The following is a 55329-nucleotide window of genomic DNA, read 5'->3' on the forward strand; positions in this document are numbered from 1 at the left end:
GGCCAGGGCGCAGCCCGTCATCAGCCGCCGTCGCTCCAGCCGGGCCACCAGCCGTCCGGCGACCAGCCCGCCGACGAGGCCGCCGCCCAGTCGCAGGACCAGGTACCCGGCCGTGCCGAGGGCGTTGCCGGCGGCCTCGTAGGCGAACAGGCTCAGCGCGACCAGGTCGAGCTGGCTCCCGTACATGTTCAGGGCGTCGCCCGCGGCCAGCCGGTAGAAGACCCGGGGCAGCTTGCTCGTGGTCTGGTGCGTTGCTTCCAATGCGGTGTCCGGCACCGTGGTCCCCCCGGGCACGCCATATATGGCGGTTCAGTGTGACATTGCACCGCAACCTAGAGGGTGAACGGGTGTCAGATCAATGCTTAGATCATTTCCTGTCCAAAAGATCGCGCACTCGGCCGACTTACTGTCATCTTTCGCGCCACCCTGGCCAATTGTTGGCGTACGGACAGGCGGGCGGAGTGATCGACGCGGGGGTCAGCGGCGGCCGAAGAGCCTGCCGAACCAGCCCTTGCCCGCGCCGCCCCGGGCGGCGCAGTCGCAGCGGGCGGACGCGGGCACCCCGGCCAGGACCTGCTCCACGTGCATCCCGCACCCGGCGAAGGTCGGCTTCCCGCAGGTGCGGCAGGCGACTCGTCGGCACATCCCGTTCTCCGTTCTCCGGGCCCCCAGGGGTGGGGCCGCCCTGTCAATATACCCCACCCCGTATTCGTAATGTCGGATTCGTCCGGCCGCCGGGGCCGGAACGGCGGCAGGGCGAGACCGGTGCGCGGAGAACCGGCGTGCAGAGGGCCCGCGTGCGGGAAATCGGCGTGCGGAGAAGGAGTGCGCCGAGAAGGGGCGCCGAGGAGGGAGCTGTCAGGCCGTCCCGGGCCGGGCCTGCGGAATCGCGTACGTCAGCGTGGCGCTGGCCACCAGGACGCCGTCGGCGTCCAGCAGCTCGGCCAGGACCACGCACAGCCGGCGCCCGAACTTGGCCGTCCTGGCGTGCACGCGCAGCGCCCCGGGGCGCGGCCGGTTGAGGAAGCTGATCTGCAGCGAGCTGGTCAGCGCCATCAGGGTGGGCCCGAGCCGGGCGTTGATCAGGAGGAACGCGGCCAGGTCGCACAGCCCGGCCTGCTCCGGGCCCGAGACGGTGCCGCCCGGGCGGGTGCGCAGCCGGTCGCCGTCCACCGCCATGGTCAGGGCGTGGCCGTCCACGTCGGTCACCCGGCAGGCGGCGTAGTCGGGGAACTGGTCGGTGATCAGCTCATTGAGCCGGTCGGGGCCCAGGAGGACGTCGACGGTGGCGACCCCCGTGTTCGAGTCGGTGGTCATGGGGGTCAGCGTAACCGTCGGCCCGGCGGTACGCCCGGCGTGGTCCAGGCCTGCTTCCGGCCAGCTTCGTTTTCCGTGGTCAACCGCCAAGATCCGTTACAGGAACGATAATTGCGCATGTCGCGCCGGTGTCGCGATGGCCGGAACCAGTCCCTCCGGCGCTGTCGGGTGGCCGAATCCGTCCGGCACGATTCGTGAGGGACCTTGTTCGGCCCAAAATGCAGCACCTACGCTCCGAGGAAGTTCAGCGGAGCCGCCACGGGGCTCCGCCGGCCGCTGGGGGGCGGCGTCCTTTTCCTTGTGGTCGTCATCGAGAGCCTCGGTGGAAACCGCCCCGGCCGCTCCCACCCGACCATGTCCTGCTTCGGATTCCTGCTTCAGAGACGGGGTGTTGTGCCATGGGGATTTCCATTCTGGACGACGAGGCGGTGGTGGTCCGCACGCCCGACGAGTTCCTCGCGATGCCGGAGGAGTACCGGGAGATCGCGATCCGCGGCATGGTGGTCAACACCGAGGGCGAGCTCTCCGGCGGCGACGACTACGTGCAGGTCTTCCTGCCGCTGGCCCCCGACGCGGAGGAGCGGCAGGTCTGCGCCGAGCGTGCCGCCGAGGAGTACGACCACTACAAGATCGGCAAGCGGGTCCTCGCCGAGATCGGCGTGGACACCGGCTACATGGAGAAGCAGACCCTGGCCGAGCGGAACCTGTTCCGGGCCCAGGAGTTCCACAACTGCACCACCTGGGCCGAGCGCGGGATCTTCTCCTACATCGGGGAGGAGACGGCCATGGTGATGATCTCCGAGTTCGCGCAGAGCAGCTACCGCCCCTGGGCCGACGCGGTGCGCACCATCATCCTCGACGAGAAGGTGCACATCGCCCACGGCGCCCGGGTGTGCCGCAACCTCGCCGCCACCGACGACGGCCGCGAGCAGCTCCAGCAGGCCCTGGACCGGCTGTGGCCGACCTTCATCCGGATCTTCGGCAGCCCGCGCTCCGAGCGCGCCAGGCTGGCCGTCCGCTTCGGCCTGCGACAGACCACCAACGGCCAGGCCTGCGACCTGTGGCGGGAGAAGGTCACCCCGCGCATCAAGAACCTGGGTCTGCGCCTCCCGGAGTAGCAGTCGCAGCAGCACGCCGATCCCGCGACTCCCGAGGAGCCCACCGCCATGGCAACACCCGTCACCATCGAACAGCGCCCGCTGAGCCGGCGCGAGGCCAAGGCGCGAACCGCCGAACTCCTCGCCGACCGGCCCGACCTGGCCGAACGTCTGCACCGGCTGCGCCGGCTGGGGCGCGAGGTCCGGTCCTGCGAGGTCCACCTCACCAACACCTGCAACATCCGCTGCAAGGGCTGCTGGTACTTCGAGGGCGGCTTCGACACGGCCGTCAAGGAACTCTCCGACCTGGACCGCATCCGGGCCTTCGCCCGCAAGCTGGCCGACGACGGCGTCAACCAGGCCACCCTGATCGGCGGCGAGCCCACCCTCGTCCCGCGCCGGGTCGAGGCCTTCGTCGAACAGCTGCCGTACATCACCATCTCCACCAACGGCCTGCGCCCGATGCCCAAGCAGGGCTTCGAGAAGATCGCCATCGCGGTCAGCATCTTCGGCGGCGGCCCGCTCGACGACGACCTGCGCGCGATCCGGGTCAACGGCTCCAAGTTCACCGGCCTGTTCGACACCGCGCTCAAGCACTACCGCGACGACCAGCGGGCGCTGTTCATCTACGCGCTCTCCGAGGCCGGGGTCGAGCACATCGAGCCCACCGTGCGGAAGATCGCCGAGAACGGCAACATCGTCACCTTCAACTTCTACAGCGAGCACGGCACCGAGACCCCGCTGAAGATCGCCAACGAGCAGCGGGTGCTGGACGAGGCGCAGCGGGTCAAGGACCTCTACCCGCACGCGGTGGTGAGCCACCCGTACTTCATCCGGACCCTGGTGACCGGCCGGACGCACTGGGGCGGCCGCTTCGGCTACGACGTCTGCCCCAGCCTCAGCGTCGACGCCCCCGAGCACGAGGACCGCGTCGCCAACGGCAACCCGGTCATCCCCGGCTTCAACGTCTGGGGCGCCGACTACGAGTCGCTCCAGTTCTGCTGCACCTCCGGCGACTGCGGCGGCTGCCGGGACAGCCAGGCCGTCTACAGCTGGCTGGTGGTCAGCGCCAACCGTTTCCTGGACGACGCGGCCCGGCTGGAGCAGTGGCTGGACATCGCCGAGAGCTACTGGCGCCAGTGGCACTGGGCCCCGTACCACGCGAGCAAGGCCGGCCCCACGGCCTGAGCCCACTGCCCCTGCGCGCCGTCCCCGGCCACCGCCCCCACGGCACCGCCCGTACGTCCCCCGCACCGCCACCGCCGCCCCGCGCGGACGAGGAGAGCCATGCCCGACACACTGGACCGCACCGCCATCGAGAACTTCGTCGTCGACGCCCTGGTCGACCTCGGCGTCGAACGCGAGGGCATCGTCGACGACGCCGCCCTGGACGAGCTGGAGATCGACTCGCTCGACATGGTCGAGCTCAGCCAGTCCATCCGCAAGCAGCTGGGCATCCCGGTGAAGCCCAAGGACTTCGACCAGCTGTACACCGTCGGCGAGGTGCTCGCCCTGTGCCGCCACAAGGCCGGGCTGGAGTGACGCCCCGGGCCGTCGTCACGGGCCTGGGCGCGGTGACCCCGCTGGGCGTGGGCGCCGACGAGCTGCACCGGCGCGCGGTGGCCGGCGAGAGCGGGCTCGCCGACGGGCTCGGGCTGTGCCGGGACTTCCGGCCCGCCGACCACCTGTCGCGCCAGCAGATCCGCCGCACCGACCGCTTCACCCAGCTCGCGCTCGTGGCCGCCGCCGAGGCCCTGGCCCAGGCGGGATGGACGGACGGCCCGCCGCCCTACCCCGCCGAGCGGGTCGCCTGCGTGGTCGGCTGCGCGCTCGGCGGGACGGCGAGCTTCGAGAGCCAGGCCGAGGTGCTCCGGCAGCAGGGCGGGGACTTCGTCTCCCCGCTCATGGTGCCCGCCATGATGGCGAACGCCGGGGCCTCGCAGATCGCCCAGCGGTACGGCTTCCGGGGCGAGGCGCTCTGCCTGGCCTCGGCCTGCAGCAGCGCGACCCAGGCGATCGGCACCGCCCTGCTGCTGCTCGCCGCCGGCGCCGCCGACGCGGTGGTGGTCGGCGGCGCCGAGGCCTCCACCTCCGACCTGGTGCGGGCCGCCTTCCGGACCGCCGGCGCGCTGTCCGAGAGCGGCCGCTCGGTGCCCTTCGACCGCGACCGGGACGGCCTGCTGATCGGCGAGGGCGCCGGAATCCTGGTGCTGGAGACGGCCGGTGGCGCCGCCGCCCGGGGCGCCACCGTGCTCGGCGAGGTGCTCGGCTACGGCGCCACCTGCGACGCCCACCACCTCACCGCCCCGGACCCGACCGGGGAGCCCGCGGCCCGCGCCGTCACCCTGGCGCTCGACGCGGCCGGGGTCACCCCCGGACAGCTCGGCTACCTCAACGCGCACGGCACCGGCACCGTCCTCAACGACCGCTCGGAGTGCGAGGCGCTGCGGCTGGCCCTCGGACCGGCTCTGGAAGGGATTCCGCTGTCCTCCACCAAGTCCTGCACCGGCCACCTCTTCGGCGCGGCCGGCGCGGTCGAGGCCATCGCCACCCTGCAGGCGCTGCGCCACGCCACCGCCCCGCCCACCGTCGGGCTGCGCGAGCCCGACGAGAAGCTCGGCCCGCTGAACCTGATCCACCGCGCCACCGCGCTCGCCGCCCCCGCCCTGCCCGGCGGCCGCCGGGCAGGGCTCTCCACCTCCTTCGGGTTCGGCGGACACAACGCGGCCCTGGTGCTGGCGGCAGCCGACGCGATCGGTACGACGAAAGGCCAGGAGTGATGCTCGGCTTCCACGGACGCCGCTATCTGATCACCGGGGTGCTCAACCAGGACTCCATCGCCTGGCACACCGCCAGGGCGCTCCAGGAGGCGGGCGCGGAGGTCCTGCTCACCGGTTTCGGCCGGGCCCGGCGGATCACCGAGAAGGCGGCGGACGTCCTGCCCCGCCCCACCGAGGTGCTGGAACTGGACGTCACCCGGCCCGAGGACTTCACCCGGCTGGTCAAGGAACTGGAGCAGCGCTGGGGCGGGGTCGACGGCGTGCTGCACGCCGTCGCCGCCGCACAGCAGACGGCGCTGAGCGGCAACTTCCTCACCACCCCGCCCGAGGCCGCCGGACAGGCGCTGCACACCGCCGCCGTCTCCCTGCACTCGCTGGCCACCGCGCTCGCCCCGCTGCTCACCGCCGACGGACGGCGCGGCAGCGTCGTCGGGCTGGACTTCGACGCCAGCGGCGCCTGGGCCGGCTACGACTGGATGGGCGTGAGCAAGGCGGCCCTCGGCGCGGTCTGCCGCTACCTGGCGATGTACCTCGGGCCGTCCGGCATCCGGGTCAACCTGGTGGCGGCCGGCCCGGTGGAGACCGTCGCCGGGCAGGCGATCAGCACCTTCGACCGGATCGCCGACCGCTGGCAGGCCGAGGCCCCGCTCGGCTGGGACCGCAGCGACCCGGCCGTGGTCGTCGGACCGGTGCTGTTCCTGCTCTCCGACCTCGCGGCCACCGTCAGCGGGGAGATCCTGCACGCGGACGGCGGGATGCACGCCGTCCGGATGGGTACCGGCCCGGCCTTCGCGGAAGGGGGCGCGGCATGACGGCGGCCATCGTGGGCGTGGGCGCGGCACTGCCCGAACGCGTCGTCCCCAACGCCTACTTCGAGCGGATCGGCGCCTCCCCGGAGTGGATCGTCAAACGGACCGGCATCGAGGAGCGCCGCTTCCTCGCGCCGGACGGCCGGCTCGCCGACCTCGTGGTGGCCGCCGCCGAGCAGGCGCTGCGCAGCGCCGGGCGCACCGCCGCGAGCATCCGGCACGTCGTGGTCGCCACCATCACCCCCGACCGGGTCACCCCCGGGGTGTCGGTGGAGGTCGCCGCCCGGCTCGGGATGCCGCAGGCCACCGCCTTCGACCTGCACGCGGCCTGCGCCGGGTTCGTCTACGGCCTGGACCACGCCGCCGCGCTGATCGAGACCGGCCGGGCCGGGGCGGTGCTGGTCTGCGGCGCCGACGCGCTGACCCGGATCACCGACCACGAGGACCGCGGCACCGCGGTGCTGCTGGCGGACGGCGCCGGCGCCGCCGTGGTCGCCGACGTGCCCGGCGCGCCCGAACCGTGCTTCTCGCTCGGCAGCGACGGCGAGCAGATCCCGCTGCTGTACGCCGACCGGGACGACCGCAAGCTGCGGATGGACGGCCGGGAGGTGTTCGACCACGCGGTGGAGAAGATGTCCGCCGCCACCCGGGAGGTGCTCGCCCGGCGCAGCCTGACCTGCGAGGACCTCGACCTGTTCGTCGCCCACCAGGCCAACGCCCGGATCGTGCGCGCGGTCGGCAAGGAGGTGGGGCTGCCCCCGGAGCGGCTCTACCTGAACGTCCACCGGGTCGCCAACACCTCGGCGGCCTCGATCCCGCTGGGCCTGACCCACGCCCGCGAGGAGGGCCTGCTGGACGGCCCGAAGCTGCTCGGCCTCGCCGCCTTCGGCGCGGGCATCACCTGGGGCGCCGGGGTGATCGGCTGGCGGCCGGGCGCCGGCGCCGACCGGGAGGCGCGGGCGTGAAGACCCCCCGGTTCCCCGTGATCGCCGAGATCGCCGCGCCCGACGGGGCCCGGCTCACCGTCCGGGCACTGGCCCGGCCCGAACCGGCCGCCCCGGTGGTGATCGTCCTGCCGGCGATGGGAACGGCCGCCCGGCACTACACCCCGCTGGTCCGCGCCCTGCACGCGGCCGGCCTGAGCGTGGCCACCTGCGACCTGCGCGGCCACGGCGAGAGCCGGCCGGTGCCGCGGCACGGGGTCGCCTTCGGCTTCCGCGAGCTGGTCGAGCACGACTTCGGGGCGGTGCTCGACGCGGTCGCCGGGGCGTTCCCGGGCGCGCCGCGCCTCCTGCTCGGGCACAGCCTGGGCGGGCAGCTGGGCCTGGTGCACTGCGGCGTCTTCCGGCCCCGGCTCGCCGGCGCGGTGCTGGTGGCCAGTGGATCGGCCTGGTACCGGACCTTCGGCCCGCGGGCGGGCCTGCGACGGCTGGCACTGAGCCAGTTCTCGATCGTCGCCTCGGCGGTGGTCGGGTACTGGCCGGGCGAGCGGTTCGGCTTCGGCGGCCGCGAGTCGGCCCGGCTGATGCGGGACTGGGCGCGGCAGATGCGCACCGGCCGCTACCGGGTGCGCGGCGCGGTCACCGACTACGAACGGGCGCTGGCCCGGGTCGACCTGCCGGTGCTGGCCGTGGACGTGCAGGGCGACGAGCTCGCGCCGCCGCGGGCCGTCGACCACCTGTGCGCCAAGCTGCCGTCGGCCCGGGTGGAGCGCTGGAGTTACACCGCCGAACAGGCGGACGGCCGCCCGCTGGACCACTTCCGCTGGATCCGGCACAACCGCGGGCTGGTGGAGCGGATCGCGCCGTGGATGCTCGCCGCCGCCGCGGGAGCCGCCGCGGGCGCCGCTTCGGGCGACGCCTCGGGCGCCGACGAGAGCGTCGGTGAGCGCACCGGCGAGAGCGCCGCGCCGCGCGGCGGCGTCCGACCGACCGTATGACGATGAGACCGAGCCCCGCCGCCCCGAGGAGCGCCCGCATGTCCGCCGTCCCCGACCCGTCCGACAGAAACGCCGACGCGCCGCACGGCGGCCCCGGCCGACCGCCCGGCCTCCCCGGCGACCCGCACGGCATTCCCGACCTGCTCACCGCGACCGCCGCGCGCTGTCCGGAACACCCCGTCCTGCGGCTCGACGAGGAGGTGCTGAGCTTCGCCGACCTGGACGCGCTCAGCGCCCGGGCCGCGCACTGGCTGGCCGGGCTCGGCGTCGCGCCCGGCGACCGGGTCGCCGTGCTGCTGCCGAACGTGCCGCAGTTCGCGGTGCTGTACTACGGCATCCTGCGCGCCGGGGCGGTGGTCGTCCCGATGAACCCGCTGCTCAAGGCCCGGGAGATCGAGCACTGCCTCGCCGACGCCGGGGCGGCCCTGCTGCTCGCCTGGCACGCGGGCACCGAGCAGGCGGTCGAGGGCGCGCGGCGCACCGGCACCCGGCTGGTCCCGGTCGAGCCCTCCGCGCTCGCCGCGACGCTCGCGGAACAGCCGGACGGCCCGCCCCGGACCGCGGGACGCGGGGGAGAGGACACCGCGGTCATCCTCTACACCTCCGGCACCACCGGGGAGCCCAAGGGCGCCGAACTGACCCACCGCAACATCGTGGCCAACGTCCGGGCCGGCGTCCAGGTGCTGGGGACGGTCGAGCGGGACGTGATCTTCGGCGGGCTGCCGCTGTTCCACTCCTTCGGCCAGGTGATCGGCCTCAACTGCGCGGTGGCCGTCGGGGCCTGCATGACCCTGGTGCGGCGCTTCGACCCGCAGGCCGCGCTCGCGGTGATCCAGCGCGACCGGGTGAGCGTCTTCCTCGGCGTCCCGACCATGTACACCCTGATGCTGACCCACCCGCAGCGCGCCGGGTACGACGTCTCCTCGCTGCGGGTGTGCCTGGGCGGCGGCGCGTCGATGCCGCCGGAGGTGCTGCGCGGCTTCGAGACCGACTTCGACTGCGTGGTGCTGGAGGGCTACGGGCTGTCCGAGTCCTCGCCGCTGGCCTGCGCCAACCGGAGCGACCGGGAGCGGATCGCGGGCACCATCGGCATCCCGATCGAGGGCGTGCGGATGCGCATCGTCGACGAGTCGGGCACCGAGGTGCCGGACGGCACGGTCGGCGAGGTGGTGATCCGGGGCCACAACGTGATGAAGGGCTACTGGCGCCGCCCCGACACCACCGCGCGGACCGTCCGGGACGGCTGGCTGCACACCGGGGACCTCGGCACCCGCGACGAGCGGGGCGACTTCCGGATCGTCGACCGCCGCAAGGACGTCGTGATCCGCGGCGGCTTCAACGTCTACCCGCGGGAGGTGGAGGACGTGCTGTACGAGCACCCGGCGGTCGCCGAGGCCACGGTGATCGGCGTCGCCCACCCCACGCTCGGCCAGGAGGTGGCCGCCGCCGTGGTCCTGCGCGCGGGCGCCTCGGCGACCCCGGAGGAGATCCGCGGCTTCGTCCGGGAGCGGGTGGCGCCGTACAAGTACCCGCGGCTGGTCTGGACGGTCGACGCGCTGCCCAAGGGGCCGACCGGAAAGATCCTCAAGCGCGAGGTCGTCGTGCCCGAGGAGGAGTCGAGCCGGCTCAAGAGCTGAGCGGGCCCGGGAGTTGAGCGGGCGCTGGAGCCGAACAGGCCCCGGCGCCGGTCGGCCCCGGCGGGTCGGGCGGCCCGGTCGGGCCGCCCGGGGCGGTCAGACCACCCGCCGCATCCAGCCGTGGACGTCCTCGGCGCGCCCGTACTGGATGTCCAGCATGTGCTCGCGGATCGCGACGGTCTGCTTGCCGGGCGAGCCGGTGCCGACGGTGAACTCGTAGCCCTCGCCCTTGAATCCGACGATCGGGGTGACCACCGCGGCCGTCCCGGCGGCGAACACCTCGGTGATCGTGCCGTCGGCGGCACCGGCCCGCAGCTCGGAGAGGGTGATCGGGCGCTCCACCGGGGTCAGCCCGAACTCGCCCGCCAGCGCCAGGATCGAGTCCCGGGTGACCCCGTCGAGGATGTTGCCCAGCGCGGGGGTGACCAGCTCGCCGGCCGAGGTGACCAGGCACAGGTTCATCGTGCCGGACTCCTCCAGGTCGCCCTCGCCGCCGGTGTCGTCCAGGAACAGCACCTGGTCGCAGCCGTGCTTGCGGGACTCCAACTGCGCGGCCAGGCTGGAGGCGTAGTTGCCGCCGCACTTGGCGGCGCCGGTGCCGCCCCGCCCGGCGCGGGTGTAGTTGCTGCTGACCCAGAGCGTGATGCCGGTGACGCCGCCGGCGAAGTACGGGCCGGCCGGGCTGGCGATGACCGAGTAGGCGATCTGCTCGGCGGGCCGGACGCCGAGGAAGGCCTCCGAGGCGAACATGAACGGCCGCAGGTAGAGGCTCTTCTCGTCGGTGGAGTCCGGCACCCACGCCTCGTCCGCGCGGACCAGTTCCCCGATGCTGTCGAGGAAGTCCTCCTCCGACAGCACCGGCAGGGCGAGCCGCTCGGCGGAGCGGGCGAAGCGGCGGGCGTTGAACTCCGGGCGGAACAGCCAGACGCTGCCGTCGGCGTGGCGGTAGGCCTTGAGCCCCTCGAAGATCTCCTGGGCGTAGTGCAGCACGGCGGCGCTCGGGTGCAGCGAGTACGGCACCAGCGCGGTGACCTTGCGGTCGTGCCAGCCCTCGGCGGGCGTCCAGGTGGCCGTGGCCATGTGGTCGGTGAAGAATTTGCCGAACCCCGGTGCGGCGAGGATGGTGCGTCGCTCCTCCTCGGGGACGGGATCGGTCGTCCGGAACAGAGGGAATGCGCGACTCATCGTCAACTCCTCGACACCACTGTGGAATCTGTGCGAACCGACGCCAATGACCGGCGCCATACCCGTCATGCTAACGGTCGTCAGCCGGACGTGATACGCCGCGACCCGGCCGAGCCCCGATCCGCCGGCTCCCGCGGGGGCCGACGGATCGCGGGATTCCGGGGTTTCCGGCCTACCGGTGGCCGGTGCGGAGGTCGCCGACCAGGCCGTCGAGGGCGGTGCGCAGGGCCCCGGAGTTGGCCTGGTCGAACCAGGTGGTGCGGATGCGCTCGTTGCTCCCGCCCGGGGTCTCGTGCTCGGCCGCGAGGCGCTCCAGCGAGCGGGTCCCGTCGCCGAGCGAGCGGCCGACGTCCTGGTAGATGCCGCGGACGAAGCGGTCGGCGTCCCCGGCGGGAATGCCCTGGTCGACGGCCCAGGAGACGAGCGTGGTGAGGAAGGCGTAGTGGGTGGTCTGGGTCGAGGTCAGTGCGGACAGGACGCTGAGCGCGACCTCGTCCGCGACCGGGAGCGCCCCGCCCAACCGCTCGAACAGGGCGTCCGCGTCGGGGTGCGAGGGGTGGACCACGGTGAGGCAGCGGCGCTCGCGCACGGTGGGCAGCGGGATGGCGTGGGTCACCGCCGCGTCGGTGGCCAGCACCCGGCGCAGCTCCCCGGTGCCGACGCCGGGCACCACATTGACCACGACCCGGTCGTCGGGCACGTGCAGGCCGGTCAGAGCCTCGCGCCAGTCCTGGCGGCGCAGGGCGATGATCACCAGCTCGGAGCCGTCCACCACCTCCTGGTTGTCGGCGCACACCCGTACGTCCTCGTACCGCTCGGCCAGCTCGGCCGCGGTCCGGGCGCCCCGCGGCGAGAGCAGGACCTCCGGCCCCGGGTCGTCCCCGTGGCGCAGGCCCGTCACGATGGCCCGGCCGATCTCGCCCACTCCGATGATGCCGACGCGCTTCACGGTCACTGCCTCCGGTGTGTGTGGTGGTCGCGCGGGCAGCTCGTCCTGCCCGTCGCGATCTTCTCCGCAGTAGTGTGACCACCGCGCCGCCCTGCGACACGCCGTCGCCGGCCCGGGCGCGAACCGACCCGGTACGCTCCGCCGGAACTCCCGCGCGCGGCCGGCTCTTCGACGACCGGCGGCACACCGCACCGTCCGCCGTGTCATCGACACGCGCGGTGACGGGTAGACCGTACGGGTGAACACCTTCGGCAGGACCATGGCCATGAACGCCGTCAAGGACTCCTCCCGCAGCCCGGGCCGTGCCCGCGCGCGGGGCGGGCGCACCGTCAAGGTGCTGCCGCCCGACCGGATCGGCGGGTCCCTCCCACCCGGGGGCGGCGGCCGCGACTCCCCGAGGACCGCGATCCGCGCCCCGCGTGCGAGCGTGCGCGCCGCCGCCTTCGCGTCCGCCACCGGGATCGCGTCCGGTGCCGGTGCCGCCTCCGGTGGCGAGGCCGGGGTGGGTCCGGCATGACGCCTCGGAACGAACCCCCTCCTCTCGTCATGGTCCGCACCGCCGTCCTCCCGCCCTGCCGACGCTGCGGAATCCCGGCCCTCCTGACCGCCCGTTACCCGCACTCCTGGCCGAATCAGGCCGGGAAGCAGGTGACCGGCTTCAAGGAGACCGCTCTCTGCCCCGCCTGCGACGAGGGCGACCCGGCGGCGAGCGGCCTCCTCACCCTCCTCGGCGCCCCGGTCCCCGGCCGTCTCGCCGAGCTCTGGGCACTCGTCCACCAGTGGGTGAGCGCCATCCGCCACCGCACGCCCGACCTGGCGGACCTGGAGGACGAGGCGGCCCGGTTCAGGTCCGGAGAGCTCTGAACGCGCTGGGCCGAACGGTGGCCCGCCCGCGTCGATCGACATGGCGCGGAACGCCGTCGAAACCGGATGCCCTCGCACCGAAACTCGAACAGCGGTGCGGATTCACCCGTGTGCGCAGCGTGGTGTGCTGCCCGGACAAGGGTGTGAGCAGGGTGGTTCCATCCCCCTCTCACCTCGCTGAAAGGCAGGAACCATGGGCATATCGCTGTCCCGCCGTTCGATCTCCTCCGCCGCCGTGGTGGCGCTCGCGACCTGTGCGGTCGCCGCCACCGCGCCGCCCGCGTCGGCCGCCCAGGACGGCGGCAGGCCGGGCGGCGGCGGGAGGCCGACGGTGGTCCTGGTGCACGGCGCGTTCGCGGACGCCTCCGGATGGAACGACGTCGCCACGCGCCTCATGGACGACGGGTTCACCGTCCTCGCCCCGCCCAACGAGCTGCGCGGTCTGACCGAGGACGCCGCCTACGTGGCCAGTTTGCTCAAGAGCATCAGCGGCCCGATCGTGCTGGCCGGCCACTCCTACGGCGGAGCCGTCATCACCCAGGCCGCCGCCGGGAACCCGAACGTCAGGGCTCTGGTCTACGTGTCGGCGTTCGCGCCCGACGTGGGCGAGTCCCCGGCCGAACTGTCGACGAAGTTCGCGGGCAGTGACCTCGCCACCGCGCTCAACGCCGTCCCCTTCACCGGCACCGGCGGCGGCGGAGTCGACCTCTACATCCAGAGCGAGAAGTTCCGCGCCGTCTTCGCCGCCGACCTGCCGGAGTCCCGCACCCGGCTGATGGCCGCCGAGCAGCGCCCCGTCTCCCAGGTCGGGTTCGCCGAGAAGGCCACCGCCGCCGCCTGGCGCGACATCCCGTCGTGGTTCGTCGTCTCCCGGCAGGACCGGGCCATCGCCCCCGACCTGGAGCGCTTCGAGTCCAGGCGCGCCAAGTCGCGCACCGTCGAGATCGACTCCTCGCACGTGTCGATGATGTCCCACCCCGACGAGATCGTCCGCCAGATCCGCGAGGCAGCGGGCGCCGCCGCCGGCGGCGCTGCCTCGGCCCCGGCCGAGCTCGCGGCCGAGCTCGCGGCGACCGGCTCCCACGGGCGGGCCGTCGCCGCGGTCGGCGCGGTCGGCGCCGCCGCGCTGCTGTCCGGCTCGGTGCTCACCCGCGTCACCCGCCGGCGCGGCACCCGCTGAGCGGTCGGCCCGGCCGGGCCGGCCAGGGGCCTTGTCCCCTGCCGACCGCGCCCGGCCGGGCCGTCCCGCGCGCCGGCCGCGGGTCTCAGAGCGTCGGCCGTACGGCGGTGACGTCGCGCAGGACGGCCCAGACGGCGGCGGGCTGCTCCTCCTGGGCGAAGTGCCCGGCGTCGGCGACCGCCGCGGTGGTGAGTTCGCGGACGCCCGCGGCGCGGAAGCCCCGGGCGTAGGCCTCGATGTCGCCGCCCTCGCGGTCGCCGCGCACGTGCCGGCCGACGGCCCGCGTAGGGCCGGCCGCCGCTCCGCCGCGGCTCCCTCGCCGCCCCCTCGCCGCTCAGGCGTGCCGGACGAGGGCGACCGGGCACACCGCGTGGTGGATCGCGGCGTGCGCCACCGGGCCGAGGTGGGCGCCGAACAGGGTGCGGCGGGTGCGGCGGCCGACCACGAGCAGCCGGGCCCCGTCCGCCGCGTCCACCAGGTCGACGGAGCGGCTGCCCTGGATCAGGTCGGCGGTCACCGACACGTCGGGGTGGCGCTCCCGCCAGGGGGCCAGTTGCTCGGCGAACCGGGCCCGGTCGACGGAGGAGAGTTCGCCCAGCCCGCCGACGGCCTGGAGCGCCGTGTACTGGCTGGAGATCGGCGGCGACCAGACGTGCACCACCCGCAGCGGGGCCCGGCGCCGGGCGGCCGCGTCGAAGGCGAAGGCCAGCACGTCGTCCATCGGGTGGGTCAGGTCGACGCCCACCAGCACCGGGCCGTCCGACTCGACCGCCTCCGCCCGGACCAGCACCACCGGACAGCTCGCCCGGCGCAGCACCTCATGGCTCACCGAGCCGACCAGGAAGCCGCGCACCGCGCCCAGCCCGCGCGAGCCCAGGACGAGCAGGCCGGCCGAGTTCCCGGCCGCCTCCAGCGCCTCGGCCGGATCGGTCGGGACGATCGCCGAGGTGACCGGCCCGACACCGGCCAGTGGGCGCAACTCATCGGCCCGGAGATCGAGTTGGTCCAGCGCGTGCCGGTAGGTCTCCTCGCTGCCGACCACGTCCTGGTGCGGCCAGGGCCAGGCCTGCAGGAGATCGAGCGGGCAGCCGCGGCGCTGCGCCTCGCGGGCGGCCCACTCGGTGGCGGCGCGGCTCTCGGGGGAGCCGTCGAATCCGGCGACGACGGGTGCGGTCATGGTCTGCTCCTCATCCGCGCAGCGCGTCCAGGGCGGCGGTCAGCCGCCGTGCCGCCTCGTCGGCGACCTCGCCCAGCCCGCCGCCCGGGCCGGCCAGGGTGACCATGGTCTGCGGGTCGACGGCCTCCACCACCGTGGCCCCGCCGTCCGCCCGGACCACCACGTTGCAGGGCAGCAGCAGCCCGATCCGGCGGTCGGCCTGGAGGGCGCGGTGGGCGAGGGCGGGGTTGCAGGCGCCGAGGATCAGGTAGTCCTCGATCTCCGCGCCGATCTTCTCGCGCAGCGTCGCCCGGACGTCGATGGTGGTCAGGACGCCGAAGCCCTGCTCCTTGAGCGCGGCGGTGACCGCCTCCACCGCCGGCGCGAACGGCCGGTCGAGCCGTACGCCGAGACCGTAGTCCATGGTTCCTCCAGAAGAATCCGGGCGGCCCCAGTATCGGCGGACGCCGCCCCTGCCGCCTCCCGGAGCGAGCGGCGGCCCGTTGTCGGCGGCCGCGCCTAGGCTCGGGCCGTACTGCTTCCGGGGAGGGTGTGGTGAAGGTGCGCAGGCCGGTCGACGGCGAGGTCCGGGTCCACTACGGACAGATCTACGTGGAGAGCGATCCCGACGGTCCCGGGCCCGACCTGGCGAAGGCGTTCGCGGGCCAGCGTGCGGGGCTCTGCGGCGCGGCCGTCCCCGGGTCGCTCTGGCTGACCACCGGGCTGCACACCGGTGCCGTCGGTTTCACCGTCGAGGTGCACGAGCAGGCCCCGCCGCTGGACCACGAGTGGGAGGACGTGGTCGAGACCTCGTTCCGTCCGTCCACGGACCGGTGCCTGCTGGTGGAATGGGGTGGCGGCACCGTCCGGGAGCTGGACCTGGCGGAGGCCGATCACCGGGTGCGCTACTGCGCCCGGGGCATCGACGAGGGGCGCCGGCGGGACACCCGGGCGTCCGGTGAACCGCAGGCGGACCGCTACGCGCTCCAGTTCTGGCCCGCCCCGCCCGAGCCGGACCGCGTCCTGCGGCAGACCTCGCGGACAGCGGCGTACTGGCACGACTACGCCCGGCGGCTGCCGCCGCCCCCCACGCCCGAGGAACGCGTCGCGGAGGAACTCCGGTCCCGCCGCGCCCGGGAACGCGCGGAACAGGAGAACCGGGCCGCCGCCGAGTCGTGGGAGTGGGGCGGACGGCGGCCGAGCGAGGCCCTACGCGAGCCGGCCGGCCAGGTGCGGGGCCTGCTGGAGTTCGACGCACCCCTGCTGCACGCCCTGGACGACGCCGGCCCGCGGGTCCAGCGTTCGGTGGCGCGGTTCGCGGCCCGGCGCGCCTGCACGGCGGCCGGGCTCGCCGGGCTCGACTGGATCGCCGCCGCGCTGACCGCCCTGGACGAGGGGCGCCCGCTGCCGCCGCCCTTCGACGACCCGGCCGGTCCCTGGCAGGCCCTGGCCGACGACCCGCGCGTCCCCGCCCGGACGGTCCGCCGGGCCGTCGCGCCGGAGCGCGAGCCCTTTCGCCCGCCGCACGCGGACCCGAACGCCCCGCGGCCGATGTCCGTGCCCGTGCGGCGGCAGGCGTTCTTCTCCGTGACGGCCCCGGAGCGGCCGGAGCACCCGGAGACATCGGTCGCGGGGACGTCGGTCGCGGCGCCGTCGGTCGCGGGGCCGTCGCCGGTCGTCATCCGCACCGCCCGCCTCGGCCCGATCGACCCCGACCGGCCGCTGTCGCAGCCGCACCTGGCGCTGCCCGCCCTGCTCGGCGCGGCCGGGCCGGACCCGCTGCGGGCCGCGGTCGACGCGGTGTTCGCGGCGGTGGCGACGTACGGCGAGGACCACCGGACGCTGCTGGCGGAGGTCCGGGCCGTGCTCGCGGAGCACCGCTGACCGGCTGCTGCGGTGGGGTGTCGGGGTGGTACCGCGGTACTACGGGCGCGCCGATGATCGGACTCCGGTACCACGGATCGGAGCCGACTCCGCACGTAGCGTGGTGCACGAGGGCGGCCGGACGGACCGGCCCCGGAGCACAGAGGTGAGCGATGATCGAGGCGCACCGGCTGACGAAGCGGTACGGGGAGAAGACGGCCGTGGACCAGCTGGACTTCACGGTCCGGCCGGGGACGGTGACGGGCTTCCTCGGGCCGAACGGCGCGGGCAAGTCCACCACGATGCGGATGATCGTCGGGCTGGACGCCCCCACCAGCGGTTCGGTGAGGGTCAACGGCCGCCGCTACGCCGAGCACGCGGCGCCGCTCCAGGAGGTCGGCGCGCTGCTGGAGGCCAAGTCGATCCACCCGGGCCGCTCGGCCTTCCACCACCTGATGGCCCAGGCCCACACCCACGGCATCCCGCGCCGACGGGTCGAGGAGGTCATCGAGCTGACCGGGCTGTCGTCGGTGGCCCGCAAGCGCGCCGGGGCGTTCTCGCTCGGCATGGGCCAGCGGCTCGGGATCGCGTCCGCCCTGCTGGGCGACCCGGCCACGGTGATGCTCGACGAGCCGGTCAACGGCCTCGACCCCGAGGGCGTGCTGTGGATCCGCAACCTGCTCACCTCGCTCGCCGCCGAGGGCCGCACCGTCTTCGTCTCCTCGCACCTGATGAGCGAGATGGCCCTGGTCGCCGACCACCTGATCATCGTCGGACGGGGCCGGCTCCTGGCCGACACGACCGTGCAGGACCTGGTCCGCCAGGCCGGCGGCGACGTGGTCAAGGTGGTCAGCGCCGACCCGGCCGGGCTGCGCACCGCGCTGGCCGGCCCCGGTGTGGAGGTCACCGGCCGGGCGGGCTCGGAGGAACTGCTGGTCAGCGGACGCACGGCCCGCGAGATCGGCCTGGCCGCCGCCGAGCGGGGCATCGCCCTGTTCGAGCTCACCCCTCGGGCCGTCTCCCTGGAGGAGGCGTTCATGGACCTGACCCGCGACGCCGTCGAGTACCACGGCACGACCACCACCGCCGCCGGCGCCCCCGCCGGTGAGACCCCGAGGAGTGCGGCATGACCACCATCGCACCGAGCCCGATGCCCGCCTCCGGTGACCTGCGGCCCACGCGCCCCGCGTACCGGGTGACGGCGGTGCGGGTGCTGCGTTCCGAGTGGGCGAAGCTGTGGTCGCTGCGCTCCACCTGGATCACCCTCGGGCTGGCCCTGCTCTTCCTGGTCGGCTTCGGCCTGATCGCCGCCTACCAGTTCAAGTCACGGATGACCTCCGGCCGTCCGATGGACCGGGACTTCGCGAGCGCGAGCACACTGAGCCTCTCCCTGTTCGGCACCAACTTCGCCCAGCTGGCCCTCGGCGTCCTCGGTGTGCTGGTCGCCGCCGGGGAGTACTCGACCGGCATGATCCGCTCGACCCTGGCCGCCGTGCCGCGCCGACTGCCGGTGCTCTGGTCCAAGGCCGCCGTGTACGGGCTGATCGCGCTGGTGCTCGGCACCGTCGGGGTGTTCGCGGTCTTCGTCGCCGACAGCGGCGTCCTCTCCGGCACCCGGGTGGCGATGACCCTCTCCGACGCCGGGGTGGTCCGCGGCCTGCTGGGCGCCGGGCTCTACCTCGCGCTGGTCGGTGTGATCGGCGTCGCGCTCGGCGCGCTGCTGCGCTCGGTGGCCGGCGGCATCGCGGTGCTGGTGGCCACGCTGATGCTGGTGCCCGGGCTGACCTCGCTGCTGCCCAGCTCCTGGCAGAGCCACCTCAGCCCCTACCTGCCCAGCCACGCGGGCGAGGCGATGTTCGCCCTGCACCACGACTCGACCACGCTCTCGCCGACGGTGGGGCTGGCCGTCTTCCTCGGCTGGATGGTCCTCGCCCTCGGCGCGGCGGCCGTGCGGCTGGTGCGCACCGACGCCTGAGAGACTCGGAGCGGAGACGATCCATCGCGGCGCCGGGGCCAACCGGCGCCGCACCCACGACCTCGACAGCCCGGCCGACCAGGGAGGTGCCACCGGTGAGCGAGCACGCCACCACCACGAGCCCGTTCGCGGCCGGAGGTATCCGGGCCGACGACCCCCGGGCCTCCGACCCCCGAGCGAGTGATCCCCGGGCCTCCGACCCCCGGGCCACCGATGCGGCGGCCGCCGACGTCCTGTCCGGCCATCCGCTGTTCGCCCGCCTGGCCCGGACCGGCCAGCGGCTTCGACAGGGGGACCGCGACCGCCCCTGGGTGCTGGACGCCGCGGTGGTGGCCGTCGCCTTCCTACTGTTCTGCCTGCCCGACCTCTTTCCCGGTCACGTCGAGGCCGGCGGGCGCGAGCACCGGATCGTGCTCGCCCGGCTGCCGCTGCCGCAGACCCTGGCCCTGCAGGCCGGCCTGGTGCTGCCGCTGCTGTGGCGTCGCCGACGGCCCACGGCGGCCTTCGCCACGATCATGGCCGTCTTCGTCCTGCAGTGGTCGCTGGACGTCGGTCTGCGCGCCGACGCCGCCCTGCTGGTCGCCCTCTACAGCCTGGCGCTGCACGGCCGGCTGCGGCACCTGGCGTGGTCCTGTGCGGCCATGGCGGTGGCCGTGGCCCTGGTCGCGGTGGCCGTCTCCGGTGCTGGGCTGCCGGTCGGCGACGCCCTGTTCTTCCTGTTCAGCGCCGCGACGGCGGCCGTGGCCCTGGGCATCGCGGTGCGCGTCCGGCGCGCCCAGCTCGCCGGGCTGCGGGAGCGGGCCGCCCGGCTGGAGATCGAGCGCGACCAGCGCAGCCGGCTGGCCACCGCGACCGAACGTGCCCGGGTGGCCCGGGAGATGCACGACATCGTCGGCCACAACCTGTCCGTCATCGTCACCCTGGCCGACGGCGGCGCGTACGCGGCGCAGGCCAACCCCGAACGCGGCAGGGAGGCCCTGCTGCTGATCGGGGACACCAGCCGGCAGGCGCTCGGCGAACTGCGGCGGATGCTCGGCGTGCTGCGCGACCAGGGGGACCAGGCCGCCGAGTACACGCCGCAGCCCGGCATCGCCGACCTCGACGGGCTGTGCGCCCGCATCCGCGCCGCCGGCCCCCAGGTGGTGTACACGGCCGCCGGCGCCCTGGACCGACCGGACCGCGGGGTCCAGCTGATGGCCTACCGCATCGTCCAGGAGGCGCTCACCAACGCCCTCAAGCACGCGGGGCCCGAGACCCGCGCCCATGTGACGCTGACCGTCGACGCCGAGCGGCTGCGGATCCGCGTCGAGGACACCGGCCGGCCCGGCGGCCCTCGCTGGCACGGTCGCACGGACGGGTACGGCCACGGCCTGGCCGGGATGCGCGAACGCGCGGCCCTGTACGGCGGCACCGTCACGGCTGGTCCCGTCCCCGGTGCAGGATGGACCGTGGAGGCCGTTCTGGACCTCACCCCCGGGCCGGACCCCACCTCCGGCGCGGACCCGACCGGCGCCGACCCGATTGGCGCGGGCCCCACCGCGGACCCGGGTCCCGGAACGGACCCGGACCTCACCCCCGACCCGACAGGCGGCCCGACGTGACCACCGTCCTCATCGTGGACGACCAGCCCTTGCAGCGTTACGGCTTCCGGATGCTGCTGGAGAGCCAGCCCGACACCGAGGTGGTCGGAGAGGCGGCCCACGGCGGCGAGGCCGTCCGGCTGGCCGCCGACCTGCGCCCCGACGTCGTCCTGATGGACATCCGGATGCCCGGCATGGACGGGATCGAGGCCACCCGCCGCATCGTCGCGACCGGCGGGCGCTCCCGCATCCTGGTGCTGACCACCTTCGACCTCGACGAGTACGCGCACGCCGCGCTGCGCGCCGGTGCCAGCGGCTTCCTGCTCAAGGACGCCCGTCCGGAGGAACTGCTGGCCGGCATCCGCGCCGTCTCCGGGGGCGACGCCGTGGTCGCCCCCGCGATCACCCGGCGGCTGCTCGACGCCTACGCCCACCGCCTGCCGGTCCGCCCGCCCGGCGCCGAGCCCGTCGCGGATCCGCGGCTGGACGCCCTGACCGATCGCGAGCGCGAGATCCTGGTCGCCATCGCCCACGGCTGGTCCAACAACGAGATCGCCCAGCGCCTGGTGCTGGCGGAGTCGACCGTCAAGACGCACGTCAGCCGGGTGCTGTCGAAGATCGGTGCCCGGGACCGCGTCCAGGCCGTGATCTTCGCCTACGACCGCGGTCTGACCCGCCCCAACCCGCCCGTCTGACCGGCCCGGGGCCCGGCCCCGCGCCCGGGGATCCGCCCCCGCGCCGGCGGGGCCGCCACGGGGCCGGCGGGGCCGCTGCCTCATGCGCCCGGGACAACAGGTGGCGCAGACTGCAGAGATCCGGAGGTGCCCGGCGACGAGAGGGCGGACATGGCTGCGGACAGCACACACAGAGCCTGGTGGCGGCCACGGTCCGGTCCGGCGGAGCGGCAGCTGTCCGCGGCCGGGCTGTGCGCGCTCGTCTGCCTGGTGGCCGGCGGCCTGTGGGCCGGGTACGTGGTGAGCCACCTCGGAACGCCCGGGATCTCCACGCCCGCCCGTCTCCTACCGGTTCTCGGCTACGGCCTGGCGTCCGTCGCCGGCGGGGTGCTGCTGCACGCCCACCGGCCCGGGAACCAGCTCGGTTGGGTGCTGCTCGCGTACGGGGCGACGCTGATCGTCCCGCTCGCCGCCGAGGCCCCGCTGTGGGTGGAGGGGGGCGGCCCCCACGTGGTCGGGGCCGTGGTGGTCCTGGTGTCGGTGGGTTACGCGGTCAGTGCCACCCTGTGGCACGCGCTGCCGCTGTGGTTGCCGAACGGGACGCTGCCGAGCAGGTGGTGGTGGTTCGCGATCGCCGCCGTGGGCCTGTGGAGGCTGGCCCCGGCCGGCTACTCCTTCTCGGACGCCACCGTGTTCGGCCGGCCCAACCCGTTCGCCGGCAGCGCCTTCGCGAACTGGCTGGGGGCGCTCAACGACCGGCTGCTCGACGCCCAGCTCGTGGTGTACGTCGTGCTGACCGTCCTGGTGGTGCTCGTCCCGCTCGCCCGCATCCGCGGGGTGTCGCGGCGCCGTCGGCAGAACGTCCTGATCGCCCTCGGCGTGTACCTGCTGTGGGGCGGAGCCGAACTCGGCTACTTCTTCGACCAGAGCACGCCCTCGTACATCGCGTTCGCCGTCACGTCGGCACTGTGGACGATCACCCTGGCCGCCGTCGTGGTCCGGGACGGTTCCTGGCGGCTCGACCGGGCGGCTCGGCGGGTCCTGGTCGGCCTGCTGGTGGCCGCCGGGCTGGCGATGGTGTTCGTGGTGGTGGCCTGTCTGCTCTCCACCATGCTGATGCCCGGCCGCGGCCTCGGGGCCCTGGTGGTGGTCGCCGCGGTCTTCCTGCTCGCGATCGGCCTGCCCCGGGGCGTGCGCGGGGCCTCCGGCCTCGTCGACCGCTGGTACTACGGATCGCGCGCGCAGCCGTACCAGGTGCTGCGCAGCCTCGCCGGGAGGGTCAGCCAGACCGTGGACCCGCAGGAGGTGCCGGCCGTGCTGTGTCGTACCGTCAGCGACGAACTGCGGCTGCCCGGCGTGGAGTTGACCGTCTCCACGCGCAGTGGCGAACGGCCGCTGGCCGCCGTCGGGGAGCTCTCCGGCAGTGACGAGGGCTTCCCGCTGGTGCACCGGGGGGACCAGATCGGCCGGCTCACCGTCGCCCCGCGGCAGGGCCAGCGCGTGCTCGACGACAGCGACCGCGACATCCTGCGCTCGCTCGCGGACCAGGCCGCGCCCGCCGTCGCCTCGCTCCAGCTGATGGAGGACCTGCGGGCCAGCCGCGAGCGGATCGTCGCGGCCCGCGAGGAGGAGCGCCGCCAGCTGCGCCGGGACATCCACGACGGCCTCGGCCCGATGCTGGCCGGCCTGCGGCTGCGCCTGCAGGGCGCCGCCGCGGTGGACGACCCGGCGCTCTTCTCCAGCGTGCTGGACCGGGTCGCGGACGACCTCGCCTCGGCGGTCCGGGAGGTCCGGCGGATCACCGACCGGCTCGGGCCCACCGCGCTGGGCGACTACGGCCTGTCCCTGGCGCTGAGCCGCCTCGCCGAGACCTTCAGCGGCCCGGACCTCGCCGTCTCCACCAGGCTTGAGCCCGACCCGCTGCCGGCGCTGCCCGCCGCCGTCGAGGTCGCGGTCTACCGGATCACCGCGGAGGCGCTCAACAACGTGCTGCGCCACGCGCAGGCGGCCAGCGCCACGGTGTCCGTCCGGGCGGAGCCCGGGCGGCTGGTGCTCGACGTCGAGGACGACGGGCAGGGCCCGGGCCACGGGCTTCCCGTGCACCCGGGAGTGGGACTGCAGTCGATGTCCGAGCGGGCCGCGGAGATCGGCGGCAGCTGCACCGTGGACGCCCTGCGGCGCGGTACCCGGGTGCACGCGGTGCTCCCGCGCCGGCCCGCGGGCCGTTGACGGCGAGAGGCTCGTCCGCGGCCGTCCGGTGCGGCGGGGGCGCGGCGCGCACCCGGGTGGGGGCGCCTGGCACGTGAAAGCGCCCCCGGCGCGACGGGTGACGGCCGGGGGCGGAACGGGAATTCCAGGGGATGGGGGATACGGGGAAGAGGCGGTCAACAGACGTTCGGGGGTGTGCAGCGGTTGGGGGTAGGGGGGCCGGGGCTGGTGACGGCCGCGCCGGAGCCGGGGCGGTGGCGCCGTTCCGCTCCCGGGGCGCTCTCGGCGCCGGAGATCCGGCACCTGCACGCCCTGGCGGCGGCGACGATGCTCACCACGGCGAAGACCGCGGCGGCGCCGGCGGCTGCCAGCGCCATGCCGGCCGTTCTCTCGGTCATGGGGTCCTCCACGGGGTTCCGCAGGCGGTCCACTTCGACCTGCTCCTCCATGCCACCGCCGGTCCCGCCCCAGCCGCATGGGGCCACGGTCCTGACCCGGTCCCGTCGTGCGGAAGGGGTGCGCCGGGGGCGGCGCGGGTCCGGGCTCGGGGAGCCTCTTCTCGAAGCGTATCGAGGGGGGAACCCGTCGCAACTCGAACACCAGAACGGATCGTGCGGCCGGGGGCGACGCCGGGAACGGGTTCGTTCACTAACATCGACAGTGGGGTCCAGGTGATCTCCGCGACAGGGGAAGTGCTTCACCGTTCGCGCGGCCGGCCCGGGATCTCCCCGGGAACCGTGGCCGAACGCGTGGAGCGACGGGACCGAGGAAAGGCGACTGAAGAAGGTGCGCAACCATGACCGCTGAGACGGACACCGGGCACGGGCCGGTGACGGGCGCCCCGCTGCGGCGGCGCGGCGAGGCGCTGGAGAGCGCCATCTACGAGGCGGTCCTCCAGCAGCTCACCACCGACGGCTACGCCCGGCTGACCATGGAGGGGGTGGCCGCCGCCGCGCAGACCGGCAAGGCCGCGCTCTACCGCCGCTGGTCCTCCAAGGAGGAGCTGGTCAAGGACGCGCTGCGGGCCAGCCTGCCGCCGTCCGGCCCGGCCCCCGACACCGGCAGCCTGCGCGGCGACCTGCTGGAGGTGGTCACCAGGCTGCGCGCCGCGATGGTCAGCGAGATCGGCGCCGCCGTGCGGGCCGTCATGAGCGAGCTCGACCACCAGCGGGCGCACGCCTTCCTGGAGATCGTGCTGGAGCGGGTCGTCCAGCCGACGACCGCGCTGATCGCCGAGGTGCTGGACCGCGGCACCACCCGCGGCGAGGTCCGGCCCGGGGCGGTCACCCCGCTGGTCACCGACCTGGTGCCGGCGCTGATGCTGTACCGGATCAAGATGTGCGGCGGGGAGGCGGTGCGGCTCGATCCGGCGGAGATCGTGGACGAGCTGCTGCTGCCGATCGTCCGTTCCTGACGGGCACGCGGACCGGGCCAGGAGCCGCTGCTGTCGGCCATCAGGGTTAACGGTCGCCTCGCCTTGCCCGCCTGCTGGCGTGCCTGGTGAAGCGGCCGAGCCCGTTCGCGCTGAAGTGGTGGCACCAGTTCCCACCCCGGCCGGAGAGAAGCCCATGAGAATTTCCCGTACGGTGACCGCCACGGCCGCCGTCGTCGCCCTGATCACCGTGGTGTGCGGCGGCTGCTCCAGCAGCAAGAAGTCGACACCCGCGGCAAGCCCGACCACCGCGGCGACCTCCGCGGCGAGCCCCTCCGGCAGTCAGTCCGCCGAAGCGACCCCGACGGGGAGCGCGAGCCCGAGCCCCTCCGCCGGAGCAGGCGGTGCGGCCGCCACGGTCTCGGCAACCACCGTCGGCAAGTACCAGAACATCCTGGTCGACGCCCGAGGCAAGACGCTCTACCTGTTCGAGGCGGACACCTCGCCCACCTCGACCTGCTACGACGCCTGCGCCACCGCCTGGCCCCCCGCCCTGACCACCGGCACCCCCACCGCCACCAACGGCGTCGACCAGGCCAAGCTCTCCACGAGCACCCGCAAGGACGGCACGACCCAGATCGTCTACAACGGCCACCCGCTCTACTACTTCGAGGGCGACACGGCGCAGGGCGACACCAACGGCGAGGAGTCCAGCGCCTTCGGTGCCACGTGGTACGTGGTCAACACCTCGGGCAACAAGGTCGAGGGCAGCTGAGCGGATGAACGGCGTCGAACGGTCGTCCCGCCCTCGGCGGGCCTCCGGCCTCCTGTGGGCGCTGCTGCCGGTGGCGGTGACGGCCGGCCTCTTCTGGTACGGCCGGGCGCACACACCCGACTACGCGAGCAGCCTCTTCGGCCGCCGATTCGACGACGCCAACCGGCTCAAGGCCCAGCTCGGCACCGCCCTGCTGGGCCTCGCGCTGGTCCAGCTCCTGCTGGCGCTCTGGATGTACGGCCGGCTGCCCGGCCTGCCCACCGCACCCCGGTCGGTCCGGACCGGGCACCGGCTGGTCGGCCTGGCCGCGTTCCTGCTGTCCCTCCCGATCGCCTCCCACTGCCTCGCGGCCTACGGCGTGCAACTGGGGGCACCTCGGATCGCCGTGCACTCGTTCGCCGGATGCTTCCTCTATGGCGCGTTCGTCGCCAAGGTCATCGTGGTCCGCCATCGCCGGCTGCCCGGCTGGGCCCTGCCCACGGCAGGCGGCGCCCTGCTCGTCCTGATCGCCCTGCTCTGGTACAGCGCCGCGCTCTGGCGCCTCAACGGCTACCACGTGCCGGGCCTGTGAGCCGTCCCCGGCGGCCCTTCTACCTCCGGACGCTGTTGGTGAAGTGAGTGATCGGGTGCGGCGAGTGGAGTCGGCCGTTGCGGGGTGGTCCGGTGTCGATGCGTGCGGGTGGGCCGGGCGGGGTTCCGGTGGAGACGGTGGGGTGGCGCGGGCGGCGTTCCCGAAGGGCGGCCCGGCACTCCGGATCGCCCCGCCGAGCACCGGCTCGGCGGGGCGAAATCATCAGGACCCGAATCACCGACAGCGTCCGGGATCCCGTCGGGCGCCGCCCGGGCCCTCGGACGTCCGGGCCCGGACTCCCGCGGGGGCTCAGGCCCCGCTGTGGCGGAGCATGTCCTCGCGCTCGACGACCTTGACCCGCTCGCGCTGCTCGGCCTCGCCGAGCGCGCGCTCGTGGGCGTCCAGCAGCTTCCAGCCCTCCCAGGTGGTGAAGCGGACGCCCTGGGCGCGCAGGTGCTCCTCGACGGCCGCCGGGTCCGGCTCGACGGCGCCGGGCAGGCGGTCGGCGGCGTGGTCGTCCAGCAGGCAGGCGACGGTCTCGTTGGCGTCGCCCTTGGTGTGGCCGATCAGGCCGACCGGGCCGCGCTTGATCCAGCCGGTGACGTACGTGGCGGTGCGGTGCGAGCCGTCGCCGTCCAGGACCCGTCCGGCCTGGTGCGGAACGGTGCCCGAGGCCGGGTCGAAGGGCAGCTTGGGCAGCTCGTCGGAGTAGTAGCCGACCGCGCGGTAGACCGACTGCACGTCCCAGTCGGTGAAGCCGCCGGTGCCGCGCACATTGCCGGTGCCGTCCAGTTCGGTGCGCTCGGTGCGCAGGCCGACCACCCGGCCGTCCTCGCCGAGCACCTCCACCGGGGACTCGAAGAAGTGCAGGTACACCCGGTGCGGGCGGTCGCCGACGTCGCGGATCGCCCAGTTCTCCAGCGTCGAGGCGACCAGGTCCACGTGCTTGACCGAGCGGCGCTCGGCGATCGAGCCCTCGTCGTACTCGATGTCCTCGGGGGCGACGATCACCTCGATCGTGGGGGAGTGGTCCAGCTCGCGCAGCTCCATCGGGCTGAACTTGGCCTGGGCGGGGCCGCGGCGGCCGAAGACGTGCACCTCGACGGCCCGGTTGCGCTTCAGGCCCTCGTACACGTTCGGCGGGATCTCGGTGGGCAGCAGCTCGTCGGCGGTCTTGGCGAGCACCCGGGCGACGTCCAGGGCGACGTTGCCGACGCCGAGGACGGCGACCTTCTCGGCTTCCAGCGGCCAGGTCCGGGGCACGTCCGGGTGGCCGTCGTACCAGGAGACGAAGTCGGCCGCGCCGTAGGAGCCGTCGAGGTGGATGCCGGGTATGTCCAGGGCGCGGTCGGCCGTCGCGCCGGTGGAGAACACCACGGCGTCGTAGAAGCGGTGCAGGTCGTCCAGAGCGAGGTCGTTCGGGTAGTCGACGTTGCCGAACAGCCGGACCTGGGGCTTGTCGAGCACCTGGTGCAGGGCGGTGACGATGCCCTTGATGCGCGGGTGGTCGGGCGCGACCCCGTAGCGGATCAGGCCGAACGGAGCGGGCATCCGCTCGAACAGGTCGATCGAGACACCGGGGTCCTGGGCGGCGTCGGACTTCAGCAGGGCGTCCGCGGCGTAGATGCCGGCGGGGCCGGCTCCGACGATCGCGACTCGGATCGGGCGGGGCATGACGAGTGGTCCTCCGGTCGGGCGCGATGCAACAAAGGTTAGCCGAACCTTTGTAGCAAACCCTACGGATGACCTGCGAAGTAGGCGGTGGTGATCTATGGGGCCATAGGCCCGGCCTATGCCCCGGGGTCGGCGGCCCGGGCAGCGGCGGCCTCGAAGAAGCGCAGCAGCTCCACCGGGAACGGCAGCACCAGTGTCGAGTTCCGCTCGGCCGCGACCTCGACCACGGTCTGGAGCAGCCGCAGCTGCATCGCCGCCGGGGTCTCGCTCATCCTGCTCGCCGCCTCGGCGAGCTTGGTGGCGGCCTGGAACTCGCCGTCGGCGGTGATGATCCGGGCCCGGCGCTCACGGTCCGCCTCGGCCTGGCGGGCCATCGAGCGCTTCATCGAGTCCGGCAGGCTGACGTCCTTGATCTCCACCCGGTCGATCTGCACGCCCCAGCCGGTGGCCGGGCTCTCCAGCATCACCTCCAGCCCCTGGTGGAGGTTCTCCCGGCCGGAGAGCAGGTCGTCCAGCTCGCTCTTGCCGATGACGGAGCGCAGCGAGGTCTGGGCGACCTGGAGCATGGCGAAGGAGTAGTTCTGGACGTCCACGGTGGCCCTGACCGGGTCCACCACCCGGAAGTACAGCACCGCGTCGACGCTCACCGAGACGTTGTCCTTGGTGATGCCCTCCTGCGCCGGAACCGGCATGGTGACGACCTGGACGTTGACCTTGCGCATCCGGTCCAGCACCGGCAGCAGCAGGCTCGGTCCCGGCTGGCGGACCTGCCCGCTCACCCGGCCGAGCCGGAACACCACACCGCGCTCGTACTGCTGGACCACCCGCACACCGGTCGCCAGCCAGAGCAGGAGCACCACGGCGACGATCACGACAACTGCCACGATTCCGGCCTCCCCCGTCGCGGCGCGGCCGGGCCGGGGACCGGAGTGGCCCCGTCGCCCGGTGCGAGCCGCGCTGGCCAGTATGCGCCCGGGCCGGGGCGGTGGACAGCGTCGTGCGCGGGTATTCCGACGGAGCGTCGGCGGGGCGGGTGCCGCGGGCCGAAGTGAGCCCTACCGGCAGGCTGTTCGGGCCGGTAGCGTCGCCGGGTGACCACGACGATCGACTCCGCGGCGGGCTCCGGCTGCGCCGGGCCGCCACTGCTGACGCGGGCACTGCTGCTGCGCTTCGTCTCCCTGCTCGGCACCTCCATCGGGTTCAACCTGCTGCTCTCCGCCGTGCCGCTGTACGCCCAGGAGTCCGGCGGCGAGCACGCGGCGGGCCTGGCCACCGGTGCGCTGATGCTGGCCACCGTGGTCGGCGAACTGGCCACCCCGTGGCTGACCACGCGCTTCGGCTACCGCCCGGTGCTGGCGGCCGGGTTGGTGCTGCTCGGCGCGCCCACGCCGGTCCTGGCGTGGACCGGGGGCATCGCGGCGGTGGTGACGGTCTGTCTGCTGCGCGGGCTCGGCTTCGCGGTCGCGCTGGTGGCGGGCGGGGCGCTGACCGCCGCGCTGATCCCGGCCGAACGGCGCGGGGAGGGACTCGCGCTGGTCGGCCTGGTCTCCGGGCTGCCCGCCCTGGCCTGCCTGCCGCTCGGCGTCTGGCTGGGCCAGCACCTCGGCTGGGGCTGGGTGTTCGCGATCGGGGCGGCGGCGCCGCTGGCCGCCGTCGCCTCCGTCCCGGCGCTGCCGGACCGCACCCGGGCCGGCGGGCCGACGGTGGGGGTGCGGGAGGGGCTGCGCAGCGGCGCGCTGCTGCGGCCGGCCGCGGTGTTCGGCGCGACGGCGCTGGCGGCCGGGATCCTGGTCACCTTCCTGCCGCTCGCCGTGCCGTCGGCCGCCGCCGTCACGGTGGCGCTGCTGGTCCAGCCCGGCGCCGCGACGCTGACCCGCTGGCTGGCCGGGCGGTACGGGGACCGCCGGGGCTCGGCCGGGCTGGTGCTGCCCGCGCTGCTGGTCTCGGCGGCCGGGGTGCTGCTGCTGGCCGCCACGGGCAGCCCGGTCGCGGTGGTGGCCGGGGCCGCGGTGTTCGGCGCGGGGTTCGGCGTCGCGCAGAACGCGACGCTGGCGCTGATGTACGCGCGGGTGCCGCCAGCCGGCTACGGCACGGTGACGGCGCTGTGGAACGTCGCGTACGACGGCGGGATGGGGATCGGGGCGGTCGCTTTCGGGGCGGTCGCTTTCGGGGCGGTCGCGGGCGGGACGGGCTACCCGTGGGCGTTCGTGCTCACGGCGGCGGTGATGCTCGCCGCGCTCGCCCCGGCCCGGTGGGACCGCCGCCGGGCCGGGGCGAGCACGGACGCCCGCCGCTGAGCGGCCCGGTCCGGTGGGACCGCCGCCGGGCCGGGGCGAGCACGGACGCCCGCCGCTGAGCGGCCCGGTCCGGGTCACTCCGGCAGCGCCCTGATCAGCGCGGCGACCCGGGCCCGCCCGGCGGCGTCGGGGTGCGCGTCGGTCGCGTGGCGCGTCGGTCGGGTGGCACCGGCTGGTCGACCGCACCTCGGCGGCAGCGGCCGGCCCCGGGCGCGGACCGACACGCACGGGGCCGTGCTGTTGCTCGACTTGCCGCAGGCCGGGCGCTTGGATGGATCCGGCCTGGTCAACACCCGGACGCGGCCGGACGGCCCCGGCAAGCCGAGGAGTCACCCCTGTGAACGACACCCCCGACCCCGCCGTCGTGGCCCGTCGGATCGCCGAACGGCGCGAGCAACTGGGCCTCGGCGAGGAGGCCCTGGCCCACCGGGCCTCGATGGCTCCCCGCTACCTGCGGTGCCTGCTGGAGGCCGGTCCCTCCTTCGACCCCGGGGGCTTCGTCCGGATCGCCGCCGCCCTCGACAGCACCCCCGAGGAGCTGGTGTCCGGCCGCGCCGACGCCCCGCCCGGCCAGGGCGGCCCGGGCCCGCGCCCCCGGCTGCTCGACCTCACCGAGCAGGAGTGCTGGCAGCTGGTCGGCGACCACGGCATCGGCCGGATCGCCCTGCCGGTCGAGCCGGGGCCGGTGGTGCTGCCGGTCAACTACGTGGTGGACCGGGGCTCCTTCGCCTACCGCACGGGCGAGCACGGCGCCGCCTCCCCGGAGGAGGGGGCCGCGGTCTCCTTCCAGGTCGACCACATCGACGAGTACCTCGGGCGCGGCTGGAGCGTGCTCGCCCTCGGCCCCGCGCACTACGTGGACGACCCCGCCGAACTGGAACGTCTGGCCGGCCTGCCCGGCGCGGCCCCCTGGGCGGGTGGGGACCGGCCGCGCTGGGTGCGGATCCGCCCGGAGGAGGTCAGCGGACGGCAGCTGGTCACGGGGTGACGCACCTGCCGTCCCGCCGGGCCCGGGAGCTCCGGCAGGAGGGCGGGCGACGGGCACCGGCACGGCCCGTGGACGGGTGTCCCGATGACTGGTAAGCAATCCGGTGGCGGCCGGGCCGTGCGGGCCGCCGTCCGGGACGTACCACCAGGAGAGCAGGGGCGATGCGCAGAATTCTGATCGTCGGCGCCGGGCAGGCCGGACTCCAACTGGCCCTGGGGCTTCAGGCCCACGGCTACGACGTGACGGTGCTGACCGACCGCGGCCCGGAGGAGGTGCGCGGCGGGCGGGTGATGTCCAGCCAGTGCATGTTCGACTCCGCGCTGCGCACCGAGCGCGCCCTCGGCCTCGACCTGTGGGCCGACCGGGCGCCCCGGATCGAGGGCCTCGGGGTGTCGGTCGCCGGCCCGGAGGCGGAGCGGGCGATCGACTGGGTCGCCCGGCTGGACGCCCGCGCGCAGTCCGTCGACCAGCGGCTGAAGATGTCCACCTGGCTGGAGCTGTTCGCCGGGCGCGGCGGCCGGGTGGAGCTGCGCCAGGTGACCGCGGCCGACCTGCAGAACCTGGCCGGCTCCTACGACCTGGTGCTGGTCGCCTCCGGAAAGGGCGCGCTGGCCTCGCTGTTCGAGCGCGACCACGCGCGCTCCCCGTACGAGCGGCCGCAGCGCGCGCTGGCCGCCAGCTATGTGCACGGGCTCGGGCCGCGCCCCGAGCACGACTACCAGGCGGTGCGCTGCAACCTGGTGCCCGGTGTCGGCGAGCTGTTCATGGTGCCCGCCCTGACCGAGGCCGGGCCCTGCGACATCATGATCTGGGAGGCCCGACCGGGCGGCCCGGCGGACGCCTTCGACGGGATCCGCGATCCGGCCGAACACCTGCGGGTGACCCTGGAGTTGATGAAGACCTTCACACCCTGGGAGTACGACCGCACCCGCTCCGGCGTCGAACTCACCGACGCGGGCGGCACCCTGGCCGGGCGCTTCACCCCGGCGGTGCGCCACCCGATCGGCGAACTGCCCGGCGGCGGTTCGGTGCTGGGCGTCGCGGACGTGGTCGTCCTCAACGACCCGATCGCCGGCCAGGGCTCCAACAACGCCGCCAAGTGCGCCGCCGTCTACCTGGAGGCGATCCTCGACCACGGCGACGGGCCCTTCGACCGGGCCTTTCAGCAGGAGGCCTTCGACAGGTTCTGGCACCTCGCCGCCCCCGCCACCACCTGGAGCAACGAACTGCTCGCCCCACCGCCCCCGCACGTCCTCCAGATCCTCGGCGCCGGGGGCCGGTCGCCCGCCGTGGCCCATCGGTTCGCCAACGCCTTCGACGAGCCGGCGGACCTGGAGGAGTGGTACTTCGACCCGGCCCGGGCGGGCTCCTACCTGGCCTCGGTCGCCGTCGGCGACTGAGCGGACGGCCGCGCGGACCACCGAAGGGTCAAGATCTTCCCAAGTCCCGGACAAGCGGGCACCGTTCGTGGTGGGTTCTTCTCGCCCCCGGACGGGGGTCCCGTCCGGCCCGTCACCCGGGCCCGGCGGGCGACGTGGACAACGGGAGAAGACCAGTGGCGGTCGACGGGGGCAACATGGCCCAGGCTGTGATCGATACGGCGTACAACGAACGCAAGCGGCTGCACACCGGCCGCAGCCGGACCGTCGCCGTGGTCGTCTTCGGCCTGCTGATCGCACTCGGCTTCTTCCTGGCCCTGGTGGTCGGGAAGGCGGACCCGGACACCCCGCCGACCTGCGACGGCCAGACCATGACCCGGCACAGCGAGTGCCGGATCTGGTCCAGCCGCGGCGGCGGGGGCACCTACTCCTACGACGAGATGATCGACCGTCGGGAGTCCGGCAACGGGGTGTGGCGGGTGATCGGCTTCGGCGGCGCGGGCGTGGCCGCCGTCCTGATGGTCGTCTCCATCGCCAAGCTCAACCCCAACCGCCCCTGGGGCGATCCGGTCGGCGCCGCGTGCCCGCGCTGCCGGGAGCTCAACCTGCGGGAGAAGCACACGGTGCACAGCGTCACCCGGGGCCGGACCACCCACCGCTACAGCGGCATCGTCACCCTCTGCACCCCGGCCTGCGGTTTCGCCACGATCCGCCAGCGCTGACCGGCGCCGCGGGGGCCCCAGGGCCGCAGGGTCCCCGAATAGGTCCTCCCGCTCCCACCGGCTACGCTCGGCCCCGTCGAACGAACGATGGGGTGGACCGAGTGGGCAGGTGGGAGCGGGCGCTGGACGCGGCCGGGGTGCGGGAGGCCGGCCTGCGGGCCGACTACGGCCGGCAGCGGCAGCAGATGGCCCGCTACCGGCGGGAGGCCGCGCTCGCCACCGAGCTGCTGCTGCCCGCGCGGATGGTCCCGCACGTGATCGCCGCCGCCGCCTTCATGCACCGCACCGACACCCTGCTCGACAGCGGCCCGCTCGCCGAACGCCGGGTGGCGTCCGCCCGCTGGCGGCAGCGGGTCACCGACGGCCTCGCCGCCGGCCGCACCGACGACCCCGAGCTGCGCCCGCTGCTGCACAGCGTCGCCGCCCACCCCGTCCTGCGGGACCGGGTGCTGGACTTCCTCGCCGCGACCGGGGCCGACCTGGACTTCACCGGATTCGCCACCGAGGAGGACTACCAGGCCTACGTGGACGGGTACTCGCTGCCCGGCTTCATGGTGGTCGCCGGCCTGATCGGCCCGGACGGCGACCAGGGCGGCTACCGCGCCGCCTGCCGCACCTTCATCGACGGCAGCCAGCGGCTCGACTTCGTCAACGACCTCGCCGAGGACCTCGCCGACGGCCGGCTGACCATCCCCGAAGAGACCCTGAAGGAGCACGGCGTCACCCGCGCCGACCTGGAGCGGGCCCGCGACCTGCCCGCCGTCCGGGCCCTGCTCGCCGCCCTGCTCGACCGCGCCGACCGCACCCTCGCCGACGGCAGGGCCGTCATCGACCGGGTGCCGCCCGCCCACCGGCCGATGGTCCGCTGCATCGTCGGCGTGGAGGAGCTCACCAGCGCCGCCGCCCGCGCCGACCTCGGCGCCCTGCTGCGCCGCTCGGCCGGTCCGGCCAAGCCCGCCGCGCTGCGCCTGCTGGCCCGTGAGTACCTCCGGGCCCGCCGCCTGCGCGGCTGACCGGTCGCCGGCCCGCGAATGCCTCCGGTCCCGGAGGTGCCGATCCGGTGTGTGCGGCCCCGGTGAGAGCCGTCGGAGCCGGTGTCCACAAACGGAACCTCCCTTTGTCGTAGGCGATCCGGCAGGTCGGTCGGCGCCCTGTCCCGGGTGGGGCGGCCTGGCTAGCATGAGCGCGCTCAGCAAGCAGGACCCAAAGACCCCAATCATTGGGAGGACCCCCATGAGCGCTGTGATGACCGACGTCCGCGACGCCGGCCTGCTGGACATCGACGAGGACGCCATCGTCTTCGAGGACGAGCTCGACGCCGATCTCACCCCCGTGGCCTGCCTCGCCGACCCGTGGGTGACCTACGTCCCGACCCGCTTCCCCTGTGAGTTCAACTCCTGATCCCTTCGGATCCCGAAGCACGGCGGACCACGGCGGACCGGGGAAGGACGGAACGATGAGCACACCGCCCGACCCCGGCTCCGCCGCGGTCCTGGGACAGGAGGAACTGCGGCGCCGGGTCGAGGAACTGGCCGCCCGGGCGCCCGGCCCGCACCGCCCGCTGCGCACCGACGGCCAGTGGTGGTACCTCCCGGACCCCCGGATGCCGGAGCTGGCCCACGGCTGGAAACTCCACCTGTCCGCCCGCCCGGAGGGCTTCGCGGCACTGCTGGACACCGTCCTTCCGATCCTGCTCGGCCGCGTCTGCGACGTGAAGTTCGCGGTGAGCGCCACGGCACTGTGGGAACTCAACAGTGGCCGGCACGGCGCGGCCGCCGTCGGCAAGGCCGTCACGGTCTACCCCCGGCCGGAGGAAGTCCGCGCCCTGGGAGTGGAGTTGGCGCAGGCACTCGCAGGCCGGGAAGGCCCCGCCGTGGTGAGCGACCGCCCCGTCCGGCCCGACGCCCCGGTGCACTACCGCTACGGGCCGTTCCGCGTCACCGACGACGAGGCGCAGGCCGGCATGGCGGGGCCGGACGGCTCGCTGTTCCCCGGGCTGGCCGAGGCCCGCTACCGTCGGCCGCCCTGGGCGGACGACCCCTTCGAGGCGGCCGACGCCCCCGCCCGCCCGGCGACCACCCGGGTCGGGGCCGGCCGCTACCGGATCACCGCCGGCATCACCCGGGCGCCCAGCGGCCACGTCTACCGCGCGGTCGAACTCGCCACCGGGCGCGAGGTGGTGGTCAAGCAGGCCCGGGCCTTCGTCGCCGAGGACGGCGCGGGCACCGACGCGCGCGGCCGGCTGCGGCACGAGCAGCGGGTGCTCGACGCGCTGGCCGGGATCCCCGGCGTGCCCGCACTGGTCGACTACTTCCGGCACGGCACCGACGAGTACCTGGTCAGTGCCGCCCGCGGCCGGATCGACCTGCGCCGCGAGGTGCTCACCGCCGGCCCGTACGACGCCGGTGCCGGGACAGCGGGTGGACGGGACTGGTGGACGCTGGCGCGCCGGCTGCTGCACGTGCTGGACGCGGTGCACGCCCGCGGCGTGGTGGTCTGCGACCTCAAGCCCGCCAACGTGGTGCTCGACCCGGACGGCCGGCCCGCGCTGGTCGACTTCGGCGTGAGCGCCCTGGCCGGCGACCGCCCCCCGGGCGCCACCGCCGGGTACGGCCTGCCGGGTGCCACCGGCGAGGACCCGACCGAGGACCACTACGCGCTGGGCGCCACCCTGCACCACGCCCTCACCGGCCTCGACCCGGTGGTGATCGACCAGGACCCGGCGACCAACCGCGACCGCACCCTCGCCTGCCTGCGCGCCGCCCTCCCGGAACCCGGGCACCCGGCGGTGGAACTGGTCGAGGACCTGCTGAGCTTCGACCCGGTACACCGCGCCGCCGCGGCGGCCCGGCTGCGGGAGGGACCCCGCCCGGTCCGACGCGGCGCCCCCGGCGGACGGGGCGGCGGCCGGCCGGCCGAGGCCCTCGACCACACCGTCACCACCTGCGTCCGGATGGCCCGCGAACTGGTCGCCGCCGACCCCGGCGCGGAGCGCCCCCGGACCCTGCTCTCGCTGTACGACGGCGCGGCCGGACTCGGCCTCGAACTGCTCCAGCACCCCGAGCGCCCGGACGCCCGGGCCGCCGCCGCCGAACTGGCCCGCTGGACGGCCGCCCACCCGGCCCTCGACCACCTCGACGGCTCGCTGTACCAGGGCCGTACGGGCGTCGACCTGTTCCTCGCCGAGGCGGCCGCCGCGCTGGGCACCGAGCCCCCGCGGCACCGCCGGTACGAGGGGACGGGCGTGGACCAGATCGGCGGCACCGCCGGCATCGGCACCGGGCACCTGCTGCTCGCCGCCCTCGGCCCGGCGGCCGGGGCACACCGCGCGGCGGCGGCCGACTGCGCCGCCGACCTGGCCGGCCGGCCGCTGGACGACCTCGGGGAGGAACCCAACCCCGGCACCGCGGCCCTGGCCGAGGGCTTCGCCCACGGCCGCGCGGGCGTCGCCCACTTCCTGCTCGCGATGCCCGACGAGGCGTCCGGGCACGCAGCCCGGAAGATCGTTGACGGACTCGCGGCCGACCTCCCGCGCATCGTCGCCGCCGCCCGCGCGCCCGGGGCGACCCGCCGCTACCTGTCCTGGTGCCGGGGCCTGGCCGGGCTCGGCACCCTGCTGGTCCAGGCGGGCCGGCGGGACGGCGACGACGCGCTGATCGCCCTGGCCGCCGAGGCGGCCGACACCTGCCGGACGCTCGCCCCGAGGACCGCGCAGGTGTTCCGCTGCTGCGGCCTCGCGGGCGTCGGGGACCTCTTCGTCGACCTCGCGGTGGCCACCGGCGAGGCCCGGCACTGGGCGGCCGCCGAGGAACTGGCGGCCCTGATCCTCACCCGGGCCGGCGGCCCGCCCGGCCGCCCGCTGCTGCCCGGCCGCCGGCCGGACACGGAGGCCCGGGCCTGGGCGGTCGGCACCCCCGGTGTCACCACCTTCCTGCGCCGCCTCGCCCGGCGCGGCGGCCCGGTGCCGGGACTGCTGCCGCCGCACTGACGGCCCCGGGCGGACGGAGGCCCACACGGACGTCACCCCGCCGGGCGCGATCCCCCACCTCGGCCAACACCCCTGCCGGGGGCGCCGGCCGGCCCGGGACCGTCGACACCACCGCGCTGTCGAACGGCCGAGGCGTGTCTCCTCGACGGGCCGAGCAGGTGTCCGTCCGGCCGGCGACGCCCCCGAGGGGATCGGGGCGCCGACTCCGGGAATCGTCGGGGTCGGGCCCCTGCCCAGGTCGTAGCCGCCCGGCCGAAGAGGTGCGACCTGGTGGGGAGAAGGGGTCGGACCTGAGTCCGACGATCCGCCGCGGGAACGCTGAGAGAGTTTCAACTACCGGACAAAAAACGGAAGTTGGAGACCACTTCCAGTGGAGATCGCGGAGGTTGCCATGCTGGGAACGTTGAGGGGCGGAGCCGACCGTGCGGGTGCGCGGCCCGCGACCGGGCGGCGCCGGGCGCCGGCCGGCCGAGCCGTCCGCGCGGCGGTGGTCGTGCTGGCGGGAGCGGGCCTGGTGGCCGGCGTGGTCCCGGCGGCGAACGCGCGGGACACCGTCGGCGCGGCCGCCGTCGGCGCGGCGGCGGACCCGGCACGGCGGGTCGACCGGGCGGCGCTGGACGCGGGCCTGCGAGCAGTGGTGGCGCCGGGCGGTGCCACCGCCGCGCTCGGCCGGGTGAGCGAGAACGGCCACACCCTTTGGAAGGGCGCGGCCGGAACCGCCGACCTCACCACCGGCGAGCCCGCCACGGCCCGCGACCGCTTCCGGATCGGCAGCGCCACCAAGACCTTCGTGGCGACCGTCGTCCTCCAACTCGTCGCGGAGCATCGGATCGGCCTGGCCGACCCGGTCGAGCAGCACCTGCCCGGCGTCCTGCACAACGGCGCCGGCATCAGCATCCGCCAACTGCTCAACCACACCGGCGGCATCTACAACTACACCTCGGACCCGGCCTTCGCCTACGACGACGAGGCTTCCTTCCGGACCTGGCTCAGCACCGACCGCTGGAAGTCACGGACGATGGCGGAGCTCGTCGCTGTCGCCGAGACCCACCCGGCGTACTTCCCGCCGGGAACGGACTGGCACTACTCCAACACCGACTACATCCTGCTCGGGATGCTCATCGAGAGGACCACCGGCCGCAGTTGGCAGCAGGAGGTCGACCGCCGGATCATCCGGCCCCTCGGCCTGGGCGAGACCACCATGCCGGAGAACGACCCCACCGTGCCCGGTCGCCACACCCACGGCTACGCCGCCCTGCCCGACGGCCCGGTGGACATCACGCTGTTCAACCCGACCATCGCCGGCCCGGCCGGCGCCGGCATCTCCACCACCGCCGACCTCGCCGCCTTCATGTCGGCCCTGCTCGGAGGACGGCTCCTCGGGCCCGCCGAACTCGCCGAGATGAAGCACACCACGGGCCTCGGACGCGGCGCCGACTACGGCCTCGGCCTGGAGCGCACACCCACCCCGTGCGGAGACTTCTGGGGCCACCGCGGCGACAGCCTCGGCTACAGCAGCATCATGCTGAGCGACGACACCGGGCGGCGCCAGGTCGTGCTCTCCCGCAACCCGTACGACTCCGCCGGACTGCCCTCCTCCGAGGCCGCCTTCACCCGCCTGGTGACCGCCGCGGCCTGCGCCGGCCGGACCGCCTAGGGTCCTTCGCCGGGAACCCGCTCACGGCACGACGCGAGCCGTCCGAGGATCCCGTCGGCGGTCCCGGCCAGGGCGAACGGGCAGGTCCTCGCGACCGCTCCGGGCGGCGGCGCCGGCCTGGCCGCCCGCGGGACGGGCGGGGCCCTCGTTCCGGCGGGCCGCACCGGCCGACGGGGCGGGGATCCGTGAGGACTGGGGTTCCGCTTGAGTGGAAACGGTATTGAGCCGACCTGGCGCGGGCTCCGGCCAAGGTGGCGGTGACCCGTACCGCCGCCCGCCGCCCGCCGCCTAGAGTCGCCGTCGGGCGGTGCGAAGCCCGGGTCCGAGCGACCCGCGGGCGGCGCATCCACGGGGGCCCGGCACATCCCGCAACATCTGATCGCAGGCCCGTCCTTCCGGTTCGACCGGCAGGCCTGCCAACGTGAGGGAGAACGCCATGTCCGACATCACCAAGTCCCGTGTCGAGAGCCTCGACCTTCAGGACCTCGACCTCAGCGAGCTGACCGTCACCTCGCTGCGCGACACCGTCGCGCTGCCCGAGAACGGCGCCTCCTGGGGCTCTTGTTCCTGCCAGGCCTCGTCCTCCTGCGCGCAGCCGCAGGACATGTAAGGAACGGCCCGAACCCGTCGGCCGGGCCCTTTGAGGCCGCGGCCACGGCGCCAGGAGGGACCCGGCGCGTCCACCGGACGCGCCGGGTTCGTCCCGCGTCCACAGCGCCTGCCGCGGGTCCGCAGGACCTGTCGCGCGGACCCGGTCGGGCCGGCGGCGCCGCGGCCGGAACCGACCAGTCCCACGAGACGCGCCCCAGGCCCCGTCGGAGGGAACCGCCCATGCCCAACCGCGCCGCCCCGCCCCGGGACGCCCGGGCGCCGGCCCCCGTACCGGCTCCGGCCGCGTACGCCGCGCGCCACGCCCTGGTGCGCTCCACCGTGCTCGCCCGGCCCGCCCAGTCCGCCGCCACGGCGCACGCCCGGGCGCTGCTGCGCGACCTCGCCGCCGCCGAGGCCGCGGTCGAGGCCCTGCGGCCGGCCCTCTGCGACGACCTGTACGCCGGCCGGGCCGGGCACGACGAGGAGTTCCACCGCAGAGTCGTGCTGCCGCTGCGCCGCGACCTGCACAACGGGCGAACGCCGCGGGCGGCGCTGCTCGACCGGCTCGCCGACCTGCCGCGCCGGGTCCCGCGGCTCGCCGAGTGGCTGGAGCTGCGACGGCTGCGGGCCCGGCTGCTGGACGCGCTCGCCGACGCCGTCCCGCCCGCCCTCGCCGCCGAACGGGCCGCCCTCGCGGACATCTGCCGGGAGCCCGCCTTCACCCGGGCCGTCGCGCTCACCAGCGCCGACCTGCTGCGCGCGGTGGCCAACACGGCGGGCGCGACCGGGGAACCGCGCGGCCGGGCACGCAAGGAGGAGGCGGCCGTGCTGCGGCACGCCCTGCGGGCCACCGCCAAGACCAGCCCGCTGTCCTGGTTCACCGCCGTCGGCTGGTCCTCCGAGGACGCCGAAGCCGCGGCGGGCGAGCCCCGCGCCTGCGTCCGGGAGAACCGGGCACTGGTCACCGCGCTCGTCCAGGCCCTGCTCGACGACCCCCGCCGCAGCCGCACGCTGCCGCACCGGATGACCAGCGCGGCCCGGGTCGCCGACGGCCGGGCCCGCTATGCCCGCGCGGAGGCGCTGTTCGCGGGCGGGCGCTTCCTGGTCACCCGGGAGGAGGAGGTCGAACTCGCCGCCCGGCCCGAACTGGCCCTGCTCGCCTCGCTCGCGGCCACCCCGGCCCCGCCGGACCGGCTCGCCGCCGGGCTCGCCGAGGCCCTCGGACGGCCGGGCGACGACCCGGGCGCGCACCGCTTCGTGGACCAGCTCGTCACGGCCCGGCTGCTGGTGCCCACCGAACCGGTCGACCCGCAGGACCGGCACCCGCTCCGCAGCCTGGCCGGGTGGCTCCGGCAGTGGCCGCAGGACGCCGAGCTGGCCCACCGGATCGATCAACTCGAACGGCAGAACGCCGAGTTGGTCGTGACCCCGGGCGAGCGCCGCCCCGCGCTGCTGGTCGTCCTCGCCGAGCGCTGGCGGCGGCTGCTGGCCGACGCCGGCCGGCCGGTGCCGCAGGAGGCCGCACCGCTCAGCGTCCTCAGCGAGGACGTCCACGCGCCGGCTCGGCCGCAGCCCCGGCCGGGCGCGGCCGACCGGGCGGCGCTCGCCGAACTCACCGCGTTCGCCGAGCTGTTCGACCACGCTCACCTGATGCGCCGGACGGCCCGGGACCGCTTCGTCGCCCGCTACGGCGTCGGCGGGGTGTGCGACGCCCCCTGGGACTTCGCTGCCGACCTGGCGGACTCGTGGGCGGATCCGACACCCCCGGACGAACTGGCCGCACTGCGCGAGGAGTTCGCGAAGCTGCCGGAGCAGGGCGGCGAACTCGTGCTCCCCGCCGAGCGGATCCGCGCCCTGGCCGCCCGACTGCCCCACTGGACCGCGGCCCGCCCGCTCAGCTACTCCTGGTTCGTCCAACGCGGCTCCGCGGACGGCCTGTTGTGCGTCAACCACGTCTACGGCGGCTGGGGGCGCTTCACCAGCCGCTTCCTCGACGGCCTGGCCCCGCAGGCCGCCACCGAGGTCGCCCGGCAGCTGCGGTCCGGCCTCGGCGCCGGCGCCCGCGCCGCCCAGATCCGGCCGGTCGGCGGCTTCAACGCCAACCTGCACCCGCGACTGCTCGCCGACGAGATCGGCCCCGACCGACAGTGGACCGGCCTCGCCGAGTCCGACCTCGACCTCGTGCACGACCCGGTCGACGACCAGCTCCGGCTGCGGCTGCGCACCACCGGCGAGCTGCTCGACGTCCTCTACCTGGGCTTCCTCGCACCGGTCATGCTGCCCCGGCGGCTCGGCCCGCTGCTCAACGACCACCCCGAGGGGGTCGTCGACTTCCGGGCGCTGCTGCCGCGCACCACCCTCGCCGCGCCCGGCGGCAGCGTGCTGCGCACCCCGCGGCTGCGCCACCGGCACGTCGTCCTCGCCCGCCGCCGCTGGCTCCTGCCGGCCGGAGTGCTCGACGCCCTGCGGGCCGACCTCGCCGCCGACCAGGGCCCCGACGCGGTCCCGGCCGCGGCCGTCGCCCGGTGGCGGGCCCGGCTCGACCTGCCCGAGCAGCTCTTCCTCCACCCCGCACCGGCCGCGGCCGACACCACGGGCACGCCCGGCGACGCCTTCGTCGCCCACCTGCGAGCCCCCAAGCCGCAGCCCGTCGACATCGGCAACCCGCTGCACCTGTGCCACCTCGCCAAATGGCTCACCCGGCACCCGCGCGGCGCGGTGCTGGAGGAGGCCCTCCCGGCCATCGCGGGTCACCCGGAGCCGACCCGGGCCGTGGAACTCGTGGTGGAGACGTACCGGCCCGGTCGGGGCAGCCCGCAGGCGGCCGGCGCCTTCGAATCCGTCCGTACCGCCATCGCCGAGGAGGCGCCCGATGAGTGACCCGGCCGACGGCCGAGGGGCCGTGACCGCCTGGGACGTGGTCCTGTACCACTACCGGCCCGACAAGGCCCGCGCGCTGCGCGAAGCCGTCCTGCCGCTGGCCCGGCAGGCGGCGGCCGAGGGGCTGGCCGCCCACGTCGAGCGGCACTGGCGGTTCGGACCGCACCTGCGGCTGCGGCTGCGCGGCCCGGAGGCACGGGTGGCCGGGGCGGCGCAGCGGGCCGCCGAGGCGCTGCGGGCGTGGGCGGCCGCGCACCCGTCCGTGGCCGACCGGTCGGACGAGCAGCTGCTCGCCGAGGCCGCCGTCGCCGGACGCGCGGAGCTGATCGCGCCGCCGTACGCGCCGCTGGTGCCGGACAACACCGTCGTGGCGGCGCCCGCAGACCGGTCCGCCGAAGAAGCCCTGCGGGCGCTGATCGGCGACGAATCCGCCGAGCTGCGCGAGGAGTTGCTGCGGACCGGCCTGCCCGCCCTCGACTCGGCCTGCCACTTCCTCGGCGCGCACGGCGACACCCCGCAGGCGCGGGTGCAGCTGGTGGTGACGGCGCTCGCGGCACACGCCACCGCGCATCCGGACGGGCTGGTCGGCGCGCACTACTCGGTGCTCTCGCACCTGGAGGACTTCCTGGTCCACGAGGACCCGGACGGCAGCCTGCGGGCCGCCTTCGAGCGCCGCTGGGAGCAGAGCGGCCGGGCGGTCACCGCGCTGGTCGGCCGGATCGCCGACGGCGGCGCGCGCGACTGGGAACGGGACTGGGCGCACTGGTCGGCGACCGCCTGGAGCCTGGCCGAGCGGCGGCTGACGGCCGGCGCCGACCTCGGCGGCCGCCACGCCGAGTACCAGGAGCGCGCCGAGGCCCTCGGCGACCCGGCCACCGCCGAACGCTGGAACGCCGAACTGCGCACCCGCTACAGCGAGTTCCACCGACTGCTGCAGCGCGCCGACCCCGACGGCAGGATGTGGCACCGTCCCGACTACCTGATCAACCGGGCCGGCACCAACGGCCTGTACCGGCTGCTCGCGATCTGCGACGTCCGCCCGATGGAGCGCTACCTGGCCGCCCACCTGCTGGTGCGCAGCGTGCCCGAGCTGACCGGGCACCGCTGGCAGACGCTCCTCGGCGCCGCGGAGGATCCGGGCGGCGCGGAGCAGTCGGGCGTGGCGGTGGCGACGGGCGGCGCGGGGCGCACAACACTGGAGGGGGCGGCATGACGGCCGAACCGGACGCCGTTCGGCCCCGCTTGCGCCCCGGGGTGGCGGTGACGCCGCTGCGCGAAGGGCTGCACCTGCGCGGGCGCGAGAGCAGCGTCACCCTGGAGGGCAGCCGGGCGCTCCCGGCGCTGTGGCAGGTGCTCGCCGCCCGGCTCGGGCCGCAGGCGGAGGCCGTCGACGCGGCCGTCGAGGCGGCTGTCGAGGCGGCCGTCGAGCCGAGGGTGGCGGCCGCGCTGGCCACCGTCACCGCCCGGCTGCGCGAGCACGGCCTGCTCGTGGACCACCCGGACGGGGTCCGACTGCCGCCCTGGCCGGGAGCGGTGGCGGACGACCCCGGCGGTGCGGAGGCGGCCCTGGCGGCCGCCCGCCCGGTGGTGGCCGCCGCGGACCCGGACGGCCCGTCGGCCCGTGCGATGGCGCGCGCCCTGGCCCGGGGCGGGACGGCGGCTCCGGCGGTGGTCGCCGAGCCCGGGCTGCCCGCCGGCCGGGTGGTGGCCACGGCGGACGGTCCGGCGGGAACGGAGCTGGCGGTCGCGGTGCAGTGCGGTGCGGACGGCGGCTTCGTCACCGAGCCCGCCGACCCGGCCCGGGCCCGGACGGACGCGGCGGCGCTCGCCGCCCGGCTGGAACCCGCCCCCGCTGCGGACCCGCCGCCCGTGCTCCTCGCGCTGCTCGCCGCGGCCGGCGCCCAGCGGCTGCTCTGTGCCGTCGCGGGCCTGCCGGACCCGGGCGAGCCGGCCGATGATCCGCGGCTGCTCGACGGGCGCCCCACCGTCCTGATCGCCGACGCCGCTCCGCCGCACGCCGAGCACCACCCGTGGGCGGCGGGCCCCGGGGCCGCCGCCGCGCCGCCCGGGACCCTCGCCGAGGCGCTGCGCCGGGTGAACGCCCTCGGTGACCCCCGGCTGGGCGTGCTGGACGCACCCTCCGCGGGCGACCTCCCGCAGCTGCCCGTGGCCCTGGTCTCCTGCGCCACCCCCGCCGGCCCGCTGGCGGCCGGGGCGGTGCGGACGGACCTCGCCCGGCTGGCCGCCGCCTGTCGGTCCGTCGAACTGCACCTGGCGGCGGTGGGCGGGGGAGCCGTGCCGGTGGTCGGCGTCGACCCGGACCACGCCCTCGGCCTGGCCCTGCGTCGCGCCGTGCTCGACCGGGCGGTGCGGGGCGACCGGCCGCTCCTGGACGACCGGGCGGTGCGGGGCGACCGGGCGGTGCCCGAGTCCGCCTGGCGGGAACACCCGCAGGCCGGGCACTGGTACGGCGTCCTGGCCCGCCGGCTCGGTCGAACACCGATCCTGATGGTCGGTCAACTCTCCCACGGGTCGGTGTACCTGGCGCAGGTGGAGGAGGGCAGGGCGGTCGAGGCCACGCCCGCCGACGCCGTCGCCCACGCCGCACTGGCCGCCCTCACCCGGCTGATGGCCCGGGGCGCCGGCCTCGCCGCCGTCCACCACACCGTCCTTTCCGGCGCCGCCGCCCCGCTCGCCGCAGCCGGCCGGACCCCGGCGGCCTGGACCGACCTGGGCTGGGCCGACCGCTGGCTCGCCGACATCGCCGACCGGGAGGCGGACCTGCAGGCCGCCCTGGTCCGGATCACCGGTCTGCGCACCGCCCGCTGGCGGCCCGCCACCCCCGAGGCCCGCCCGTTCGCCGACGCCCTGGACGGCTGCGGCTTCACGGCCCTCGTAGCCGAAGGAGGCCGCCCATGAGCGAGTTGCCGGTCCTGACCCCGGTCGAGGCACTGGCCGCCACGAGCGGCACCGCCGTCGTCCACCTCACCGAATGGACCCTGGGCCTGGCCGCCCGGCTCAGCCGGCACGCCCTGGCACACCCCGTACGCCTGGTGCCGGTGCGCGAGGACGGCGCGCTGACCGTGGTCGGCCCGGTGCTCGCCCCCGGCGCACCGGCCTGCCTCGCCTGCGTCGAGTACCAACGGCTCGCCACCGCCGGCGGCCGGGTGCCCTGGCAGAGCCCGGCCCTGGCGCTGGGCGGCACCGGCACCCCGGCCTTCGCCGAGGCCGTGACCGCGCTCGCCGCCGAGCTGGCCAAGGGCCCCGAGGCCGTGGAGGGCGCGGAGGGCGCCGGGGGCCCCGAGGCCGCGGAGAGCACCGACGGCGCCACCGTCCACGTGGTGCACGGCGGCCGGGCCACCTGGTCCACCCACCGGGTCCGCCCCGTCGGCGGCTGCGAGGTCTGCCGGCCGCTTCCCCCCGACACGCCCGAGGCCGCCCGGCTGCCCGCCACCCCCCGCCCGCTGCCCGACCCGGCCGTCCTGCGCGGGCCCAACGACCGCACCGACGCCGGGCAGTTGCGGGCCGAACTGTACGACGAGCGGTTCGGCCCGGTCCGCCGGCTGTTCCGCACCGAGGACTCGGCCTTCGCCCTCACCACCGCCTGGGTGACCGACGGCCGGGCGCTCGACGACGGCGGGTACGGGCGCGCCGCGGACTTCCGCTCCAGCGAGCGGGTCGCGCTGTTCGAGGCGGTGGAGCGGCACGCGGGCATGCGGCCGCTCGGGCGCCGCACCGTCCTGCGCGGCTCCTTCGCCGAACTGGCACGCGAGTTGGGCCCGGACGCCGTCCTCGACCCGGCCCGGCTCGGCCTGCCCGACGACCCCCACCAAGGGCACCCCACCCCGGCCACCGCCCCCTACACCCCCGAGCTGGTCCTCGACTGGGTGCACGGCTGGTCGCTCACCCGCCGCCGCCCGGTCGCCGTCCCGGAGCGCGTCGCCTACTGGGAGGTTCCCGGCCGCGACCGCCCCCGGGTGGTCTACGAGTCCTCGAACGGCTGCGGACTCGGCAACAGCCCCCAGGAGGCCGCGCTCTACGGCCTGTTCGAGGTCGCCGAGCGCGACGCCTTCCTGATGGCCTGGTACGCCCGCACCCCGCTGCCCGGCGTCGCCGTCCCCACCGAGGACCCGCAGATCGCCGAACTCGCCGACCGGGCCGAGCTGTTCGGCTACCACCTCACCCTGCTCGACGCCACCAACGACCTCGGCGTTCCCGCCGTGATCGCCCTCTGCCGCCACCGCGGCGACCACCCCGACGCCCCGCGCACCCTCCTGGCCGCCGGAGCCCACCACGACCCCCGGACGGCGATCCGCTCCGCCGTCGCCGAGGTGGTCACCAACGTCCAGGAGGCGCCCCACCGCTCCGTCGCCCCGGGCGGGCCGCGCGACCCGCAGCGGCTGCGGCCGATGCTGGAGCGCCCGGAGCTCGTCGTCTCCCTGGACGACCACGTCGGCCTCAACACCCTGCCCGAGGCCCAGCCCCGCCTCGACTTCCTCTTCGCCGGCCCGCCGCCGGTGCCCTGGACCGAGCGCTGGCCCGGCGACCCCGAACCGGTCACCGACCTCACCGACCTGCTGGAGCGGACGGTCACCCGGCTGGCGGGGGAGGACCTGGAGGTCCTCGTGGTCACCCAGGACGAGCCCGGCGTCCGCGACCGGCTCGGCCTGCACTGCGCCAAGGTCGTCGTCCCCGGCACGCTGCCGATGACCTTCGGCCACGCCAACCGCCGCACCCGGGGCCTGCCCCGCCTGCTGGAGGTCCCGTACCGCCTCGGCCGCACCCCCGCGCCGCTGCGCCACGACGAACTCCCGCTCCACCCGCACCCGTTCCCCTAGTCACCGGAGAGCACGCGATGACCACCCACGCGCTGCCGGCCACCACCTGGCACAGCCTGCACCTCGCGCTGCCGCTGCCGGCCCGCGAGGCCGACGCCTTCCTCACCGAGGACCTCGCCCCGCTGATGGACGGGCTCGCCGGCACCGACTGGTTCTTCATCCGCTACGGGGAGGGCGGCCCCCACCTGCGCATCCGCCACCGCGGCCCGGGCCCGGCGCCCGCCTCCCTCGCCGCCGACCTCACCCGCCTCGCCACCCGACGCACCGCGCCCGACGGCCCGTTCGCGGACGGGCACGGCACCGTGACGGAGGTCCCGTACGAGCCCGAGACCGAGCGCTACGGTGGCGCGGCCCTGCTGCCGATCGCCGAAGAGGTGTTCACCCAGTCCACCCGCGCCGCCGTCCGCGCCCTGCACGCCCTCGGCGCGGCCCCCGAGAAGCGGTTGCAACTCGCCCTCGACCTCGCCCACACCACCGCGTACGCGCTCGGCCTCGACGAACTCGCCGCCTCCCGCTGGCTGCGCCGCCACGCCGCCGCCTGGCGCTGGGTCACCGAGTTCCGGCCGCTGCCGGGCGCCGCCGTGCACACCCGGGTCAACACCGTGTTCGCCCGCCAGCGGGAGACGCTGGCCCGCCGCGCCCGGGAGCTGCGCGCGGCACTGGACGCCGGCACGGCCACGCCCTGGCTGGGGGACTGGGCGGCGCAGGCCGCCGAGGCCGCCGCCCGGATGCGGGCCGTCGTGGCCGCCGCGCCCGCCTCGGCCGCCGAGGAGGCCGAGGAGCGCCTGGAGTGGATCTGGGCCTCCCAGCTGCACATGCTGTTCAACCGGCTCGGCGTCGGCCCCGACGAGGAACGGGCGGTCTGCCGCCTCGCCGCCCGCACCCTGCTGGAGACCGGACAGCCGTTCACCTTCTTCCCCGCCGACCACCACGCCCCCGACCACCAGTACCTGGAACGCAGCAAGTTCCAGATCGGCCGCGGCGAGGACACCGCCCTGCGCGACCTGCCGCACCACCCGGCCCCGAGCCCCCGACCCGGCGACCTCCCGCTGCCCGCCGACCCGCTGCCGCCCGTCACCCTCGCCGACGCCCTGCGCACCCGCCGCTCCACCCGCGGCCCGCTGACCGGCCCGCTCACCGCCGGCGCCCTCGGCGGACTGCTCTGGTCCGCCTTCGCCCCCGCCCCCGACACCGGCCACCGCCCGTACCCCAGCGCGGGCGCCCTGCACACCGTCCGGCTGCGCCTGCTCGCCCTCGCCGTCGACGGCCTGCCCGCCGGCACCTACCACTGCCTCCCCGAACACCGCAGCCTGCGCCCGATCGGCCCGGCCCCCGCCCTCGACGACCTCAAGGCGCTCTCCTCCTACCTCTCCCGCCCGGCCGAGGACCCGGACGCCATCGGCGTCGACCAGGCCCCCGCCGTCCTCGCCGTGTACCTCGACCTCGCCCGGCTGCGCCGCCGCTACGGACTGCGCGCCCTGCGCCTCGGCGTCCTGGAAGCCGGACACCTGGCCCAGAACCTGCTCCTGACCTCCGCCGCCTTCGGCCTCGGCACCACCCCCCTCGGCGGCCTCCAGGACGACCTCGCCCACGAACTCCTCGGCCTGGACGACCTCGGAGAGCCGATCCAGTACCTGCTCCCGCTGGGCCGGCCGGGGACTGCACCGGTGATCACGGAGTGAGTACCCTCGGCCCGTGACCGATCACGGCATCGCCCTCCCCGCGTTCCGCCTCCACGTCGTGCCCGCCGTGGTGGCGCTGGCCGGCCCGACCTGGCAGCGCGAGGTGTGGCTCGACCGGGACGAGTTCGAGGACCTCGCCCACACCGTGCACGTGCTCTTCGACGACTTCTGCGACGCGGACGATCCGGGGCGGTCCCTCGCTTCCTGAGGGACGCAGGGCCGTGCTGGCCACGCTGCGGCAACTGTGCCGGGAGGAGCTGGTGGGCTTCGACGAGGTCATGGCGTACGGGATGCCCGCGTACGAGCGGGGCGGCGACGCGGAGATCGCGTTCGCCAGCCAGAAGCAGTACATCTCCTTCTACCTCATGCGCGGTGACGTCCGTGAGGCGTTCGAGGAACGGCTGGCCGGGCAGGACATGGGCAAGGGCTGCCTGCGGTTCCGCAGGAGGCCGGTTCACGGTGCCGTGGGCGGGCCCGGCGCCGGCTGCCGGCCGCCGAAGAAGACCTGCACCTCCCGGATCAGCCCGTCCCGGACCGTGATCGCCTCGACGTTGCGGTAGCGGTCGCCGGTGGTCAGCTCGTACTCGTAGTAGGCGAAGACGAGTTCCCCGCCGGCGGGCGTCACCCGCAGCAGCCGTTGCTCCGTGAAGCGGTCGGCGGTGGGGAAGCACCGGCGGAAGAAGGCCTCCTTGTCGATGCGGTCGTCCTGGGGGCTGGTGAACGTGAAGTCCGCGGCGTACAGCGGCACGGCCGCCTCCCGGTCCTGTGACCGGTAGCAGCGGAACGCGGCCTCGACGATGCTCGCGGGGGTGCGGTTCATGCGATCTCCCTGGTTCGGCTTCAGTCGGCCAGTCCCAGCGGGTCGTCCGCCGGGTCCAGCAGTTGCGGGCCGTTGTTGCGGACACTGTTGACGGTGGTGGGGACGGCGCGGACGCGCAGGTCGCCGTCGGCGGGGCGGCGCAGCAGGTGGTGGAGTTCGGCGCGGTCGGTGTGGGCGGGGGAGAGCCAGGTGGGGAGGTCGTCGGGGGCGATGGTGAGGGGCATCCGGTCGTGGACGCGGCCGGCGGAGTCGGTGGCGTCGGTGGTGATGACGGTGGCGGTGGCCAGCCAGGCGAGCGGGTCGTCCTCGGGGCGGGTGCCGTCGCGCCAGAACTCGTAGAGGCCGGCCATCAGCATCACGTCGCCGGTGCTGAGGAAGTACGGCTGCTTGTACTTCTTGCGGTCGGCGGTGGCGGGGACCTCGCGCCATTCGAAGTAGCCGTCGGCGGGGATGACGCAGCGGCGGGCGGTGAAGGCCTTGCGGAAGGCGGGCTTGGTGTCGACGGTCTCCGAGCGGGCGTTGATCATGCGGGCGCCGCCGGACGGGTCCTTGGACCAGGACGGGATCAATCCCCAGCGCAGCGGGCGCAGTTGGCGCATCACCTCGCCGGTGTCCCGGTCGACGCGTTCCAGGACGGCCGGGACCGGGTCGGTCGGGGCGACGTTCCAGCTCGGTGCGAAGGTCTCGGCCGGGTCCCACCGGAGCTCTCCGAGCAGTGAGACGAGGTCCTGGGGCGTGGTGGTGGAGACGAAGCGGCCGCACATGCCTCCCAGCCTCCCACGTCCCACGGACAACGGTGTTCAACTGGGCGCCCGCGCGCCCGGGGTGTGGCCGAGGGCGCGGCGGAACACGTCGATGAAGGCGCCGGCCGAGGCCCAGCCGCAGCGGTGCGCGACGGCGGTGACCGGCAGTCCCTCGGCGGCAGGACCAGGGCGTGGTGCAGCCGCAGCTGGGTGCGCCACTGGGGGAAGGTCATGCCGAGGTCGGCGCGGAACAGCCGGGACAGCGTGCGGTCGCCGGGGCGCCGACGGTGCGACTGGGCGCTGTTCCGGACGCTGCCGGAGCCGGTGGTGCCGGATTCGGCGGCACCGTCCGCCGGGGCGGAGCACGTGGGGGCCGGGTGACTCACGCGTACCGTTCATATCTGTTACGGTCGTTTTAGAAACGAACGATTGGCGAGTGAACGATATGAAGCTGTTCGGCAAGCGCCGGTGGCTCTGGGGATCACTGCTGTCCGTGGCCGTGCTGCTGGCCGGCGCGGGCGGCTGGGTGGTGTACCAGAACGAGTACGACCTCACGGAGGAGCGGGTCACCGTCACCGGCGGCAAGCAGCCGCTCCAGGGCGTGCTGGCCCGCCCCACCGGCGGCCACGGACCGTACGGACTGGTGGTCTTCGTCCACGGCGACGGACCCGTCGACGCCACCCACGACACCTTCTACCGGCCGCTCTGGGAAGCCATGGCGAAGGCCGGGTACGCCACGCTGTCCTGGGACAAGCCCGGCGTCCGCAACGCCCCCGGCAACTGGCTGGACCAGAGCATCCAGGACCGCGTCGACGAGACCCTCGCCGCGATCCGCTGGGCCAAGGCCCAGCCCGGCATCGACCCGGACCGGATCGGGCTCTGGGGCGCCAGCCAGGCCGGCTGGGTGATGCCCAAGGCCGCCCGGCAGTCCCCGGACGTCACGTTCCTGATCGCCGTCGGCACCGCCGTCAACTGGCTCCAGCAGGGCCGCTACAACCTGCTCGCCGAGCTCGGCGAGCGGCACGCCTCGCCCGAGGAGACCGCGGCCGCCGTCGCCCGCAGCGACCGCGACCTGGCCGCCCTGCGGGCGAGTGCGACCTTCGAGCAGTACCGGGCCGCCGGCGGCGACGCCGAGGGGCTGACCCCCGAGCGGTGGGCGTTCAACAAGCGCAACCACCTCTCCGACGCCACCGAGGACCTCGCCGCGGTCCGGATCCCGGTGCAACTGATCCTCGGCGGCCGGGACGTCAACGTCGACAGCGACGACACCGAGGCCGGTTACCGGCGCCTCGTCACCACCCCGGGCCTGCTCCAGGTCCTGCGCTTCCCGGACTCCACCCACAACATCGTGCCCGAGGACGTCGAGGACTCCGAACTGCGCAGCACCGTCCTGGCCGTCGCCGCCCCGCGCTCGCTGTTCACCCCCGGCTACCTCGACGGCATGCGGGACTTCCTGACCTCGCTCGACCACCGGAAGGGCTGACCCACGATGAAGCTCCTCGCCCTCGGCGGAGCCGGCGCGATGGGCCGGGTCTCCGCCCGGGTCGCGGCCGCCCTGCCCGGCGTCCACGAACTGGTGATCGCCGACCGGGACCTCGACGCCGCCCGCCGCGCCGCCGCCGCACTCGCCGCCGGCGCACCGGTGCCCGTCCGCGCGAGCCGGGTCGACGTCACGGACGGCCCGGAGCTGCACGCCGCCCTCGCGGACGCCGACGCCGTGCTGAACACCGTCGGCCCGTACTACCGCTACGGCTTCGACGTGCTGCGCGCCGCGATCCGCACCGGCACCCACTACCTGGACATCTGCGACGACTGGGAACCCACCGTCGCGATGCTGGAACTGGACGAGGAGGCCCGCGCCGCCGGAGTGCGCGCGGTGCTCGGCGCGGGCGCCAGCCCCGGCGTCAGCAACCTGCTCGCCGCCCGGGCCGCCGCCCGCCTCGACACCCTGACCGACGTGTACACCGCCTGGCCGGTGGACGTCGGCTCCACGCCCGACTCCTCCCGGCCCGGCTCCTCCCGGCCCGACACCTCGCTGCGCGACCCGAACGGCGCGGTCTCGGCCGCCGCCGTGCACTGGATGCAGCAGATCAGCGGCACCGTCGCGACGGTGGAGGACGGCCGGCTGGTCCGGCGGCCCCCGCTGCGCCCGGTCGCCCTCGACCTGCCCGGCGGCCACCGCGGCACCGCCTACACCGTCGGCCACCCGGAGCCGGTCACCCTGCACCGCAGCCTGCGGCCCGGCGGCGACGCGGCCAACCTCATGGTGGTGTCCGTCGGCACCGCCGCCTACCTGGGCGTGCTGCGCGAGGACCTCGACGCCGGACGGCTGACCAACGAGACCGCCGCCGCCGACCTCGACCGCCCCACCCTGCGCCGCACCCTGCGCGCGGCCGCCCGAGCCCCCCGGATGCGTGGGCCGGGCACCCTCCCGCCGTTCTTCGCCACCGCCACCGGAACGCGCGACGGCCGACCGGCCGCGGCGCTCGCCCGCCTGGACGGCGCGGAGCGGTTCCTGGCGGACATGGCGGAGGCCACGGGCGTCCCGGCGGGGCTGGCGCTGGCGCAGCTGCTGGACGGCACGGTGCGGGCGACGGGGGTGCACCCGCCGGAGGCGGTGATCGACGGGGAGCGCTTCTTCGCCGACCTGGCGCGGGAGTGCCCGGGCGTGGAGGTGGTGGAGGAGTTGTAGGCCGGGCGTTCAGCCGTCGCGCGGGTCGTTCTCCGTCCACGGGCGCAGCTTCTCCGGGTTGCGGACCGCCCAGATGCGGGTGATCCGGCCGTCCGCCAGCTCGAACGCCGCCACCGTCGCGGTGCGGCCGCCGTGCCGGGCGACCAGGCCGGGGCGGCCGTTGACGGTCCGTTCGAGGAGTGTGAGCCCGGGGGCCCGGTCGGCGAGGTGGACCAGGTACTGGGCGATCCGCTCGCCGCCCCGGACCGGGCGCAGGGCGGCGCCGACCAGGCCGCCGCCGTCGGCGGTCATCGTGGCGTCGGGGGCGAGCAGGGCGATCAGGGCCGTGATGTCCCGGGCCTCCCAGGCCTCCTTGAAGTGCCGCACCAGAGCGGCCTGCGCGCCCGTCGGCGTCGCCGGGGCCTGCGCGGCCCTGATCCGTCGGCGGGCGGAGGCGGCCAGCTGCCGGCAGGCCGCCGGGGTCCGGCCGACGATCCCGGCGACCTCGGGGAAGGGGTAGCGGAAGACGTCGTGGAGGATGAACGCCACCCGCTCGGCCGGGGTCATCGCCTCCAGCACGACCAGGAAGGCCATGCTCACCGACTCGTCCAGGGTCACCCGGTCCGCCGGGTCGGCCGGTCCGCCGCTGCCGCCGGCCGGCCCGCCGATCCACTCGCTGCGGTCGGGCAGCGGCTCGGGGATCCACTCGCCGACGTAGCGCTCCCGCCGGGCCCGCGCCGATCCGAGCAGGTCCAGGCAGACCCGGGTGGCCACCGTGGTCAGCCAGGCGCCCGGCGAGGCGATGGCTTCCTGCTGCCGGCGGGGCAGCGCGTACCAGCGGGCGTACGTCTCCTGCACCGCGTCCTCGGCCTCGGCCAGTGAACCGAGCAGCCGGTAGGCGAGGTTGATCAGCTGCCGCCGCTCGCCGACGATCACGCTCAGCTCCGGTACGGGCCGCTCCTGCCCCGGCTCGGACGGGGTGTTCATGGTCGGGGCCGCTCCCTGTCTCGTCTCGTCCGGCCGGCGCTCTCGCCGTTCTCGCGGCTCCTGCCGTTCCCACCGCTGCGACCCGACCACGGGCCGGCCTGCGATGCCCGGCCCGGGACGGACCCCGCCTCACACTTCGCCGGCCTGTGTCGTCGGATCACCGGGACACTATCGATCAACCGCCGCGAGGCAGAAGAGGGGAACACGACATGGCCATCCACACCACGGCGAGGGCGGCGACGGGGACGGTGCCGGGAACGGCGGTGGAACAGCGTACCCGGGCCTTCCTGCGGGTCTCCGTCGCGCTCCAGACCGCGACCGTCCTCCTCCAGGCGGTCTCGGCCGGCCTGCTGCTCTCCACCTCCTACGGCGAACTGCTGCACGGCATCGGCGCGCGGGTGATGTACGGGGCCTCGATGCTGTACGTGCTCGCCGCCGTCCTGGCCTGGCGGCCGGGCGGCGGCTCGCCCCGTCCGATCCTGTACGCGTCGGGTTTCCTGGTGCTGGCCTCGGCGCAGGTCGTCCTCGGCATCGCCCACGTGCCGTCGGTCCACGTCCCGCTGGGCGTGCTGATCTTCGGCCTGAGCGTGGCCGTGCTGGTCCGGATGCCGGCCGCCCGCTCCACCGAGCGGACGGCCGGCACGAGGGACTGAGAGGTTCCTCAGGACCCGACGGCCCAGCTCTGGCCGGCTGCCGGGCGGGTGGTGACGGGGGTGCCGGCGGTGCCGGCGCGCGCGTCGAGGGCGAGGCCGGTGGCGACGTTGGTGACGGTGACGCCGGCCTCGCCCTGCGTCAGCTTCCACTCCTGCCAGGGGTTGCCGGGCGACAGGTCGAGCAGGTAGGCGCTGTAGCCGGCCGAGTTCCCGGCGGAGAGCACGGTGTGCCGGTGGGTGGCGGTGGCGCAGTTGTCGGTGATCCGGACGGTGCCGTCGGGGTTGGTGGTGAAGGTCCACTGCTGCGCCGCGTCACCGGGGCGCGCGGGCTCCAGGTCGGTGATCGAGCCGATCGGCGCGGTGCAGGAGCCGAGCAGCGAGAGCGCGAGGCCGCCGCTGGTCAGCGTGTGGTACTTCCCGTCGTCGACGACGCCCGACGGCCCGCCCGTCGACGTCGGGGTGAGCCGGTAGAGGGCCGCGCCGTGCGCCGGGAGCGAGGCGCCGATCGGCCCGGTGACGGTCGAACTCGCGCCCGTCCACAGCTCCTTGGCCCGGTAGCCGGAGCCGCCGAGGCCGAGTTCGGTGAGACTGGTGGAGACGCTGCGGCCGGCCGCCGGGTCCTGGTTGACGAGCAGCACGGCGGTGTCGCCGTTGGCGAGCTGCCGCTTGAGGACCACCGGCGCGCGCCCGTCGGCCGGCTTGGCGCCGACCAGGGTGGCGGGCTTGGCGAGGCCGTCCTGGTCGATCGCGATCACCTCGCGGTTCTTCAGGATCGCCAGGCTCGCGTCGTCGATCCCGGTGGACCAGGTGTAGCCGCCGTCGCTGTGC

54 protein-coding genes and 1 pseudogene (2 of these 55 running past the window's edge) are annotated in these 55329 nt (G+C 75.3%); 39 read left to right on the top strand and 16 right to left on the bottom strand.

Annotated elements, in window-relative coordinates; genetic code table 11:
- From ACZ6EM_RS20265 to ACZ6EM_RS20275, 3 genes are all read right to left on the bottom strand, one after another.
- A protein-coding gene (locus tag ACZ6EM_RS20265) for an MFS transporter (RefSeq protein WP_401055265.1) crosses the window boundary here: on the bottom strand, window positions 1-261 show its 5' end (the start). The gene continues 987 nt to the left of window position 1, outside the view; only the first 261 of its 1248 coding nucleotides appear in the window; it begins with the start codon at window positions 259-261; its stop codon lies beyond the left edge, outside the window.
- A 216-nt stretch (window positions 262-477) separates the two neighbouring features.
- Window positions 478-645 (bottom strand): hypothetical protein, encoded by a 168-nt coding sequence (locus ACZ6EM_RS20270; protein WP_465772907.1) that lies wholly within the window; start codon window positions 643-645, stop codon window positions 478-480.
- Window positions 646-858: 213 nt separating this feature from the next.
- On the bottom strand, window positions 859-1317 hold the full coding sequence (locus tag ACZ6EM_RS20275; protein WP_465772908.1) for a PaaI family thioesterase: 459 nt from the start codon (window positions 1315-1317) through the stop codon (window positions 859-861).
- A 398-nt stretch (window positions 1318-1715) separates the two neighbouring features.
- On the opposite strand from ACZ6EM_RS20275, the gene ACZ6EM_RS20280 reads away from it, so the two are divergent.
- The 8 genes from ACZ6EM_RS20280 (at window position 1716) to ACZ6EM_RS20315 (ending at window position 9579) form a co-directional block, all read left to right on the top strand.
- Window positions 1716-2435 (top strand): Phenylacetic acid catabolic protein, encoded by a 720-nt coding sequence (locus ACZ6EM_RS20280; protein WP_380356263.1) that lies wholly within the window; start codon window positions 1716-1718, stop codon window positions 2433-2435.
- A 48-nt stretch (window positions 2436-2483) separates the two neighbouring features.
- Window positions 2484-3602, top strand: a complete 1119-nt coding sequence (locus tag ACZ6EM_RS20285) for a radical SAM protein (RefSeq protein ID WP_401052956.1) — start codon at window positions 2484-2486, stop codon at window positions 3600-3602.
- Between the two features lie 99 nt (window positions 3603-3701).
- Window positions 3702-3956 carry an acyl carrier protein gene (locus tag ACZ6EM_RS20290; RefSeq protein ID WP_359898410.1) on the top strand — a complete coding sequence of 85 codons (255 nt, stop codon included), beginning with the start codon at window positions 3702-3704 and terminating at the stop codon, window positions 3954-3956.
- A complete protein-coding gene (locus ACZ6EM_RS20295; protein WP_401052953.1) occupies window positions 3953-5194 on the top strand; it encodes a beta-ketoacyl-[acyl-carrier-protein] synthase family protein in 1242 nt (413 codons plus the stop codon). The genes ACZ6EM_RS20290 and ACZ6EM_RS20295 overlap by 4 nt, the downstream gene beginning before the upstream one ends.
- A complete protein-coding gene (fabI, locus tag ACZ6EM_RS20300) occupies window positions 5194-6006 on the top strand; it encodes an enoyl-ACP reductase FabI (RefSeq protein ID WP_401052950.1) in 813 nt (270 codons plus the stop codon). Before ACZ6EM_RS20295 ends, fabI begins: the two co-directional genes overlap by 1 nt.
- Window positions 6003-6968: a beta-ketoacyl-ACP synthase 3 gene (locus ACZ6EM_RS20305; RefSeq protein WP_380548350.1), complete on the top strand. Its 966-nt coding sequence runs from the start codon at window positions 6003-6005 to the stop codon at window positions 6966-6968. The genes fabI and ACZ6EM_RS20305 overlap by 4 nt, the downstream gene beginning before the upstream one ends.
- A complete protein-coding gene (locus ACZ6EM_RS20310) occupies window positions 6965-7942 on the top strand; it encodes an alpha/beta hydrolase family protein (protein ID WP_452179088.1) in 978 nt (325 codons plus the stop codon). Before ACZ6EM_RS20305 ends, ACZ6EM_RS20310 begins: the two co-directional genes overlap by 4 nt.
- Window positions 7943-7980: 38 nt before the next feature.
- A complete protein-coding gene (locus ACZ6EM_RS20315) occupies window positions 7981-9579 on the top strand; it encodes a long-chain-fatty-acid--CoA ligase (protein WP_465772909.1) in 1599 nt (532 codons plus the stop codon).
- Between the two features lie 96 nt (window positions 9580-9675).
- Here ACZ6EM_RS20315 and ACZ6EM_RS20320 read toward each other — a convergent pair whose 3' ends face one another.
- Both ACZ6EM_RS20320 and ACZ6EM_RS20325 read right to left on the bottom strand, forming a co-directional pair.
- Window positions 9676-10764: a branched-chain amino acid aminotransferase gene (locus tag ACZ6EM_RS20320; protein WP_452179090.1), complete on the bottom strand. Its 1089-nt coding sequence runs from the start codon at window positions 10762-10764 to the stop codon at window positions 9676-9678.
- 172 nt (window positions 10765-10936) lie between these two features.
- Window positions 10937-11719, bottom strand: coding sequence for an NAD(P)-binding domain-containing protein (locus tag ACZ6EM_RS20325; RefSeq protein ID WP_401051491.1), 783 nt, complete (start codon window positions 11717-11719; stop codon window positions 10937-10939).
- 232 nt (window positions 11720-11951) lie between these two features.
- Between ACZ6EM_RS20325 and ACZ6EM_RS20330 the strand changes: the two genes are divergently transcribed.
- The 3 genes from ACZ6EM_RS20330 to ACZ6EM_RS20340 all read left to right on the top strand — a co-directional run bounded on the left by ACZ6EM_RS20330 (window position 11952) and on the right by ACZ6EM_RS20340 (window position 13757).
- Window positions 11952-12230 (top strand): hypothetical protein, encoded by a 279-nt coding sequence (locus ACZ6EM_RS20330; protein WP_452179092.1) that lies wholly within the window; start codon window positions 11952-11954, stop codon window positions 12228-12230.
- Entirely contained in the window at window positions 12227-12577 is a 351-nt protein-coding gene (locus tag ACZ6EM_RS20335) for a DUF6300 family protein (protein WP_465772910.1), read from the top strand. Before ACZ6EM_RS20330 ends, ACZ6EM_RS20335 begins: the two co-directional genes overlap by 4 nt.
- A gap of 193 nt (window positions 12578-12770) precedes the next feature.
- Window positions 12771-13757, top strand: coding sequence for an alpha/beta fold hydrolase (locus ACZ6EM_RS20340; protein ID WP_465772911.1), 987 nt, complete (start codon window positions 12771-12773; stop codon window positions 13755-13757).
- 85 nt (window positions 13758-13842) lie between these two features.
- Here ACZ6EM_RS20340 and ACZ6EM_RS20345 read toward each other — a convergent pair whose 3' ends face one another.
- The 3 genes from ACZ6EM_RS20345 to ACZ6EM_RS20355 form a co-directional block, all read right to left on the bottom strand.
- On the bottom strand, window positions 13843-14022 hold the full coding sequence (locus ACZ6EM_RS20345; protein WP_465772912.1) for a hypothetical protein: 180 nt from the start codon (window positions 14020-14022) through the stop codon (window positions 13843-13845).
- A 69-nt stretch (window positions 14023-14091) separates the two neighbouring features.
- Entirely contained in the window at window positions 14092-14934 is an 843-nt protein-coding gene (locus ACZ6EM_RS20350; protein WP_401051137.1) for a universal stress protein, read from the bottom strand.
- 10 nt (window positions 14935-14944) lie between these two features.
- Window positions 14945-15337: a DUF302 domain-containing protein gene (locus ACZ6EM_RS20355; RefSeq protein WP_465772913.1), complete on the bottom strand. Its 393-nt coding sequence runs from the start codon at window positions 15335-15337 to the stop codon at window positions 14945-14947.
- A gap of 131 nt (window positions 15338-15468) precedes the next feature.
- Here ACZ6EM_RS20355 and ACZ6EM_RS20360 point away from each other — a divergent pair, with 131 nt between their 5' ends.
- The 6 genes from ACZ6EM_RS20360 (at window position 15469) to ACZ6EM_RS20385 (ending at window position 23234) form a co-directional block, all read left to right on the top strand.
- On the top strand, window positions 15469-16797 hold the full coding sequence (locus ACZ6EM_RS20360) for a hypothetical protein (protein ID WP_465772914.1): 1329 nt from the start codon (window positions 15469-15471) through the stop codon (window positions 16795-16797).
- A gap of 152 nt (window positions 16798-16949) precedes the next feature.
- Window positions 16950-17906, top strand: a complete 957-nt coding sequence (locus ACZ6EM_RS20365; RefSeq protein WP_452179096.1) for an ABC transporter ATP-binding protein — start codon at window positions 16950-16952, stop codon at window positions 17904-17906.
- Complete coding sequence (locus ACZ6EM_RS20370; RefSeq protein ID WP_401051127.1) at window positions 17903-18751, top strand: ABC transporter permease; 849 nt, start codon at window positions 17903-17905, stop codon at window positions 18749-18751. The genes ACZ6EM_RS20365 and ACZ6EM_RS20370 overlap by 4 nt, the downstream gene beginning before the upstream one ends.
- A 233-nt stretch (window positions 18752-18984) precedes the next feature.
- Window positions 18985-20352, top strand: coding sequence for a sensor histidine kinase (locus ACZ6EM_RS20375; protein WP_465772943.1), 1368 nt, complete (start codon window positions 18985-18987; stop codon window positions 20350-20352).
- Window positions 20349-21026 (top strand): response regulator transcription factor, encoded by a 678-nt coding sequence (locus tag ACZ6EM_RS20380; protein WP_359898427.1) that lies wholly within the window; start codon window positions 20349-20351, stop codon window positions 21024-21026. The genes ACZ6EM_RS20375 and ACZ6EM_RS20380 overlap by 4 nt, the downstream gene beginning before the upstream one ends.
- 150 nt (window positions 21027-21176) lie before the next feature.
- The gene (locus ACZ6EM_RS20385) at window positions 21177-23234 is read left to right on the top strand and encodes a sensor histidine kinase (RefSeq protein WP_465772915.1); all 2058 of its coding nucleotides are present in this window, start codon (window positions 21177-21179) and stop codon (window positions 23232-23234) included.
- Window positions 23235-23389: 155 nt separating this feature from the next.
- On the opposite strand, the gene ACZ6EM_RS20390 is transcribed toward ACZ6EM_RS20385, so the two are convergent.
- Window positions 23390-23611: a hypothetical protein gene (locus ACZ6EM_RS20390; RefSeq protein ID WP_452179098.1), complete on the bottom strand. Its 222-nt coding sequence runs from the start codon at window positions 23609-23611 to the stop codon at window positions 23390-23392.
- A 398-nt stretch (window positions 23612-24009) separates the two neighbouring features.
- Between ACZ6EM_RS20390 and ACZ6EM_RS20395 the strand changes: the two genes are divergently transcribed.
- From ACZ6EM_RS20395 to ACZ6EM_RS20405, 3 genes are all read left to right on the top strand, one after another.
- On the top strand, window positions 24010-24627 hold the full coding sequence (locus tag ACZ6EM_RS20395) for a TetR-like C-terminal domain-containing protein (RefSeq protein ID WP_401053996.1): 618 nt from the start codon (window positions 24010-24012) through the stop codon (window positions 24625-24627).
- 154 nt (window positions 24628-24781) lie between these two features.
- Window positions 24782-25360 (top strand): COG4315 family predicted lipoprotein, encoded by a 579-nt coding sequence (locus ACZ6EM_RS20400; protein ID WP_465772916.1) that lies wholly within the window; start codon window positions 24782-24784, stop codon window positions 25358-25360.
- A gap of 4 nt (window positions 25361-25364) precedes the next feature.
- Window positions 25365-25931 (top strand): DUF6529 family protein, encoded by a 567-nt coding sequence (locus ACZ6EM_RS20405; protein ID WP_465772917.1) that lies wholly within the window; start codon window positions 25365-25367, stop codon window positions 25929-25931.
- 309 nt (window positions 25932-26240) lie between these two features.
- On the opposite strand, the gene ACZ6EM_RS20410 is transcribed toward ACZ6EM_RS20405, so the two are convergent.
- Together ACZ6EM_RS20410 and ACZ6EM_RS20415 are read right to left on the bottom strand one after the other, a co-directional pair.
- A complete protein-coding gene (locus ACZ6EM_RS20410) occupies window positions 26241-27605 on the bottom strand; it encodes an FAD-dependent oxidoreductase (protein ID WP_401054000.1) in 1365 nt (454 codons plus the stop codon).
- Between the two features lie 116 nt (window positions 27606-27721).
- Entirely contained in the window at window positions 27722-28489 is a 768-nt protein-coding gene (locus ACZ6EM_RS20415) for a slipin family protein (protein ID WP_401056046.1), read from the bottom strand.
- A gap of 207 nt (window positions 28490-28696) precedes the next feature.
- On the opposite strand from ACZ6EM_RS20415, the gene ACZ6EM_RS20420 reads away from it, so the two are divergent.
- The 16 genes from ACZ6EM_RS20420 to ACZ6EM_RS20495 all read left to right on the top strand — a co-directional run bounded on the left by ACZ6EM_RS20420 (window position 28697) and on the right by ACZ6EM_RS20495 (window position 49187).
- Window positions 28697-29902 carry an MFS transporter gene (locus ACZ6EM_RS20420; protein WP_465772918.1) on the top strand — a complete coding sequence of 402 codons (1206 nt, stop codon included), beginning with the start codon at window positions 28697-28699 and terminating at the stop codon, window positions 29900-29902.
- 337 nt (window positions 29903-30239) lie between these two features.
- The gene (locus ACZ6EM_RS20425; RefSeq protein WP_359907959.1) at window positions 30240-30890 is read left to right on the top strand and encodes a helix-turn-helix domain-containing protein; all 651 of its coding nucleotides are present in this window, start codon (window positions 30240-30242) and stop codon (window positions 30888-30890) included.
- 161 nt (window positions 30891-31051) lie between these two features.
- Entirely contained in the window at window positions 31052-32290 is a 1239-nt protein-coding gene (locus ACZ6EM_RS20430; protein ID WP_465772919.1) for a styrene monooxygenase/indole monooxygenase family protein, read from the top strand.
- Window positions 32291-32466: 176 nt separating this feature from the next.
- Window positions 32467-32991: a hypothetical protein gene (locus ACZ6EM_RS20435; RefSeq protein ID WP_380634641.1), complete on the top strand. Its 525-nt coding sequence runs from the start codon at window positions 32467-32469 to the stop codon at window positions 32989-32991.
- Between the two features lie 101 nt (window positions 32992-33092).
- Window positions 33093-34004, top strand: coding sequence for a phytoene/squalene synthase family protein (locus ACZ6EM_RS20440; RefSeq protein WP_465772920.1), 912 nt, complete (start codon window positions 33093-33095; stop codon window positions 34002-34004).
- Window positions 34005-34224: 220 nt separating this feature from the next.
- On the top strand, window positions 34225-34392 hold the full coding sequence (locus ACZ6EM_RS20445) for an SflA family class IV lanthipeptide (protein ID WP_452179103.1): 168 nt from the start codon (window positions 34225-34227) through the stop codon (window positions 34390-34392).
- A gap of 55 nt (window positions 34393-34447) precedes the next feature.
- Complete coding sequence (lanL, locus tag ACZ6EM_RS20450; protein ID WP_465772921.1) at window positions 34448-36979, top strand: class IV lanthionine synthetase LanL; 2532 nt, start codon at window positions 34448-34450, stop codon at window positions 36977-36979.
- 391 nt (window positions 36980-37370) lie between these two features.
- Window positions 37371-38636, top strand: a complete 1266-nt coding sequence (locus ACZ6EM_RS20455; protein WP_465772922.1) for a serine hydrolase domain-containing protein — start codon at window positions 37371-37373, stop codon at window positions 38634-38636.
- A gap of 436 nt (window positions 38637-39072) precedes the next feature.
- Entirely contained in the window at window positions 39073-39246 is a 174-nt protein-coding gene (locus ACZ6EM_RS20460) for a thiazolylpeptide-type bacteriocin (protein WP_401048851.1), read from the top strand.
- 221 nt (window positions 39247-39467) lie between these two features.
- Window positions 39468-42107, top strand: coding sequence for a lantibiotic dehydratase (locus ACZ6EM_RS20465; protein ID WP_465772923.1), 2640 nt, complete (start codon window positions 39468-39470; stop codon window positions 42105-42107).
- On the top strand, window positions 42100-43320 hold the full coding sequence (locus ACZ6EM_RS20470; protein WP_401048855.1) for a hypothetical protein: 1221 nt from the start codon (window positions 42100-42102) through the stop codon (window positions 43318-43320). Before ACZ6EM_RS20465 ends, ACZ6EM_RS20470 begins: the two co-directional genes overlap by 8 nt.
- Complete coding sequence (locus ACZ6EM_RS20475) at window positions 43317-45026, top strand: hypothetical protein (RefSeq protein ID WP_465772924.1); 1710 nt, start codon at window positions 43317-43319, stop codon at window positions 45024-45026. Before ACZ6EM_RS20470 ends, ACZ6EM_RS20475 begins: the two co-directional genes overlap by 4 nt.
- Entirely contained in the window at window positions 45023-46945 is a 1923-nt protein-coding gene (locus ACZ6EM_RS20480) for a TOMM precursor leader peptide-binding protein (RefSeq protein WP_465772925.1), read from the top strand. Before ACZ6EM_RS20475 ends, ACZ6EM_RS20480 begins: the two co-directional genes overlap by 4 nt.
- 17 nt (window positions 46946-46962) lie before the next feature.
- Window positions 46963-48627 carry a thiopeptide-type bacteriocin biosynthesis protein gene (locus ACZ6EM_RS20485; protein ID WP_401047172.1) on the top strand — a complete coding sequence of 555 codons (1665 nt, stop codon included), beginning with the start codon at window positions 46963-46965 and terminating at the stop codon, window positions 48625-48627.
- 13 nt (window positions 48628-48640) lie between these two features.
- Window positions 48641-48835 (top strand): SCO4402 family protein, encoded by a 195-nt coding sequence (locus ACZ6EM_RS20490; RefSeq protein WP_452179165.1) that lies wholly within the window; start codon window positions 48641-48643, stop codon window positions 48833-48835.
- Entirely contained in the window at window positions 48810-49187 is a 378-nt protein-coding gene (locus tag ACZ6EM_RS20495) for a DUF1801 domain-containing protein (RefSeq protein ID WP_465772944.1), read from the top strand. The genes ACZ6EM_RS20490 and ACZ6EM_RS20495 overlap by 26 nt, the downstream gene beginning before the upstream one ends.
- On the opposite strand, the gene ACZ6EM_RS20500 is transcribed toward ACZ6EM_RS20495, so the two are convergent.
- The 3 genes and pseudogenes from ACZ6EM_RS20500 to ACZ6EM_RS20510 all read right to left on the bottom strand — a co-directional run.
- Window positions 49082-49447 carry a nuclear transport factor 2 family protein gene (locus ACZ6EM_RS20500; protein WP_401047167.1) on the bottom strand — a complete coding sequence of 122 codons (366 nt, stop codon included), beginning with the start codon at window positions 49445-49447 and terminating at the stop codon, window positions 49082-49084. The genes ACZ6EM_RS20495 and ACZ6EM_RS20500 overlap by 106 nt on opposite strands.
- 20 nt (window positions 49448-49467) lie before the next feature.
- A complete protein-coding gene (locus tag ACZ6EM_RS20505) occupies window positions 49468-50211 on the bottom strand; it encodes an SOS response-associated peptidase (protein WP_401047166.1) in 744 nt (247 codons plus the stop codon).
- Between the two features lie 36 nt (window positions 50212-50247).
- Window positions 50248-50462, bottom strand: a pseudogene (locus ACZ6EM_RS20510) (helix-turn-helix transcriptional regulator); the annotation flags it as partial.
- Between the two features lie 173 nt (window positions 50463-50635).
- Between ACZ6EM_RS20510 and ACZ6EM_RS20515 the strand changes: the two are divergent.
- Together ACZ6EM_RS20515 and ACZ6EM_RS20520 are read left to right on the top strand one after the other, a co-directional pair.
- The gene (locus tag ACZ6EM_RS20515; protein ID WP_452179183.1) at window positions 50636-51673 is read left to right on the top strand and encodes an alpha/beta hydrolase family protein; all 1038 of its coding nucleotides are present in this window, start codon (window positions 50636-50638) and stop codon (window positions 51671-51673) included.
- Window positions 51674-51679: 6 nt separating this feature from the next.
- The gene (locus ACZ6EM_RS20520) at window positions 51680-52882 is read left to right on the top strand and encodes a saccharopine dehydrogenase family protein (protein ID WP_401047163.1); all 1203 of its coding nucleotides are present in this window, start codon (window positions 51680-51682) and stop codon (window positions 52880-52882) included.
- 9 nt (window positions 52883-52891) lie between these two features.
- Here ACZ6EM_RS20520 and sigJ read toward each other — a convergent pair whose 3' ends face one another.
- Window positions 52892-53848: an RNA polymerase sigma factor SigJ gene (gene sigJ, locus ACZ6EM_RS20525; RefSeq protein WP_452179167.1), complete on the bottom strand. Its 957-nt coding sequence runs from the start codon at window positions 53846-53848 to the stop codon at window positions 52892-52894.
- 209 nt (window positions 53849-54057) lie between these two features.
- On the opposite strand from sigJ, the gene ACZ6EM_RS20530 reads away from it, so the two are divergent.
- Window positions 54058-54501 carry a hypothetical protein gene (locus ACZ6EM_RS20530; protein WP_401047159.1) on the top strand — a complete coding sequence of 148 codons (444 nt, stop codon included), beginning with the start codon at window positions 54058-54060 and terminating at the stop codon, window positions 54499-54501.
- 8 nt (window positions 54502-54509) lie between these two features.
- Here ACZ6EM_RS20530 and ACZ6EM_RS20535 read toward each other — a convergent pair whose 3' ends face one another.
- Window positions 54510-55329, bottom strand: partial view of an alpha-galactosidase gene (locus ACZ6EM_RS20535; RefSeq protein ID WP_465772926.1) — the final stretch only. 1229 nt of this gene lie beyond the right edge of the window; only the last 820 of its 2049 coding nucleotides appear in the window; the start codon falls outside the window, past its right edge — the gene reads right to left on this strand; it ends in the stop codon at window positions 54510-54512.

The organism is Kitasatospora sp. NPDC041917 (assembly GCF_055589745.1).

Excerpts from the sequence above, each read along its gene's own strand:
- ACZ6EM_RS20340 (WP_465772911.1), top strand. The coding sequence starts at position 12,771 with ATGGGCATATCGCTGTCCCGCCGTTCGATCTCCTCCGCCGCCGTGGTG.
- ACZ6EM_RS20285 (WP_401052956.1), top strand. The coding sequence starts at position 2,484 with ATGGCAACACCCGTCACCATCGAACAGCGCCCGCTGAGCCGGCGCGAG.
- ACZ6EM_RS20460 (WP_401048851.1), top strand. The coding sequence starts at position 39,073 with ATGTCCGACATCACCAAGTCCCGTGTCGAGAGCCTCGACCTTCAGGAC.
- ACZ6EM_RS20480 (WP_465772925.1), top strand. The coding sequence starts at position 45,023 with ATGAGCGAGTTGCCGGTCCTGACCCCGGTCGAGGCACTGGCCGCCACG.
- ACZ6EM_RS20270 (WP_465772907.1), bottom strand. The coding sequence starts at position 645 with ATGTGCCGACGAGTCGCCTGCCGCACCTGCGGGAAGCCGACCTTCGCC.
- ACZ6EM_RS20445 (WP_452179103.1), top strand. The coding sequence starts at position 34,225 with ATGAGCGCTGTGATGACCGACGTCCGCGACGCCGGCCTGCTGGACATC.
- ACZ6EM_RS20370 (WP_401051127.1), top strand. The coding sequence starts at position 17,903 with ATGACCACCATCGCACCGAGCCCGATGCCCGCCTCCGGTGACCTGCGG.
- ACZ6EM_RS20395 (WP_401053996.1), top strand. The coding sequence starts at position 24,010 with ATGACCGCTGAGACGGACACCGGGCACGGGCCGGTGACGGGCGCCCCG.
- ACZ6EM_RS20530 (WP_401047159.1), top strand. The coding sequence starts at position 54,058 with ATGGCCATCCACACCACGGCGAGGGCGGCGACGGGGACGGTGCCGGGA.
- ACZ6EM_RS20320 (WP_452179090.1), bottom strand. The coding sequence starts at position 10,764 with ATGAGTCGCGCATTCCCTCTGTTCCGGACGACCGATCCCGTCCCCGAG.
- ACZ6EM_RS20410 (WP_401054000.1), bottom strand. The coding sequence starts at position 27,605 with ATGCCCCGCCCGATCCGAGTCGCGATCGTCGGAGCCGGCCCCGCCGGC.
- ACZ6EM_RS20335 (WP_465772910.1), top strand. The coding sequence starts at position 12,227 with ATGACGCCTCGGAACGAACCCCCTCCTCTCGTCATGGTCCGCACCGCC.
- ACZ6EM_RS20400 (WP_465772916.1), top strand. The coding sequence starts at position 24,782 with ATGAGAATTTCCCGTACGGTGACCGCCACGGCCGCCGTCGTCGCCCTG.
- lanL (WP_465772921.1), top strand. The coding sequence starts at position 34,448 with ATGAGCACACCGCCCGACCCCGGCTCCGCCGCGGTCCTGGGACAGGAG.
- ACZ6EM_RS20520 (WP_401047163.1), top strand. The coding sequence starts at position 51,680 with ATGAAGCTCCTCGCCCTCGGCGGAGCCGGCGCGATGGGCCGGGTCTCC.
- ACZ6EM_RS20465 (WP_465772923.1), top strand. The coding sequence starts at position 39,468 with ATGCCCAACCGCGCCGCCCCGCCCCGGGACGCCCGGGCGCCGGCCCCC.
- ACZ6EM_RS20290 (WP_359898410.1), top strand. The coding sequence starts at position 3,702 with ATGCCCGACACACTGGACCGCACCGCCATCGAGAACTTCGTCGTCGAC.
- ACZ6EM_RS20275 (WP_465772908.1), bottom strand. The coding sequence starts at position 1,317 with ATGACCACCGACTCGAACACGGGGGTCGCCACCGTCGACGTCCTCCTG.
- ACZ6EM_RS20390 (WP_452179098.1), bottom strand. The coding sequence starts at position 23,611 with ATGACCGAGAGAACGGCCGGCATGGCGCTGGCAGCCGCCGGCGCCGCC.
- ACZ6EM_RS20365 (WP_452179096.1), top strand. The coding sequence starts at position 16,950 with ATGATCGAGGCGCACCGGCTGACGAAGCGGTACGGGGAGAAGACGGCC.
- sigJ (WP_452179167.1), bottom strand. The coding sequence starts at position 53,848 with ATGAACACCCCGTCCGAGCCGGGGCAGGAGCGGCCCGTACCGGAGCTG.
- fabI (WP_401052950.1), top strand. The coding sequence starts at position 5,194 with ATGCTCGGCTTCCACGGACGCCGCTATCTGATCACCGGGGTGCTCAAC.
- ACZ6EM_RS20470 (WP_401048855.1), top strand. The coding sequence starts at position 42,100 with ATGAGTGACCCGGCCGACGGCCGAGGGGCCGTGACCGCCTGGGACGTG.
- ACZ6EM_RS20435 (WP_380634641.1), top strand. The coding sequence starts at position 32,467 with ATGGCCCAGGCTGTGATCGATACGGCGTACAACGAACGCAAGCGGCTG.
- ACZ6EM_RS20500 (WP_401047167.1), bottom strand. The coding sequence starts at position 49,447 with ATGAACCGCACCCCCGCGAGCATCGTCGAGGCCGCGTTCCGCTGCTAC.
- ACZ6EM_RS20305 (WP_380548350.1), top strand. The coding sequence starts at position 6,003 with ATGACGGCGGCCATCGTGGGCGTGGGCGCGGCACTGCCCGAACGCGTC.
- ACZ6EM_RS20385 (WP_465772915.1), top strand. The coding sequence starts at position 21,177 with ATGGCTGCGGACAGCACACACAGAGCCTGGTGGCGGCCACGGTCCGGT.
- ACZ6EM_RS20475 (WP_465772924.1), top strand. The coding sequence starts at position 43,317 with ATGACGGCCGAACCGGACGCCGTTCGGCCCCGCTTGCGCCCCGGGGTG.
- ACZ6EM_RS20350 (WP_401051137.1), bottom strand. The coding sequence starts at position 14,934 with ATGACCGCACCCGTCGTCGCCGGATTCGACGGCTCCCCCGAGAGCCGC.
- ACZ6EM_RS20355 (WP_465772913.1), bottom strand. The coding sequence starts at position 15,337 with ATGGACTACGGTCTCGGCGTACGGCTCGACCGGCCGTTCGCGCCGGCG.
- ACZ6EM_RS20455 (WP_465772922.1), top strand. The coding sequence starts at position 37,371 with ATGCTGGGAACGTTGAGGGGCGGAGCCGACCGTGCGGGTGCGCGGCCC.
- ACZ6EM_RS20485 (WP_401047172.1), top strand. The coding sequence starts at position 46,963 with ATGACCACCCACGCGCTGCCGGCCACCACCTGGCACAGCCTGCACCTC.
- ACZ6EM_RS20505 (WP_401047166.1), bottom strand. The coding sequence starts at position 50,211 with ATGTGCGGCCGCTTCGTCTCCACCACCACGCCCCAGGACCTCGTCTCA.
- ACZ6EM_RS20405 (WP_465772917.1), top strand. The coding sequence starts at position 25,365 with ATGAACGGCGTCGAACGGTCGTCCCGCCCTCGGCGGGCCTCCGGCCTC.
- ACZ6EM_RS20430 (WP_465772919.1), top strand. The coding sequence starts at position 31,052 with ATGCGCAGAATTCTGATCGTCGGCGCCGGGCAGGCCGGACTCCAACTG.
- ACZ6EM_RS20315 (WP_465772909.1), top strand. The coding sequence starts at position 7,981 with ATGTCCGCCGTCCCCGACCCGTCCGACAGAAACGCCGACGCGCCGCAC.
- ACZ6EM_RS20515 (WP_452179183.1), top strand. The coding sequence starts at position 50,636 with ATGAAGCTGTTCGGCAAGCGCCGGTGGCTCTGGGGATCACTGCTGTCC.
- ACZ6EM_RS20280 (WP_380356263.1), top strand. The coding sequence starts at position 1,716 with ATGGGGATTTCCATTCTGGACGACGAGGCGGTGGTGGTCCGCACGCCC.